General features: G+C 32.5%; 56 protein-coding genes, 3 pseudogenes and 1 other annotated feature (1 of these 60 running past the window's edge). Of the genes and pseudogenes, 45 read left to right on the top strand and 14 right to left on the bottom strand.

Going from position 1 to position 57,671, the window contains the following annotated elements; translation table 11 throughout:
• Window positions 1-3,195, bottom strand: partial view of a S8 family serine peptidase gene (locus tag EP747_RS25065; RefSeq protein WP_165346869.1) — the 5' portion only. 963 nt of this gene lie to the left of the window's left edge; 3,195 of the gene's 4,158 nt are visible here — the first part of the coding sequence; its start codon is at window positions 3,193-3,195; its stop codon lies beyond the left edge, outside the window.
• Between the two features lie 514 nt (window positions 3,196-3,709).
• On the opposite strand from EP747_RS25065, the pseudogene EP747_RS24670 reads away from it, so the two are divergent.
• The 4 genes and pseudogenes from EP747_RS24670 to EP747_RS05500 all read left to right on the top strand — a co-directional run.
• A pseudogene (locus EP747_RS24670) lies at window positions 3,710-4,117 on the top strand (SpoVR family protein); the annotation flags it as partial.
• Window positions 4,118-4,594: 477 nt separating this feature from the next.
• Window positions 4,595-8,764, top strand: coding sequence for a S8 family serine peptidase (locus EP747_RS05510; protein ID WP_129688900.1), 4,170 nt, complete (start codon window positions 4,595-4,597; stop codon window positions 8,762-8,764).
• Between the two features lie 70 nt (window positions 8,765-8,834).
• Window positions 8,835-9,377: a signal peptidase I gene (locus EP747_RS05505; protein ID WP_129688899.1), complete on the top strand. Its 543-nt coding sequence runs from the start codon at window positions 8,835-8,837 to the stop codon at window positions 9,375-9,377.
• Window positions 9,378-9,403: 26 nt separating this feature from the next.
• On the top strand, window positions 9,404-10,009 hold the full coding sequence (locus tag EP747_RS05500) for a TasA family protein (protein WP_129688898.1): 606 nt from the start codon (window positions 9,404-9,406) through the stop codon (window positions 10,007-10,009).
• Window positions 10,010-10,226: 217 nt separating this feature from the next.
• Here EP747_RS05500 and EP747_RS05495 read toward each other — a convergent pair whose 3' ends face one another.
• Complete coding sequence (locus EP747_RS05495; RefSeq protein ID WP_129688897.1) at window positions 10,227-10,808, bottom strand: VanZ family protein; 582 nt, start codon at window positions 10,806-10,808, stop codon at window positions 10,227-10,229.
• A gap of 577 nt (window positions 10,809-11,385) precedes the next feature.
• Between EP747_RS05495 and EP747_RS05490 the strand changes: the two genes are divergently transcribed.
• The 10 genes from EP747_RS05490 (at window position 11,386) to EP747_RS05445 (ending at window position 18,885) form a co-directional block, all read left to right on the top strand.
• Complete coding sequence (locus EP747_RS05490) at window positions 11,386-12,642, top strand: alkaline phosphatase (protein WP_129688896.1); 1,257 nt, start codon at window positions 11,386-11,388, stop codon at window positions 12,640-12,642.
• A gap of 160 nt (window positions 12,643-12,802) precedes the next feature.
• On the top strand, window positions 12,803-13,480 hold the full coding sequence (locus EP747_RS05485; RefSeq protein ID WP_129688895.1) for a DUF975 family protein: 678 nt from the start codon (window positions 12,803-12,805) through the stop codon (window positions 13,478-13,480).
• A 94-nt stretch (window positions 13,481-13,574) separates the two neighbouring features.
• Window positions 13,575-14,066, top strand: a complete 492-nt coding sequence (locus EP747_RS05480; protein ID WP_268895587.1) for a M48 family metalloprotease — start codon at window positions 13,575-13,577, stop codon at window positions 14,064-14,066.
• 267 nt (window positions 14,067-14,333) lie between these two features.
• On the top strand, window positions 14,334-15,053 hold the full coding sequence (locus EP747_RS05475) for a metallophosphoesterase family protein (protein ID WP_129688893.1): 720 nt from the start codon (window positions 14,334-14,336) through the stop codon (window positions 15,051-15,053).
• A 219-nt stretch (window positions 15,054-15,272) separates the two neighbouring features.
• Window positions 15,273-15,800 carry a dihydrofolate reductase family protein gene (locus tag EP747_RS05470; protein ID WP_129688892.1) on the top strand — a complete coding sequence of 176 codons (528 nt, stop codon included), beginning with the start codon at window positions 15,273-15,275 and terminating at the stop codon, window positions 15,798-15,800.
• Window positions 15,801-16,051: 251 nt separating this feature from the next.
• Window positions 16,052-16,738, top strand: a complete 687-nt coding sequence (locus tag EP747_RS05465; protein WP_129688891.1) for a diphthine--ammonia ligase — start codon at window positions 16,052-16,054, stop codon at window positions 16,736-16,738.
• A 108-nt stretch (window positions 16,739-16,846) separates the two neighbouring features.
• Complete coding sequence (locus EP747_RS05460; protein WP_129688890.1) at window positions 16,847-17,065, top strand: hypothetical protein; 219 nt, start codon at window positions 16,847-16,849, stop codon at window positions 17,063-17,065.
• Between the two features lie 301 nt (window positions 17,066-17,366).
• A complete protein-coding gene (locus EP747_RS05455) occupies window positions 17,367-17,642 on the top strand; it encodes a DUF4190 domain-containing protein (RefSeq protein ID WP_235832769.1) in 276 nt (91 codons plus the stop codon).
• Window positions 17,643-17,805: 163 nt separating this feature from the next.
• Window positions 17,806-18,177 (top strand): iron chaperone, encoded by a 372-nt coding sequence (locus EP747_RS05450; RefSeq protein WP_129688889.1) that lies wholly within the window; start codon window positions 17,806-17,808, stop codon window positions 18,175-18,177.
• A 156-nt stretch (window positions 18,178-18,333) separates the two neighbouring features.
• On the top strand, window positions 18,334-18,885 hold the full coding sequence (locus EP747_RS05445; protein WP_129688888.1) for a shikimate kinase: 552 nt from the start codon (window positions 18,334-18,336) through the stop codon (window positions 18,883-18,885).
• Window positions 18,886-18,919: 34 nt separating this feature from the next.
• On the opposite strand, the gene EP747_RS05440 is transcribed toward EP747_RS05445, so the two are convergent.
• Window positions 18,920-19,687 (bottom strand): divergent polysaccharide deacetylase family protein, encoded by a 768-nt coding sequence (locus tag EP747_RS05440; RefSeq protein WP_129688887.1) that lies wholly within the window; start codon window positions 19,685-19,687, stop codon window positions 18,920-18,922.
• Between the two features lie 293 nt (window positions 19,688-19,980).
• Between EP747_RS05440 and EP747_RS05435 the strand changes: the two genes are divergently transcribed.
• The 4 genes from EP747_RS05435 (at window position 19,981) to EP747_RS05420 (ending at window position 21,612) form a co-directional block, all read left to right on the top strand.
• Window positions 19,981-20,160, top strand: coding sequence for a hypothetical protein (locus EP747_RS05435; RefSeq protein ID WP_129688886.1), 180 nt, complete (start codon window positions 19,981-19,983; stop codon window positions 20,158-20,160).
• Window positions 20,161-20,343: 183 nt separating this feature from the next.
• Window positions 20,344-20,628 (top strand): PspC domain-containing protein, encoded by a 285-nt coding sequence (locus EP747_RS05430; RefSeq protein ID WP_129688885.1) that lies wholly within the window; start codon window positions 20,344-20,346, stop codon window positions 20,626-20,628.
• 32 nt (window positions 20,629-20,660) lie between these two features.
• Window positions 20,661-21,179 (top strand): nucleotidyltransferase domain-containing protein, encoded by a 519-nt coding sequence (locus EP747_RS05425; protein ID WP_235832768.1) that lies wholly within the window; start codon window positions 20,661-20,663, stop codon window positions 21,177-21,179.
• 49 nt (window positions 21,180-21,228) lie between these two features.
• Complete coding sequence (locus EP747_RS05420) at window positions 21,229-21,612, top strand: glyoxalase superfamily protein (RefSeq protein WP_129688883.1); 384 nt, start codon at window positions 21,229-21,231, stop codon at window positions 21,610-21,612.
• 116 nt (window positions 21,613-21,728) lie between these two features.
• On the opposite strand, the gene EP747_RS05415 is transcribed toward EP747_RS05420, so the two are convergent.
• Entirely contained in the window at window positions 21,729-22,220 is a 492-nt protein-coding gene (locus EP747_RS05415) for an FUSC family protein (RefSeq protein WP_129688882.1), read from the bottom strand.
• A 286-nt stretch (window positions 22,221-22,506) separates the two neighbouring features.
• Between EP747_RS05415 and EP747_RS24150 the strand changes: the two genes are divergently transcribed.
• Window positions 22,507-22,674, top strand: coding sequence for a hypothetical protein (locus EP747_RS24150; protein ID WP_165346865.1), 168 nt, complete (start codon window positions 22,507-22,509; stop codon window positions 22,672-22,674).
• A 136-nt stretch (window positions 22,675-22,810) separates the two neighbouring features.
• Here EP747_RS24150 and EP747_RS05410 read toward each other — a convergent pair whose 3' ends face one another.
• Complete coding sequence (locus EP747_RS05410; protein WP_129688881.1) at window positions 22,811-23,683, bottom strand: metallophosphoesterase; 873 nt, start codon at window positions 23,681-23,683, stop codon at window positions 22,811-22,813.
• Window positions 23,684-23,856: 173 nt separating this feature from the next.
• Here EP747_RS05410 and EP747_RS05405 point away from each other — a divergent pair, with 173 nt between their 5' ends.
• The 3 genes and pseudogenes from EP747_RS05405 to EP747_RS05395 all read left to right on the top strand — a co-directional run.
• The gene (locus tag EP747_RS05405) at window positions 23,857-24,501 is read left to right on the top strand and encodes a response regulator transcription factor (RefSeq protein WP_129688880.1); all 645 of its coding nucleotides are present in this window, start codon (window positions 23,857-23,859) and stop codon (window positions 24,499-24,501) included.
• Window positions 24,498-25,889 (top strand): sensor histidine kinase, encoded by a 1,392-nt coding sequence (locus EP747_RS05400; RefSeq protein ID WP_129688879.1) that lies wholly within the window; start codon window positions 24,498-24,500, stop codon window positions 25,887-25,889. The genes EP747_RS05405 and EP747_RS05400 overlap by 4 nt, the downstream gene beginning before the upstream one ends.
• A 75-nt stretch (window positions 25,890-25,964) precedes the next feature.
• Window positions 25,965-26,195: pseudogene (locus EP747_RS05395) on the top strand (hypothetical protein); the annotation flags it as partial.
• 131 nt (window positions 26,196-26,326) lie between these two features.
• Here EP747_RS05395 and EP747_RS05390 read toward each other — a convergent pair.
• Window positions 26,327-26,662 carry a L,D-transpeptidase gene (locus EP747_RS05390; RefSeq protein ID WP_129688877.1) on the bottom strand — a complete coding sequence of 112 codons (336 nt, stop codon included), beginning with the start codon at window positions 26,660-26,662 and terminating at the stop codon, window positions 26,327-26,329.
• Window positions 26,663-26,981: 319 nt separating this feature from the next.
• Between EP747_RS05390 and EP747_RS05385 the strand changes: the two genes are divergently transcribed.
• From EP747_RS05385 to EP747_RS05360, 6 genes are all read left to right on the top strand, one after another.
• Complete coding sequence (locus EP747_RS05385) at window positions 26,982-28,115, top strand: Ger(x)C family spore germination C-terminal domain-containing protein (protein ID WP_129688876.1); 1,134 nt, start codon at window positions 26,982-26,984, stop codon at window positions 28,113-28,115.
• 222 nt (window positions 28,116-28,337) lie between these two features.
• Window positions 28,338-28,584 (top strand) — a binding site (T-box leader).
• 291 nt (window positions 28,585-28,875) lie between these two features.
• Window positions 28,876-29,364 carry an MFS transporter gene (locus EP747_RS05380; protein ID WP_328590705.1) on the top strand — a complete coding sequence of 163 codons (489 nt, stop codon included), beginning with the start codon at window positions 28,876-28,878 and terminating at the stop codon, window positions 29,362-29,364.
• Window positions 29,365-29,625: 261 nt separating this feature from the next.
• The gene (locus EP747_RS05375; protein WP_129688874.1) at window positions 29,626-30,066 is read left to right on the top strand and encodes a hypothetical protein; all 441 of its coding nucleotides are present in this window, start codon (window positions 29,626-29,628) and stop codon (window positions 30,064-30,066) included.
• 198 nt (window positions 30,067-30,264) lie between these two features.
• Window positions 30,265-31,368: a GerAB/ArcD/ProY family transporter gene (locus EP747_RS05370; protein WP_129688873.1), complete on the top strand. Its 1,104-nt coding sequence runs from the start codon at window positions 30,265-30,267 to the stop codon at window positions 31,366-31,368.
• 230 nt (window positions 31,369-31,598) lie between these two features.
• Window positions 31,599-32,015, top strand: a complete 417-nt coding sequence (locus tag EP747_RS05365) for a GNAT family N-acetyltransferase (RefSeq protein ID WP_235832766.1) — start codon at window positions 31,599-31,601, stop codon at window positions 32,013-32,015.
• Between the two features lie 390 nt (window positions 32,016-32,405).
• Window positions 32,406-32,846 (top strand): hypothetical protein, encoded by a 441-nt coding sequence (locus tag EP747_RS05360; RefSeq protein ID WP_129688872.1) that lies wholly within the window; start codon window positions 32,406-32,408, stop codon window positions 32,844-32,846.
• Between the two features lie 87 nt (window positions 32,847-32,933).
• Here EP747_RS05360 and EP747_RS05355 read toward each other — a convergent pair whose 3' ends face one another.
• Together EP747_RS05355 and lexA are read right to left on the bottom strand one after the other, a co-directional pair.
• Window positions 32,934-33,560 (bottom strand): GyrI-like domain-containing protein, encoded by a 627-nt coding sequence (locus EP747_RS05355; protein ID WP_129688871.1) that lies wholly within the window; start codon window positions 33,558-33,560, stop codon window positions 32,934-32,936.
• A 105-nt stretch (window positions 33,561-33,665) separates the two neighbouring features.
• A complete protein-coding gene (gene lexA, locus EP747_RS05350) occupies window positions 33,666-34,313 on the bottom strand; it encodes a transcriptional repressor LexA (protein ID WP_129688870.1) in 648 nt (215 codons plus the stop codon).
• Window positions 34,314-34,453: 140 nt separating this feature from the next.
• Here lexA and EP747_RS05345 point away from each other — a divergent pair, with 140 nt between their 5' ends.
• The 9 genes from EP747_RS05345 to EP747_RS05305 all read left to right on the top strand — a co-directional run bounded on the left by EP747_RS05345 (window position 34,454) and on the right by EP747_RS05305 (window position 48,864).
• Entirely contained in the window at window positions 34,454-35,110 is a 657-nt protein-coding gene (locus tag EP747_RS05345) for a YneB family resolvase-like protein (RefSeq protein WP_129688869.1), read from the top strand.
• Window positions 35,111-35,335: 225 nt separating this feature from the next.
• Window positions 35,336-35,575: a DUF896 domain-containing protein gene (locus tag EP747_RS05340; RefSeq protein ID WP_088011517.1), complete on the top strand. Its 240-nt coding sequence runs from the start codon at window positions 35,336-35,338 to the stop codon at window positions 35,573-35,575.
• Window positions 35,576-35,762: 187 nt separating this feature from the next.
• On the top strand, window positions 35,763-37,766 hold the full coding sequence (gene tkt / locus EP747_RS05335) for a transketolase (protein WP_129688868.1): 2,004 nt from the start codon (window positions 35,763-35,765) through the stop codon (window positions 37,764-37,766).
• A 192-nt stretch (window positions 37,767-37,958) separates the two neighbouring features.
• On the top strand, window positions 37,959-38,396 hold the full coding sequence (gene sirA, locus EP747_RS05330; protein ID WP_056476717.1) for a sporulation inhibitor of replication protein SirA: 438 nt from the start codon (window positions 37,959-37,961) through the stop codon (window positions 38,394-38,396).
• Window positions 38,397-38,481: 85 nt separating this feature from the next.
• Window positions 38,482-38,694, top strand: a complete 213-nt coding sequence (locus EP747_RS05325; RefSeq protein WP_056476721.1) for a YneF family protein — start codon at window positions 38,482-38,484, stop codon at window positions 38,692-38,694.
• Window positions 38,695-39,649: 955 nt separating this feature from the next.
• Entirely contained in the window at window positions 39,650-41,941 is a 2,292-nt protein-coding gene (locus tag EP747_RS05320; protein WP_205753805.1) for an FIMAH domain-containing protein, read from the top strand.
• A 790-nt stretch (window positions 41,942-42,731) separates the two neighbouring features.
• Window positions 42,732-44,483: an ABC transporter transmembrane domain-containing protein gene (locus tag EP747_RS05315; RefSeq protein WP_129688867.1), complete on the top strand. Its 1,752-nt coding sequence runs from the start codon at window positions 42,732-42,734 to the stop codon at window positions 44,481-44,483.
• 1 nt (window position 44,484) lies between these two features.
• Window positions 44,485-46,269: an ABC transporter ATP-binding protein gene (locus tag EP747_RS05310; protein ID WP_129688866.1), complete on the top strand. Its 1,785-nt coding sequence runs from the start codon at window positions 44,485-44,487 to the stop codon at window positions 46,267-46,269.
• A gap of 705 nt (window positions 46,270-46,974) precedes the next feature.
• Window positions 46,975-48,864, top strand: coding sequence for a S53 family peptidase (locus tag EP747_RS05305; RefSeq protein ID WP_205753804.1), 1,890 nt, complete (start codon window positions 46,975-46,977; stop codon window positions 48,862-48,864).
• Window positions 48,865-48,964: 100 nt separating this feature from the next.
• Here EP747_RS05305 and EP747_RS05300 read toward each other — a convergent pair whose 3' ends face one another.
• Window positions 48,965-49,270 carry an AzlD domain-containing protein gene (locus tag EP747_RS05300; RefSeq protein ID WP_129688865.1) on the bottom strand — a complete coding sequence of 102 codons (306 nt, stop codon included), beginning with the start codon at window positions 49,268-49,270 and terminating at the stop codon, window positions 48,965-48,967.
• Complete coding sequence (locus tag EP747_RS05295; protein WP_129688864.1) at window positions 49,267-50,007, bottom strand: AzlC family ABC transporter permease; 741 nt, start codon at window positions 50,005-50,007, stop codon at window positions 49,267-49,269. The genes EP747_RS05300 and EP747_RS05295 overlap by 4 nt, the downstream gene beginning before the upstream one ends.
• A gap of 635 nt (window positions 50,008-50,642) precedes the next feature.
• Here EP747_RS05295 and EP747_RS05290 point away from each other — a divergent pair.
• Both EP747_RS05290 and EP747_RS05285 read left to right on the top strand, forming a co-directional pair.
• On the top strand, window positions 50,643-51,350 hold the full coding sequence (locus EP747_RS05290) for a cytochrome c biogenesis CcdA family protein (protein WP_129688863.1): 708 nt from the start codon (window positions 50,643-50,645) through the stop codon (window positions 51,348-51,350).
• A gap of 231 nt (window positions 51,351-51,581) precedes the next feature.
• Window positions 51,582-52,061, top strand: coding sequence for a CcdC family protein (locus EP747_RS05285; protein ID WP_129689103.1), 480 nt, complete (start codon window positions 51,582-51,584; stop codon window positions 52,059-52,061).
• A gap of 28 nt (window positions 52,062-52,089) precedes the next feature.
• Here EP747_RS05285 and EP747_RS05280 read toward each other — a convergent pair whose 3' ends face one another.
• A complete protein-coding gene (locus tag EP747_RS05280) occupies window positions 52,090-52,521 on the bottom strand; it encodes a DUF2621 family protein (protein ID WP_069032356.1) in 432 nt (143 codons plus the stop codon).
• 185 nt (window positions 52,522-52,706) lie between these two features.
• On the opposite strand from EP747_RS05280, the gene EP747_RS05275 reads away from it, so the two are divergent.
• The 4 genes from EP747_RS05275 (at window position 52,707) to EP747_RS05255 (ending at window position 55,099) form a co-directional block, all read left to right on the top strand.
• A complete protein-coding gene (locus EP747_RS05275; protein WP_129688862.1) occupies window positions 52,707-53,177 on the top strand; it encodes a hypothetical protein in 471 nt (156 codons plus the stop codon).
• Between the two features lie 132 nt (window positions 53,178-53,309).
• Entirely contained in the window at window positions 53,310-53,489 is a 180-nt protein-coding gene (locus tag EP747_RS05270) for a hypothetical protein (protein ID WP_129688861.1), read from the top strand.
• Window positions 53,490-53,531: 42 nt separating this feature from the next.
• Window positions 53,532-53,717 (top strand): DUF7716 domain-containing protein, encoded by a 186-nt coding sequence (locus tag EP747_RS05265; protein WP_129688860.1) that lies wholly within the window; start codon window positions 53,532-53,534, stop codon window positions 53,715-53,717.
• A 677-nt stretch (window positions 53,718-54,394) separates the two neighbouring features.
• Complete coding sequence (locus EP747_RS05255; protein WP_129688859.1) at window positions 54,395-55,099, top strand: DsbA family protein; 705 nt, start codon at window positions 54,395-54,397, stop codon at window positions 55,097-55,099.
• A 49-nt stretch (window positions 55,100-55,148) separates the two neighbouring features.
• Here the strand turns inward: EP747_RS05255 and EP747_RS05250 are convergent, their stop codons facing one another.
• The 3 genes from EP747_RS05250 to sspO form a co-directional block, all read right to left on the bottom strand.
• Complete coding sequence (locus EP747_RS05250) at window positions 55,149-55,307, bottom strand: YfhD family protein (protein WP_235832765.1); 159 nt, start codon at window positions 55,305-55,307, stop codon at window positions 55,149-55,151.
• A 34-nt stretch (window positions 55,308-55,341) separates the two neighbouring features.
• Window positions 55,342-55,476 carry a small acid-soluble spore protein P gene (locus tag EP747_RS05245; RefSeq protein ID WP_082459649.1) on the bottom strand — a complete coding sequence of 45 codons (135 nt, stop codon included), beginning with the start codon at window positions 55,474-55,476 and terminating at the stop codon, window positions 55,342-55,344.
• Window positions 55,477-56,144: 668 nt separating this feature from the next.
• Window positions 56,145-56,291: a small acid-soluble spore protein O gene (sspO, locus tag EP747_RS05240; RefSeq protein WP_069032362.1), complete on the bottom strand. Its 147-nt coding sequence runs from the start codon at window positions 56,289-56,291 to the stop codon at window positions 56,145-56,147.
• 439 nt (window positions 56,292-56,730) lie between these two features.
• Here sspO and EP747_RS05235 point away from each other — a divergent pair.
• Both EP747_RS05235 and EP747_RS25315 read left to right on the top strand, forming a co-directional pair.
• Window positions 56,731-57,120 (top strand): annotated as a pseudogene (locus EP747_RS05235) (M15 family metallopeptidase); the annotation flags it as partial.
• Between the two features lie 6 nt (window positions 57,121-57,126).
• Window positions 57,127-57,339 carry a peptidoglycan-binding domain-containing protein gene (locus EP747_RS25315; RefSeq protein WP_419179274.1) on the top strand — a complete coding sequence of 71 codons (213 nt, stop codon included), beginning with the start codon at window positions 57,127-57,129 and terminating at the stop codon, window positions 57,337-57,339.
• The last annotated feature ends 332 nt before the right edge of the window (window positions 57,340-57,671 follow it).

The following is a 57,671-nucleotide window of genomic DNA, read 5'->3' as shown; positions in this document are numbered from 1 at the left end:
TGTTACTTTAACTGTTTCACCATATTTTGCATTACTTTTGTCAGTCGTTAATTTCATATATGGAAGGCCTTTTCTGATCAATGTGTAAGTAAAATCAGGATGATTTTGAACGCCGTTCGTAGCAATATCCTGAGATTGAATAGTCATTGTTGAAAAATCTCTTCCAGCTTGAATCATTCTTGTGTATTCAAAGTTTCCTATACTGTCAACAACTAACGGTACGTTACCAGATGGGTTTGAAGCAGAGGTAACATTTACTTTATTATTAGATTGGTCAATATTTTCGCCGTTTTTATTCCATAGATCAATGGAAGAATCAGTAATATTCCCACTGATTTTTAATCCAGTTTCATCTACTTCATATACTCCACCTGGTACATTTGTTTTTAACGTAGGTAGTGTATTATCAATAATGATTTGCTTGGACTTTTTAAAGACTTTTCCATCTTCATTTGTACCAACGATTTCAATCTCGTATCTTCCTGGTGAAGCAAGTGATTTAGTAATGTGAACTGGCTGGTCAGGATTTCCAGTGAATGGGAAGTAAAGTCCATTAAATCCAGCATCCAAACCAAAAGTCATCCCTTCATTAAAGCCATCATCGAAAGAATCAATAATCCCCAATTCTTGACCAGTATCTGCATTTTTCAATACGATATCAACAGTCTCCATGCGGCTCTTCAGAGAGAAAGCAATTCCGGTTCCTCCATAGATTGCAAAAGGTAAATCTCTTCTTGTATTAAAGGCTTTAGTTGTTAAAAGTACATCTTTTATTCCTTGCTCCATTTTATTTAATCCAAATGGAATTTGATAGACTTCATTACTGTCATCTTTATTTGTAAAATAAATATATCCTTCATATAAACCTAACTCAGCGGTTGTTGGAACATTTAGCTTAGGCATAATTTTTGAAGTGCCATTTACTTTAGCAGTGACTTCAGAAGGCATGTCCAAAGAAATGGCATTCTTTTCTGCATCTTGATCATAACCTGGAATATTATTAAATTTAACTTTAACGTCAAATACTTTGTTTTTATTTGAGTTGTTTGTAATCTCAATTGACTTTTTGTCTTTATAGTCCTTATCTGTTGTTACAACAGCTCCATAGCTTAAGTCACCTGATGTCTCTGGAATCATAACTTTTTGACCATCTTCCATTGTTGCTACTTCGTCATTAACACCAATTTGAATAGAAGTGTGGACTGCTTCATCCGTATCAATTCTTCCTGAGCCCTTTTCGAACACACTATAAGAGCCATTTAATTCATCCGCTGTATTCATTAGAGCTAACTTAACTTGCTGAGGTGTATAGTCAGGATGGGCTTGTAAAATCAAGGCAGCAGAGCCTGCAACATGTGGCGCGGCCATTGAAGTACCGTCAAATCTTGCATATGCATGCTCGTAATCATCCTTATGAGCTGCTCCGTTGTAGTAAGCAGGGATTGAAGAAAATACGGCAACACCTGGTGCAGTGATTTCAGGTTTAATATCATAATATCTTCTTGCAGGGCCTCTCGAACTAAAGTTAGCTAATTTATCACCTTCTGATTCAAATGTTCCAAAATCATTCATAGTGAGGTTAACGGCACCTTTATTTAACATATTGATAAGTTTTGTACCTTGATCATTTGGAATGCTAAAGGTCGGGATAAAATCAAAATTATTTCCAAAATAATATGGAATATAAGTCTCACCTGGAATATTATTGAACATTATGACAGCTTTGGCTCCATTTGCCTTTGCATTTTTAATTTTTACATTTAATGTTAGATCCCCACGTTCCATAAGTACAATCTTATCTTTCACATTTTTACCAGTGAATTCATATGTGTTTCCTTTTCCAACAAAAACGATTGGAAGAGTAGATCCTTTTAACGTATTGATATCAGAATAATCTGTAGCCACCATTCTCATATTATCTAATTTAAGTGTTTCATTTACTGAATTTGCAACTGCGTTATTAGTTTGAATTGTGATTGGAGAGCTGTTCGCACCAACTGTTATACCAAGTGCTGATGAAGCTGGGCTACCAATTGTATATTTTCCACCAGTTCCACCATTACCTGCAGCAAGAACACAAACTGTTCCAGCTAACGTTGCATTATTAATAGCAACTGACATTGGGTCTAGAGGGTTGGTTATACCTGCTCCTAAAGACAAGTTGATAACATCCATTTTATCTTCTACCGCTTTATCGATCCCTGCAATAATGTTACCATCTCCACCAGACCCATACGGTCCAAGAACCTTATAACCATAAAGTTCAACTTGTGGAGCAACACCTGTTATGGCGAAATTTGAATGATTTTTTCCAGTACCTGCGATGATACCCGATACGTGTGTCCCATGAGCTGTGTAATATGGTTCACCCGAAAGCTGATTAAATTCTGGTTGGCCAGATTTCTTCCAATCATCATAGTTTGTCTCCATTGGATCTGAATCGTTGTTTACAAAGTCATATCCACCTTTATAAACATCTTTTAAGTCTGGGTGAGTATAATCGATTCCAGTATCTATGACTCCTACCTTTACACCCTTTCCAGTAATCCCTTCGTTGTGTAGTTTCTCAGCACCGATTTGTTCCATGTTATTTAAATTTATGGAAGAATTGTTTGCTGGTTCTCCGTTTTGTTCTACGAGTGGTTCTACTGAAACTTCTTTATCTTCGTATACCGCTTTTACAGAATCTAAGTTTAATAGTTCTTTTACCTGATTAGCAGGTAGAGTCATTGAAACTCCATTGAAAACATACTTGTATTCTCTTTTAATATCAGCGGAATTATTTAATTTGGAATTACCATTTAGCTGATCCTTAAATTTTTTATGGGATTCATCTACTAGTTTCAGTGATTCATCACGAGTTGTCGTAACTCCATTTGATTGTTTTACCTTGTAATCAATCTCAGAAGGAGCTTGTTTAAATTGAACAATAACATTTAAAAGAGTATCTTCATTTAAATTCACATCTGGTGAAATCATAAGCCCTGTATAGTCTGTCTCTTGCATACTATGAATTCTTTCCCGATCAACATTGGATAAATTTTTTATGTAACTGTCAATATCCTTAATAGTAGTACTGGAATCTGTCACTGCAAAAGATGTCTGTCCGGGTATAAAAAAAGTTGTAAGTATGCTTGTTGATAATGCCCCAGCGGACATGGCTTTCATAATTTTTTTGTTTCTACTCTTCCCCATAAACCTCTCCCTTTTCATACAATATTTGATGATTTATATATTTGTAAAAATGTGCTGTTTTCGTCCGAGTTACGATACTTCACATTTCATACACGGAATGAACTTTGAAAGATGAAGATTACTCTCGTAAGAGTTTCAAAATAATAAACCTTAATATTCTGAATCATCTAACAATTAATATTATATTTAGACATGGTTTTAAAATATATTGGGGGAAATATATTAAAAATTGGTTTGTATTTTCTTAAAATTTCCTACCAAAACACTGAAATTATGTTACATTTTGTAGAAAAAAATGTAAGAAATAAAAATTCCCCCGAATTCACTGTATTTTTTTTGCGGATTATTCGACATTGAATTCGGGGGAATATCAGGTATTAACGAAGGAAAAGAAAATTGAATTTACGTATAAGAAATGAAATTGAGTAAATCGACTTAGTTTTTCTTATTTTAAATGGTGAGTTAAGACTTAAGAATTATTTTTAGACGGCAGAAAGCAGATGTTGAAGAGCGAAGGGGAAGAGAAAAGATGTTTGAAGTACAAGAGTTATAGTCCGGTAGTTCATTTATACGAAACTACTTAACTAAAGAACTAGTCATGCGGGAAGATATGTATTTATTCCAACGATAAAGTAAGGAATATAAAGTCACTGATAAGGCATGAGAAAATGTTAGGGATCAGTTAGTTGTCAGCAGGGTAAATGGGGGATTTCCATACATCGTTTTATAAGAAGGTGACTATTTAAAAAATGATGAGCTTTATTTGAAACATTTCTATGAAAATATGGAACTTGATGTGAAGTGTGTAGAGAAAGTAATGCCTTATATTCATTAGCTGTGGGGTAGAGGAGTTCATTCGGAGACGAATATTGAGAATAAGTCAGTGTTATTTAGTTATGATGGAAATTCTACAAAGCTTTAGGACAAGTGGTGTAGGAAAAACACATCTAGCAACCATAATCGGAATATGAGCGATCAAGAAAAGAACGAGTACATATTTTATCAAGTGTAACGATTTCCAAAAAATCCCCCAAATTCAGTGAAAACATTTTCTAAATTCCACGATAAATTACAACATAATCCCTGTTTCTTCTACCGCATTAGATAAAATACAGCATTAAAATAATGCGTTCTTGTAGAATCTTGTTTAAAAATATAAATAAAAAAGAGATAGAAATTCCCCAATATACAAGAACATTAGTAAAGGACTATAATGTGAACAAATTGATATTTCTGAATATTTGATATTATCAAACTAATAATTTGCACGTAAAATTCCAACTTAGAAAAAGAAATCAGAGGATTTAAATGTGAAATTAAGTAACAAACATGAAACCTTCTCATTATTACAGAAATATCAATTTATACATAGTTAGGAAATAGAGAGGACGTAAAAAGAATGGACAAGAAAAAGAAAATGTTGAAAAAAGCGACAACCTTAGCGCTTGGAGCAGGATTGGTTACAAGCGGACTATCCGCTTTCAATCCATCTTCGCCAACTCCGGTGCATGCTGCAACTAATCCGACAGCGGTGCAGATCTTATCCAAGTTGACGGCAGCACAAAGACAAGCCCTGCAAAAGTTAACCGCTAATGACCAATCCGGTCTGTTTTTAGACCCAAAAGTCAAACTCGGAAGTACAGCAAACGTTTCTGTCATCGTTCAGTTTAAAAATAAGCCGGAAAAGACTGCAGTGCTGGAGGCAGCAGTAAATGGAAGGAATTTGACGAGTACCCAAGCGAAAAGCAAGGCGAATGGTGACCATGAACTATTCAAACAGGATTTAGCAGAGGTATTTAAACAAAAACAGGATGGCACTTTTAAATTGAAGCGTGAATATAAATATGCCTTTAATGGTGTGGCGCTGACCTTACCGGCAAACAAAATTCAGGAAATCATGAAATCAAAAGCCGTTCAAGCGATATACAGCAACAACAAGATCATGGCGGATCCACCTGTAAAAATCAAGGATGCGATGCCATCAAGCGAACCGCAGGGACAAGGAATGGCAGCAGAGAACGCCTACCTTAATATCAACAAACTACATAAAGAAGGCTACACTGGAAAAGGTGTAAAAATAGCGGTCATCGACACAGGCGTAGATTATAACCACCCGGACATCAAAGCGGCGTTTAAAGGTGGATACGATTTCGTGGACAACGATGCCAATCCAATGGAAACCACTTATCAGGATTACCTAAATTATAAAAAAGTGAATCCAACGACGACTCTAAAAGCAAGCGATTACGAAACCGAACATGGCACACACGTTTCCGGAACGATTGTCGGTCAAGGGAAAAACAACAGCCCTTATGCGACAAACGGAATTGCACCGGATGCAAGTCTCTATGTGTACCGCGTGCTAGGTCCTGGTGGAAGTGGCAGTGACGAAAGTGTAATGGCAGGAATCGACAAGGCGGTCGCAGACGGTGTAGACGTCATGAACTTGTCTCTCGGGGCAAACTACAATGACCCGTTTTATCCAACAAGCATCGCAATCAACAACGCAGTCCTAACTGGTGTGACAGCGGTGATTGCAGCAGGAAATTCAGGAGACGGCATGTATACCTTGGGTTCACCAGGAAGTGCGCAACTTGCATTGACCGTTGGGGCAAGCGATGTTCCACAAGTAATCCCGACTATGAAAGGGAACTTGGACAGCGTGAGTTCTTCTATGCGCGGACTAGCAAAAGGGTGGAATGATGATTTCGCAAGTTCCCAAGGAAAAACGCTACCAATCGTAGCGGTTCCAAATTACGGAGCAGTAAATGATTACCTGAACATAAATGTAGCAGGAAAAGTGGCTCTTGTTCAACGCGGAAACAATCAAAGCATTAACGATAAAATCCTTCAGGCGAAACTAAAAGGCGCAGCGGCAATCCTGATTTGGAACAACAACCCGACAGAAGGGTATATGCCATTTTATTTGGGTGAAGGGACCGATTTTATACCAGCGTTTAACTTGACCAACGCAGACGGTCTTGCTTTAAAGGCGAAAATCGCATCTGGTATGACGCAATTCTCGTTTGCGAATTTAAGTTCTTATAAAACATCAGGAGATAACTTAGCGTCGTTCAGCTCCCGTGGTCCATCCCGTACGACATATGACATCAAGCCGGAAGTGACTGCACCAGGCGTAAATGTGCTTTCGACTGTGCCAGGATTTGTACATACACCTGACAACCCGTCCGATTACAGCACCGCATATGAGCGGATGAGCGGAACGAGCATGGCAACGCCGAATGTAACAGGTATTGCAGCGCTTCTATTGCAGGCAAAGCCAAATCTTAATCCAGAAGATATCAAAACGATTTTAATGAATACGGCAGTTCCGTTAAATGGAACATATAGCGTTTTTGAACAAGGAGCAGGGCGCGTTGATCCGTACAAAGCAATCCACTCTACAATGGAATTCCAAGTGAAAGAAACAACGCCGACCTTAACACCAAAAGGAGACCTATCTCAAATCAAGGAAAAGACAGGTGCAATGAACTTCGGAAATCTGTCCTTTTCTGGAAAAGACATTTTAAGTACGCGCAGTTATATCATTCAAAACAACGGAAGCAAAACAAAGACGTTTGACGTCAAAGTTACTTTCCAAAACGGGGTAAGAGGATCGCTCGATGCTAGTAAAAATGGGGTGAAACTAATCGCTCCATCGTCTATTAAAATGAATGCAAACAGCAAGTTTAATGGTAAAGCGAGTCTTTATATTCCGAAAAAAGCTCAAAAAGGGATTTACGAAGGATATATCACGTACACTAACCGCGGCAATAAAACGGAAACGTACCGTGTGCCATTTGCCGTGCATTATGTAGAAGAGGGAATCCAAAGTTACTTTTTTGATTATGATAGCACCACAACGGCACACAATCATCTCAGTACGCTAGTCTTTAACCCAACCGTATATGGCCACTTCACATTAAAGTCGCATATGAGATACCTTTACGAGATCATCACTGACAACGAGGGTAATGAGCTCGGGGTCACCAACTACGGGGACGGAATGGGGATCAATGAAGGCGTCCAGTATAGCACTGGATTTGACGGAACGTATTATCCGTTCACCGGCGATGACGACAACCCGCTCTCAGCCAAGTTTGTCAATGCGAAGGAAGGTCAGTATAAGTTAAAGATGATCGGATTCAATGATGCAGGAAAGGCGTTTGTTTCATCAACGGCTGAAATAAATATCGACAACACGATGCCGGATGCATTCGATGCTCATCTAGAGGGAGAACAGCCAAACAATCCGTTTGTGGAATATGAGCCGGGAACAAAATCGATTCCGTTTACCGCTCTTGTCCATGACAATGGGATTTCAGGTCAAAAGGTCGACCAGTCCAAAAACTATCTTTACTATTTCTATAACAGCTTACAAGGTCCAACCGGAATTTATAACTTAGATTCAAAAGGAAACTATCAAGGCCAAGTCAGTACGGATCCAAATGGAAATTTAGTTGATTTCGAACTGGAGGGAATAGACCATGCGGGCAACACTTTCGGCCGAAAATATAACTTCCTCGTTCCGAACAACTACACCTATGTATATGGGAAGCCGAATGTGCCGATGCGCGGGAGTTATGTCTTCGCCCATAAAGGCGACAGCATCACTTATACGTTAACAGCCAACCATGTAAAGAACTTAAAAACAGCGGCCTATCGCTTTATCTCAAGAAACGTCGACACCGTTGTAACCAATGTGTCCTTGAATCCGGCAGCTGCAGCACTCGGCGCAACGCTCACATACACGAAAACGCCATCATCGACACAGGTAACCAACAATGTCACGGTCAACTTTGACCCGACAAATGGCGTAAATGGTAACATACCGATGGTCGATGTCACGATTCAAATTCCAAATACGCCCGATTATACTGATTCATCGAGCATGACGAACGCGGTATCTTCGACCTTTACTAGTGTGAGCGGGACGGTGACTAGACCATACAGTTGGGTTCCTCCAACTGGGATTCTGCCGAATTTCTCAACCGTCTATGGGATGATCCGCCCGGAAGAGCTCCTGGATGCGAAAGGAAATCTTGTTTCGCGTGACTATACGAAATTTGGTGCGAAAGTATCGGTGGTCGACAGTGAAGGAAACACGTATTCAGGGACCATTAACAACAAGTTCGGTGGGTTTACGATTAACGGACTTCCGGTCACGCGTGACGATTTAACCTTTATCCAAGATTTACCTGGACATTTCACTATGTATAGCACCTTTAATGAATACCGAACGCTAGACGGGGTGGACTATGGGGACTGGAAAACGTTAAGCTACCCTAATGACATCGAGAATGCCACAGCCGGAGATGTCAATAAAGACAACGTCATCGACATTAAGGATGCCCTAGCCATTCAGGCAAGCTTCGGGGCGCATGCAGCTGACGGAAATTACAACCGGGGTGCCGATATCAACTTTGACGGCGTTATTGATGGAAAAGATTTCGCCTATGTCGAAGAGAACTTCGCCCTGCAGAACTCGACCGTGGATAATGCACCAGCGCCAGTAAAGAAAATTAACGGAAAAACACTTGTTGATATTAAGCAAGAATTAGGACTTTAAGAACCATAGGCCGGTGGCGATTTTGATTGGTGCTGCCGGCAGATTATGACTAAAGATAGGTGTTGAAAGCATGAAGAAAGTATGGAAATGGTTCTCCCTCCTCCTAGTCATGATGCTCGTCATCGGATCAGGGACCGTCATTTATTTCTTTGCCAAGTCAAAGGGGAATGTGGAAAAAGTTCCGAGCATTCTCGGTTACAAGCCGTTAATCGTACTGTCTAACAGTATGAAGCCGACCTTCCAAGCAGGCGATCTGGTGTTGATCAAGGTGAATCGGGAACCGAAATTAAACGATGTTGTGACCTATAAAAGAACAGATGGCACATTCATCACACACCGAATTGTGAGAATGACAATGAAGGACGGAAAACCTCTCTTTGTTACCAAGGGTGACGGCAACAATCTAGAAGATGATGGCTACGTGGCTAAGGAACATATTTTGGGGGTAGAAACCTTCTCCATCCCGAATGTTGGATATATTTCCAAGTTTTTCTCCAGCTGGTTTGGTTTTTTCCTTTTGATTGAACTGCCGCTCTTGTTAGTGGTGATACTCGAAATCTTTCAGCGTCTCGGCATTTTTGGGAATCAAAATGAAACGAACGTTCAGCATTAAAAAACTAGAAAGGCAGGAACACCGAAATGAAAATGAGTAAGGTGAAAAAAGCGTTAATCGGAACCGCATTGGCAGGTTCTTTAGTGGTTGGGGCCGGATACGGAACCTATTCATGGTTTACCGCGCAAATGACCGCAAGCGGAATGGTCCAAAACGGAACATTTGAGATAAATAACGGGCAAAGTGAGCAGCAATTGACGTTTTCTCCAGATAAGCTTGCGCCTTCCCAAATAAGCGAAATGTCACCAATCTTGATTAAGAATACAGGCGACTATGATATGTTTATCCGCGGTAAAGTCCATTTTACGATTGACAATGCACCAGCTGGCGTTTCGATTGATAAGCTGTTGAGCAATTATGAAGTACAACCGACGATGCTGTATAACAGCGAGACCATATCGGACATTGACTGGATCGAACTTGACGATCTGCAGACGACGTTAGACAACCTGCTTCCGGGTAAGGGAGAGGATGATTCAGACCGCTTAAAAGCAAACGACAAAATCGAGATCGATTTAAAATTACGTTTAAAAGATAGTGCAGACAACAAACTGCAAGGAGTTGCCTTAAAAGTCAGCTTTAAGGTCCAAGCCAAGCAAACAGATTCAAATGCAAAATTTCCAAAAAAATAATAGTTAAAGCAACATCCCGCAAAATGCTTGGGCGGGATGTTTTTTTTTGTCAAAGGTACGGTTCTTGTGTTGTATATTATATTTGCAAAACAAGAAGAAGGTAATCGCTTGAAGACCAAATGGAAAATACATCTAATGCACTACAAATTAATTTGGACAGGCATTGATCTAGGTTAAACCAGGATAGACTGCTGGCTTTTAATATGGCCTTATAGGACTAGTTCAAACCACCAGATTGTCTGGAGAGTTTTACTTGTTTTATATACCAACACCAGTATACACTCGAAATAATCCAACCTAATAATATACCACTTACGTTTAAGATTACATCGTCAATATCCATAACTTTATTAGGATATCCTGTTACATAATTGATTCCCAGCTGAATTATTTCAATGGATAGAGACAGTAAAAGACCAATTAAAAAAATTTTATGAAACGGCAGATTTTTTCTTTTTAGTACTACATAGAGAACTGGAATTGGAAATAGCAAAAGAATATTTCCTATTATTTGTATCCATAGATCATGGTCAATTGATTTAAGAATTGTGTAAAACGGTGAAAATTGATAATAGAGCCTACTAGTTATTTCAGGATTTTTTTTATAGAAATACGTAATTGGAAAGAAGACAACTTTTACTAAAGATAAGTAGTAAAAAAACCATATTGTAAAATGATAAAATCTTTGCTTTGTAAATGTTTTACTAATCCATTTTATCTGCACAAAATATGGTATTAATACTAACAAAAATACAATAAAAAATTCAATGGGATCTAATGTTATTGAAAAGCCGATCATATTAATATTTCCTGGATATAGATGTTTTTCCTTCCGTTATGATCTGTGTAGTTTTCTTTTTTTAAAAAATACATTGTATCCCCCTTAAATTTAGTAATGGCAAAGTCCTTCAACAATTCCATCGGAGAAAAATAAAAGAAAATTAATATCAAATGTGAACAAATATTGAAAATAGAAATAAAGGTGAAAAGTAGAACTATAGCGAACCATATAAAAACATTGCTACCTGAAAGGCTGGTCTAAAATGCTTAATTTCGTTTTTCCTGGTTTAGTCTTAATTATTTTAGTTGCAGTTTTTGTACTATTTAATAGAATCGTTAAGAAATCTAAAAGATCATAGTTTGATAGCGAAAAAGAATCTACAAATTGATTCTTTTTTTACTTTGCTCTGTTAAATACTATTTATTACAATTCAAATATAAAACAAGGACCAAATTTAAAAGTTGAAAGAGCCACTTTAACAAAAATTACAAATTATTCATACAAATTTATACCATATTTACAGTATCTATACAGTTCCTAAATACTCTTCCTTTATATTGAAAGTAAGAAAATATTCAGGTAGGGAGTGTTATTCATGGGGAACAAGAAAACGATTATCAGTGCTGCTTTAACAATTGCAACTGCAACAACATTTGGATTTAATCATTTCGTAGATGCAAAAGGATCCGATAATAGTCACAAGCAAGGAAAGGCAAAAAATGTGATTGTTTTTGTTGGAGACGGAATGGGGGCTGCACACCGTGAAGCGATCCGACTGGCTACTGTTGGACAAACTGGTAAACTAGCAATGGATGATATGCCATACGCTGGATTGGTACATACTAGCTCAACTACTGCTATAACAGATTCGGCAGCTGCGGCTACTGCTATGGCTTCAGGGGTAAAAACGTATAATGGGGCAATTGGTGTTGATGCAAACAAGAAGTCAGTAAAAACCGTCATGGAAATGGCGAAAGAAGCTGGGAAATCAACTGGTTTAGTCACAACTAGCCAGATTACGGATGCAACTCCAGCAGCATTCGGTGCCCATGTAACTGATCGTTCAAAACAAAGTGACATTGCTAAGCAGTATCTTGAAAACAGCAAAGTCGATGTTCTATTAGGTGGAGGAGAGGACTTTTGGTATCCTGCAGGAAATGCTGGAAGCTACGAAGATCACCCAGCAAAGGACTCTTCTGAACAAAGTAAAGGAACACAAGGAAATCTTGTTGAGGAAGCGAAAAAGCTTGGCTACAATTACGTAACGAATGCAAATGAGCTTCAAAAAGCGAAAAACGGTAAGTTGTTAGGTCTTTTTGCAAATGAAGAAATGTTCGAACAAAGAGAAGAGGGAAAAGGCGATTTATATGATCCAGTAGTTTCTCTTCCTGACATGACAAAAAAAGCGATCGATACGCTATCGGATAATAAAAAAGGTTTCTTCTTGATGGTAGAAGAAGAAGGAACAGACGAAATGTCTCATGAGAATAATGCTGAAAAAATGATCAAGGCTGGTCAAGAACTTGATAAATCAGTATCTGTAGCTAAGGAATATGCAATGAAACATCCTGACACTCTTGTTCTAGTAGTAGCAGACCATGAATGTGGCGGCTTATCAATTGAAGATGTGGACACAAAAGATGAGTCAGGCGATGGAATTTCTAAAGAAGACGGTCCATTTAATGTGGCAAACAGTAGCAATCAATTCATGATTGACTGGACAACAAGTGGTCACGGTGGTGTATCTGTTCCTTTAACAGCAATTGGTGCAGGAGCAGAACGTTTATCAGGAACATATGAAAACACTTATATCTATGAGGCTATTAAACAAGCAATGGGTTTGAAAAAATAAACTAGAATTTAGAAAACATTCCATTTTTACTTATGGAATGTTTTTTTGTGCTAGAAATTGAGTGGATAAATACAATGTAAAAATATTGACATAATCTTAAAAAAGGTATTTGTAGAAAAATGTAGAATTTTATATTTATAATCAGAAAGGAGGCATTTTCATGTACCTAGAAGAAATACGCTCAAAAGCAAGGGATACCTTGAGTGGGAATTGGAAAAAATTTGTTGGATATACGATCTTAGTGCTGCTATTAACTACATTCGTTGAAAATCGACTTTCTACATATTTCCCGAATCCCATTGAAAATGAATTGACGAAATACATATCCTATATAATTAATTGGGATGACTACCTAACGTTTATTTACAGTTTATTTATTACGGCAATTATTACTATTGGGAGTACACGGTTATTTGCCTTTGCGACAAAGGAAGATAAGCAACCTTATTCCTTACAAACAATATTTTATTATTTTACAAACTTGAACTTATATTTAAATGCATTTTTACTAAATTTCTTAACTTTTTTATATTCTACGCTTTGGACATTGCTTTTGATTGTTCCAGGCATTATAAAATCATATTCATATAGAATGGCGCCATACATATTTATTGAAGAACCACATTTGACACCTAATGATGCCATTACAAAGAGTAGAAGAATGATGGATGGATATAAGTGGAAATTGTTTTGTTTGGACATTTCTTTTATTGGTTGGATTATTTTATGTATCTTCACGATTGGGATTGGGTTTTTATGGTTGTTTCCATATATGAATGCAAGTGAGGCACATTTTTATCATGAATTAAAAAATAAAGAACTTGACTCTAATAGTTGAGTATAAGGTTAATAGTTTTACAAATAAGTATTTAGAATATATTTCATCCGTATTTAATTACCGTAGTCGTCGTCCAGTAATACTCTCGATTCCAATGATTTTACCAAATTTACTTATGAAGTATTATCTTAGAATTTTTCACAAATTTAATATGAAAATTTCTAGAGAAATGGAGTACAGAGCGGATTATATAGCATCAAAAATGTGTGGAAATGAAAATTATAAAGAGGCTTTGTCCAAGTTAATAAGTCATGGTCATGTTTTTAATCGATTAATTTATGAACAAATGACTGAGAAAATTGTTCATGGTTTTCAATTTGAAGATTACTTTAGCTATTACCGTGAGCATATTGAAAGTTACAAGAAGCAAATTGAGGAGTCATTAGGTAAAGCTTTAAGTGATAATGAAACAGAATACGCTACACACCCTACATTGAAAAATAGAATAGTAAATTTACCGAATGTAGATACAAATTATGATAACAATGAAAAAGCATTAGAGTTAATAAATTCGTTTGATTATTTAGAAGTAAGTATGACAAAACACTATAATTATTATTTAAATAATAATGCTATTCATTTCTGATGATTCATAGGTTTATATTTAAAAAAATTAATTTTAAAACTCGTAAAAAAATAAAACTAGGAGCTAAAAAATAGCTCCTTTTTTCTTTTATAGTAACATAATAAGGAAGGATAAATATTCTTTTAAATTGAATATTTTAATGGTTAACAAATATGAGAAGTTCCCTTTAACAATTTCAATACAAATAAATGTTTGCTAGTTTATAAGGCATAGTTAGATTGGGTCTTTGATGTAAAATGCAAATGTTTGAGAACAGGAGGAAGCATCATGACAAAAATAGCAATTATTTCGGATATCCACGGAAATAGAACTGCATTAGAAGCAGTTTTAAAAGACATTCGCTCTAGACAAATTGAGAGGGTTTTTTGCTTAGGTGATCTAATTGGTAAGGGGCCTCAAGGCTCAGAGTGTATAGAGCTCGTTCAAAAAAATTGCGAAAAAGTAGTCCGTGGCAATTGGGATGTATTTATTCAGTCACCTGCAGAAAATGATTTTATTCAATGGTTTAGAGACCGATTAACAGAAAAAGACTATCAATTTCTAGCTTCATTACCATTTCATATTGACCTTGAATTAAATGGACAATTAATCAGGTTTTTTCACGCTTCACCAAGGAGTGAGTTTGAGAGGATTTTACCTTTTCATCCAATTGAAAAACGGTTAAGTATGTTTGAAAATAGTGAGATAACAAATTCAAACAAAAATGATAAGACTCCTGATATCATCTTTTATGGAGATATACATACTACCTTTTTGGAAACTTTCAAAAACGGAATTTTATGCAATGTAGGAAGTGTTGGAAATTCCCTTGATTTAACTTCAGCTTCATATGCGATTCTTGATGGTTCATATTCAACTAATTCGATCCAATTTGTAAGGGTAGAATATGATAGAGAAGCTGAACTTATGATTGCCGAAGATTTAAAATTGCCGGATCTAGATAAATATCATGATGAACTAATGTTCGCTAAGTACAGAAATTCATAATGTGAAATTCAAAACAGTGGGAAAACGTACCTTTCCACTGTTTATTTTATTATTTAGCTGTTTTTTTCAAAAATGGTTTTGACAGTCTCAAATATATTAATAGTAGATAAGGATTCCCACTATTTCTAATAGCATATTATTGATACATTCAATTATACTAGATTAATGAATAAGTAATGAGCAAATACGAACTTCAAAACTAAAGATAGGAGATTTAATATGGAAAAACAACGTAAAATTATATTATACATTGGTACTTCTATTGATGGTTATATAGCAAACAATGATAATACGTTAGAATGGCTAGAAACAACAGAAGTAGAAGGAGACTCTGGTTATAATACACTTTTAGAAAGAATTGACACTGTTGTGATGGGAAAAGGAACATATGAAGTCGTTCGCGGATTTGTTATGGAGTATCCTTATAGTTCATATAAAAACTATGTGTTTTCAAAATCCACAACCGGTTCAGATGAATATGCTACTTTTATAAATGAAGATATTAAAACTTTTATACATGATTTAAAACAACAACCTGGTGAAGATATATGGTTAATTGGTGGAGGGAATCTAGCTCGAGAATTTTTTAAAGAAAATTTAATTGATGAATTTCAACTTGCTATTGCTCCAATTGTTTTAGGGAAAGGAATCTCCCTTTACACTGGAGATGATATTACCCAAAAATACACTTTAACGAAAGTAGAAAAATTAGGTCAACTTGCTATGCTTTATTACATAAAGAAATAATCACATAAATATCATATTTCATTGGGTAGATTGTTATTAATTACAAATACAATAAATTCGTTTTTCATCTAAAAGAGAGCTGTGAAAGCAGTTCTTTTTATTTGGTAAATGGTTACAATGAAGTTGCACTTTAGAAATCCATCTTTACATACTTTTGGAGGATTTTATCTTGAATATTAGTAAAAGGTGATTTTTAGTTTGTTTTTATAAACATTGTGAAAAAGTCATAAAAACAAAGGAGAAACATTTAAATGGTAGAAAAGGTAAACTGGAAAAATAATTCGAATGGTCGTAAATTTATAACTTCCTTTAGCGGAGGAAAAGATAGTGTACTAGCTTTATATAAAGCTATGGAATTAGGGGAAGCGGTTGGATTAATCGTTATGCTAGAGGAAGAAGGGAAACGTTCTAGATCCCACGGAATGCCTCCCGAACTAGTACGCGCTCAAGCTGAATCAATCGGATTACCTGTTTATACAGGGGTGGCAAGTTGGCAGGAATATGAAAAAGTATTTACACAGCTATTAGAAAATGCAAAAAATCATGGAGCAGATGTATTAGTAACGGGTGACATAGATATGCCTGCTCAAGATTGTTGGCATGATAAGGTTACAAAAAATGTTGGATTAAAGCTTGGTATGCCTTTATGGGAAATGAATCACCGTGAAGCTGTCGATGAGTTTATTAATAGAGGTTTTCAAACGATTGTTGTAACAGTCAACTTATCGTTAGGAATGAGAGAAGAAGATTTAGGTCGAACATTAACTCATGAATTTGTGAATGAGCTTGAAAATCGAGGTATTGATCCATGCGGAGAAAGTGGTGAGTTCCATACTACCGTGATAGATGGACCGATTTTTAATTATCCGATTTTAGTTAAAAAGTGTGAGATTATTAGGGACGGAGACTATGCTTATTTGCCTTTAGAACTTGCATAATAATAGGAGAATTAGGATGTTATATAAATACTAATTCAATTATGGTGAAAATCAGAAAAGGGAAATTTACATTGATTGGGTAGGAAAAACTAGGGAAGAGGCAATCCTATGAAATTGTTATTATCAATCGTACTAGCAACCATTTTAGGTATTTTTCTTTCGATGATAGGAGAAGTTGGAATAATTATAGGTTTCGGAATTTTAGCTGGTACTTTGTTTAGAGCGTTATATCTTTTAAACGATTTAAGCAAAAGACTTGTACCGAAATCTGATAAGGTAAAAGAAGCTTATGAAAATTATTTAAGAGAAAAAGAAATAAACAATTAAGGATGGAAATTATTTCGATCCTATTTGGTTTTATATACCTTTCATATTAATAGATTAATTTTTATATAGTTTACCAAGAATACATGTCTTAAAAGACAAGGATTAATTAATTTTAGATCCATATATTGATAAGAATTTAAATTTGGAAAAAGATAAAATTCCCCCAAATTACAAAAATAAGTTGTTGGTGTAATATTAAAATAAAAATATAAATAATAGACTGGTAATTGTGCACTATTTTAGAATTAAAATTTTATTATTTATATTAAATCTTATTTTAAAATCATTGGGGGATATTGAATTGGGAACAACAAATAGTAAATCTATTTCTTCATTAACTTTAGGCGTATTATCGATAATCATTCCTTATATTGGGTTCATACTTGGTATAATAGGTCTATTTATTTCTAGAAAAAGTATTGCCGAAATTAATCACTCGAATGAAAAAGGGAAAGGTCTAGCAATTTCAGGAAGGGTTTGCAGTATTGTTGGAATATGCATACAGATAATTTTGATAATAATTTTAGTTTTAGGAATTATTACTTTTTTTTCAATGAGTGATAATATGACTTTTTAATGAGTACATAGTAGAATAAGGGTTTTCGAATGAAAAAATAAGTAGAGAAATAGCTATTAAATGATAAAACTTTGAAGGAATTTTGACTGAATGGATTTAAATGTATATAGTTTAAATAAAAGTTTTACATATCTACATAATTTTTGCTTGAGGAGGAACCGACATGCAAGTTTTTGCAGAATATTTAGCAGGTATTGATCATCCAGACCACCGTGAGCGGACTGCTGAAATTTTGGATTGGATTTCAAATAAATTTCCTAGCCTAGAGCCACAAATTAAGTGGAATACGCCTATGTTTTCCAATCATGGCACATTCATCATTGGCATTTCGACCGCGAAGCAACATATGAGCGTTTCACCCGAAGAAAAAGGTATTGAGCACTTTGCTGATGAAATTGGAAAGGCTGGCTATAGTGCTACAAAAGGTTTGTTTCGTATACCTTGGAAAGTCCCAGTCAATTACGAATTGCTTGAGCAAATGATTGAGTTCAATATTCAAGATAAAGCCGAATATACGACTTTTTGGCGTAAATAATGTAGTTAAATTAAATAGCAGAACGATTAAATAAAAATAGGAGCTGACTAGATCAGCTCCTATTTTTTATTCATAAAGATTTAAATAGTAACAAGGTCATTTTAAGTACTAAATCGAATAATATAGAATCAATGTTTAAGATAGGTGGTGATTTAAGTGAAAAATAAACTACCAAAGAAAATACATATCATTGGTTCAGTTGGAAGTGGTAAGACGACATTAGCAAGACAAATGTCCACAAAGCTAAATATACCGTACTATGAGTTAGATAATGTTGTATGGAAAAGGCAAAAGGGTCATAAAGATATCAGACGTTCTGAACAAGAAAGAGAATGCTATTTAGATACACTCATTTGTTCGGATAAATGGATTATTGAAGGTGTTCATAATGAAGAATGGGTAGTTAATAGTTTTCTAAATGCAGAGTTGACTATTTTTTTAGATACTAGCTATTCTGTTAGAACCTTTCGAATCATTAAAAGGTATTTCTTACAAAAACTTAGATTAGAGAAGTCAAATTATAAACCGACACTTAAAATATTCTTCAAAATGTTTAAATGGAATAAGTATTTTGAAGAAGTGGGTAAACCAAAATTCTTTAAAAAGTTTATAAATTACAATGATAAAATATTGGTCGTCAATAATATTAATGAGGTTGAAGAGTACTTTAACGAACACATATCAAAAAATATAGGAATCGCAAAATAGCGGTTCCTAATTTTTTGTATATCTCAGTCAGTTCTTAATGTAATGGGATTGGTAGGTTTTCTACTAATTCTGATAAAAATACAAATTTAGCTTCTTCTTTTATTTTAGGTATGTATTCCTTTATTACATTTGACGTAATTTCGCCAGGTTCTCCTACATGTCCAATTGCAATCATAGTTGGTTCTACTCTTACTTTTTCTAATAGTAATCGAGTTTGCTTTTCAATATGCTTATAAGTGTATAAATCATCGAAAAATAATTTGTTTTCAATGACCGGCACGCCTATCTCATCTGCAATTTTAGTAACTACGCTCCGATAATTCGTTTTACTGTCGAAAAAAAATAGGCCCCTTTCTTTACAAGCTGTTAAGACAATGCGCATTACTCTCTCATCGGAAGTTGCTTTTGAACCCATATGATTATTTACTCCTATTGCGTATGGGACGTCATCAATAGCGGCTAGGACTCTTCTTCGAATTTCTTCATCACTTAAGTTGGTCTTTATCGCATTTGGTCCTAACCAACTTGCTTTCCCTTTCCTTGGTTCCATTGGTAAATGAACGATTACTTCATAGCCTTTAGAATGAGCAACAGTTGCATCCTTTTTAGTAGAAGGCAAAAAAGGCATGACGGCAACTGTTAGTGGGATCGGCAGTGAAAGCATTTGGTCCGTTCCTTTCATGTTATTACCAAAATCATCAATCACTATAGCAAGCTTATGATTAGGTTCAGCAAATACTGAAGAGCAGGTAGTAGATAGAGCTACTAATATAGAGAAAATTGAAGTAATCCAAAGCTTCATCGGTAAATCTCCTTTTCCATTAATTACTATGCACTACTATTTTCTGTGATTATGAAGAAAATAACCGTAAAAATTGAAAAGAAACTAAAATGTTTAAATAAAAAGTAAATGTGATTTTGTGCTCAATTTAAAAAATAAAAATTCAATTAAAATTAATAGTAGAAAGTAGTACGAGTAGCCTATTGCTGCTCACTTTTTTGTTTTAATTCCAGATTTGCTTTATAAAAAAGGAGCTTTAAATCTGTTGGAGAATGTAATTAAATTAAAGTTTTGTTTTCATCTTAGGAGGTTTTATGAAAGATTTCCATTGCTGCGCAACGTGCCAGCATTTTAAAGCAGAGAAACAAGTAAAAGGTATGAAATATTATTGTAGTAGATTGGGATTTGAAACAATGACGAACTATAAATTTAATTGTTGGAGTCCGAATGAGAATGTGAAGAAGTTGATAAATAAGTGGTACAAGGACCGATAGACTGAGGTTGATAAAGAATTAACTTATTGAAATTTTACGTATATATTTGTTATTTATAAAAGGTTATAACAGATTCAGTAATTCTTTTTTAATAAGTAGAATCTAATTGATGATTATTTGAAAACACATAAAGTAAATGAATAACATGCATAGCAAAAAAGAATTTTAAAAGAGGAAGAAAGAATGAATAGAAATAGGCTATATAAATCAAATACAGATTATGTATTTTTAGGTGTATGTGGAGGGATTGCAGAAGCTCTATTGATTCCATCAATTCTTGTTAGATTGGTATTCGTATTTTTGCCAGTATCTCTTTTAGTCTATCTAGTCTTGGGAGCGCTGATGGGAAATGATGATTTTTATTATGTTGAAGATGTAAGAAAGAAGAGTAGGTATAAAACTGTGTTACTTGCTTTTGTTTTTTCAGTTATCGTAATAGTAATTTTATCAAACTTGGGATTTTTATGAACTAACTTATACAAATTTAAAGGGTGTGGAAATTGGACAATAACAATTTAGTAGAAAAACAGTTAAAGATCCTCAATGAAATAAACACAATTTGTTTAAATTTAAAATTTCATCTCTGGCTACGAGGAGGGTGGGCAATTGATTTTCTGCTTGGAAAAGTTACTCGCGAACACTCAGATATTGATTTAGTCACTTTAATCCAATATCGAGAAGAGTTAGAAAGGGCAATGGTTAATGCTGGATTTAAGAAAATTCCAATTAGTATGCTTCAAACAGATTTCATAAAAGACGAGATAGATGTGAGTTTTGTATTTGTTAGAATTTCAGAAGAAGGTAAAATCATAGCGAATGGTTTTCCAGACTGGGAATGGAGAAATGATGCATTGCCAATTCGAAAATATAATTTAAAAGGTATTTCAATTAATGTCCTAAACCCATATCAGTTACTTGAAGAAAAAATGGTTTATGAAAAAGGTACGGGACGCAAGCTTCGTTCAAAGGACATTGAGAGTATGAAAGTAATTCAAGGAATTATTAATTCAATAAGCTAAATGAACTTGTTAAAAGTTAGTAATTTAAAAAGAAAAGGAGAGAAAAGAAATGAGCACATCGGAAATTTCTATGAAAAGTCCAATACCTATTCTACGTATGTTTGATGAAGTAAAAGCTAAAGAATTTTACATAACATTTTTAGAATTTGAGATTGATTGGGAGCATCGATTTGAAGATGATTTTCCTTTATATATGCAAATATCTTATAGCAATTGTGTAATTCATCTTTCTGAGCACCATGGTGATTGTAGTCCGGGTGCAGCTATTAGAATTGAGGTAGAAAATTTAGAGTTACTGCATTCAAAGCTACTTTCAAAGAAATATAAATATGCTCGCCCTGGCATCGAAGAAACACCTTGGAAAACACGAGAGGTTCGGGTGGGAGATCCATTTGGTAATAGAATTGTCTTTTATGAAAACATGAAAGACTGAAGTTCTATTGTACTGCAACATGGTTGAATAACCTAAAGATTAAAGAGGATTGAATTAGGTAGCATTCTAATTTAATCCTCTTAAAAATTGAAAAAATGAACAAATCAGGTTAGTAACTATTTCAATTCTTTTTTTCTTGATATGAGTGAAGCCCAAACAAATTGTATTAATCCAGCAGTCAAGACACCTACAAGCGTATCCCTCATTCGATCCATCGCATAATCCTTTGATTGGTGTTCAAATGCAAAGACAAATAGAATTGTGAGAGCGACCTGGTGAAGTACTTTTTTGTCTAATTTTAAATATTTAGCAATATATGTACCAATCAGAATCAAAAGTCCTAAGTTCCATCCAGTGACTTTTAAATAACTCGCAATAATTACTGTAATTCCAATTCCAATCATTGTTCCAATTACTCGCTTAATCGATAAACTAATTGTTTTGTCAATTGTTGATTGAACAGTAAGAATAAGAGAAACTGGAGCTAAGTAGGGATGTGATGAACCAAAAAATTTTGAAATTTCCCATGCTAATGCAGAACCAATTGATAATTTCCAAATAAGACTATTAATATTTTCATATGAGTTCAGTGATTTTGTTTCTTCCATAAGCACCTCTTATAGAAATTTCCATTTTTTATAATATCCTCTCAATTTAAATCCATTATGTATAATTTGTTATTAAGAATAAATAAGAAATTGAATACTTATAATAGTGTTTAGCTATTAGACAACTAATAATAGAAATGAGTTAAAACAATGATTACCGTCTTATTTGAATATAAGTTTGAATAGAAGTATTTAGAGGATTTTAAATCAAGATTAAAAAAGTCAGCACATTTAAAATTTCATTCAGAGCCTTCAAATATTGGAATGAATTTTATGCAAAGAGAAGATGAACAATATTATTACATCAATTTATTTATTAAATATAGAAGAATATGAAGAACGAACGAGGTTTGAGAGAAGTCAGGCAGAATGGAATGAAACTTGGTTTAGTAATGACATTACCCACGAACTCTTATCAGTAACAATCTGGAAGGATTTTAGTCCAATGTCCTAACCCCTTCATTGCAAAGTGATTTGAATACATGACGAACACATTGTGAACTTCGTTGAAAAAGTTTGAAACTTTGCTAATTATTGATAAAGAATTACTTATGTGCCCGCAAGGAAGTCTTATTTCCTTGCGGGTTTTATCATTTACTTGTTAAAGTAAAAACTGAAATTTCTGGAACACTAAAAAATCGAAACGGAAGCCTTGTTGTTCCTATCCCCCGATTAACATATAAATTCAATGGTTTTATATGATGATTTATTTTATATAATCCTTCAGTATAAATAGTTGCTAATGGTGGGGTATAAATTGCTTCGTGAAATGGAAGTTTTACTTGTCCACCATGACTATGACCAGAGAGTTGTAAGTCAATCGGATACTCTTTAAGGCGCTCTGCTACATCGGGTTCATGTACTAGTAAGAGATTAAAGGCGTTTTTTTGTATATTCCTAAATGCTTCATCCGGATTTGGTCTCCCTAAAAGATAGTCATCCAAACCAATAATATTTAGTTTACTGTGATCTTTTAAGACGATTTCTTTCTGTTCATTTTCTAAAATTGTAAAACCAGATTTTATGAAAACTGATGATGAGATTTTCTTCCCAGCTCCACCAACGTCATGATTACCGTAAATAGCATATTTACCATATTTTGCTTTTAATTGTTGAAGTACAGCAGGGATTTGATCTAATTTATTGTATAAAGCGCTATTATCAATTAAATCACCAGTAAACACAATTAAATCAGGGTTTTGTTTATTAATTTGATCGACAACATTATTTAATTGCTTTAATGTATAATGAGCACCTAGATGGCTATCACTAAATTGAACAATTTTCATTCCTTCCATCTGCTTTGAAACGGAATTTGATGTTATTGTTATTTGATTTACATCCAACATTTTTGGTTCAATACTTTTTGAATAACTATATAAAATAATAGGAAAAATTAATAATAACAACGTAAAAACTATTAATCTTCTAACGATCTTTCGAAATTTTATGGTATATTTCATGTTTATAACCTGCCTTTTATGAATGAATTGATACAATTATGATTGTAAATAAAATAAATAGAGCACTGACTAAAATTTCAATTATCCTCATGTTTTCACTCCTCGAGAACAGTTTAAGCTCCTTTTGTTACATGAAAGTGACAAAATAACATAATTGAACGGAGGAATTAAAAATCAATATTCTAATCGCTGATGATGAAAAAGATATGCTAAAGATCTTACAGGCATATTTCAAAAAGGAAGGATATAACGTTTTCTTAGCAGAAGACGGAGAACGAGCTATCGAAATCTTTTATAGTCATAAAATTGATTTAGCTATTTTAGATTGGATGATGCCTTATAATAGTGGGATTAATGTGTGTAAAGAAATAAAGAAAAATGGTGAAACAAAAGTATTAATGCTTACAGCTAAAAGTTATGATGAGGACGAATTACAAGCTCTTAAACTAGGAGCTGACGATTATGTACGAAAGCCGTTCCATCCGGGTGTCTTGATTACTAGAGCTAAAAAATTACTAAAAGAGGAGCATCTTATAGTAATTGGTAATATAAAAGTAGATTTTAAAGGTAAAATAGCATTTAGAAACGACGGAAATTTAAATTTAACGAAAAAGGAAATTGATTTATTAAGCTGTTTTGTTCGTAATCGCGGAAACATCTTGTCACGTGAGGATTTGTTAGTTAATGTATGGGGTATTGATTATGATGGAGATGATCGAACAGTGGATACCCATATAAGGAGATTAAGAGAAAAAATAGGAGAAGATCTTATTCAAACACATCGAGGTTTAGGATACAGTCTTATAAAAGAAAAATGAATCGATTAGGAAGAAAAATATCGATAACAATTACAGCATGTATTCTTTTTGTTTTTATTTTCTATCTAATTATCAATTCGTATTTATTACCTAAATATTACTTATTTCAGATGAAAAATAGAGTACATGAACTTTCAACTGCGATAAACAAGATGCCGATGGCGGAGTTTAAACAATCAATTAATCATTTGGAGCAAAAAAATAATATAACAATCGTTTATGAACCAATTCAAACTAATTTAGACCAGTTTAATGGATTATTAAGAGATAATTTATATCAAAAAAGAGTAACATTAAATAAATTTTGGGTTACAGAAGAAACATTAAAACAAGTTAAAAGTGGTAAAAGAATAAGTAAAATATACGATCAAGGTAAGTTGAAATCGAGTTTTTTAGTCGATTTTATTCAAAAGGATAATGTATTTATTGTAGTTGGTGTCTCTATTGTTTATTTAAGTGATGCTGTTCAAATCGTAAATAAGTTTACTATTTATATTATGATTTTCTTGATTTTAATGTTGATTTTAATGGTTTGGATTTGGTCAAAAAAAATAACAGATCCATTAAAAGAGTTAAAAGATATTTCTAAAGAAATCGCTCAATTAGAATTTAAAAAGGCAAAAATTTCAACAAATGATGAAATCGAAGAACTTGCTAAAAGTATTAACGAAATGAGTGACAAATTGAGGATTGCCCATGATGATTTAAATCAACGGAATGCAAATTTAAAAACGTTCATATCAGATATTTCTCATGAACTTAAAACACCACTGGCTTTAATCAAAGCTTATTCGGCAGGCATTAAAGACGGAATAGATGATGGAACCTATGTTGAAACAATCATTAAACAAACAGATCAAATAAACCGTTTAATCGATAAATTATTAGAGTTATCAAGAATTGAACGTGAAATATTACATATTGAACAATTTGACTTAATCAAGCTTTTTGATTCTAGTTTGGAAAACTTTGAAATCGAATTGAATCAAAATAATTTCGTTATAAAAAAAGAATATATTAAAACGAATCAACTAAATATTGAAGTAGATCGTGACCAAATCGAGAAAGTATTTAATAATTTAATTAGTAATGCAATTAAATATACAAAAAATCCGGAAATTAACATTAAGATTTATGAGGAAAATGAGGAAATTGTATTCATCATTAAAAATGAAACAAATCTTAAAAATGCCACCCAAATTAAGCAAATCTGGGAACCTTTTTATGTTATGGAGGAATCCCGAAATAAACATTTAACAGGAACAGGCTTAGGTCTAGCGATTGTAAAATCGATTTTAAATCGTCATCAGTTAAAACATGATGTGAAATTAATAGATGGAAACATTCAATTTTCAATTCATTTTCCAAAACCCAAACCCTTACAGTAGAGTAAGGGTTTTTAACATTCTTCCTAGTTGTAACATTCATGTCACAAAGCAGCATTATGCTTACAACTATGGAGGAATTTAAAAATATGGTCACCATTTCATGAAAAAGCAGTACAAAAAGAAATGACAAATTATAAAATCCTTACAAAAGATCGGACTGTTCAATCTACCGAATTCGGTAAAAATCTCAAAGTTATTGTTAACTTTTCAGATAAAAATTTCAATTACCGAAATGAGACGATTCCAACAAAAACAGCTGTTATTTATGAAGGGAATCAAAAGATTGTATTTAATCCAAACAATTAAAGAATAAGGCAGTTCTCGAGACTGCAGATTTTATAAACCAATCTATTAAACACCTAAAATCTACAAGGTTTACAGTTCTTGTGGTTTTAGGTGTTTTTTTTTAACAAGAATGTTAGAAAATCATCTTTTGTTTATTGATGAATTACGACACCTGTACCAATTGGAACCATTGAAGATAACTCAAGAACATCCTTATTGTACATTCGTATACAACCATGTGAAACAAAGTGACCAATTGTTGCAGGGTTATCAGTTCCGTGAATTCCGTAATGTGGAGCGGATAGTCCCATCCATAGTACCCCAAAAGGTCCACCAGGATTTGGATCTTTATTAATAATTGTATAAGTTCCTGTAGGAGTAGGAGTAAGCATCTTTCCTACACCGATTGGGTAAGTTTTAAGCAGATTGTTGCCGTCGAAAAGTTTCAGCTGGCGGTTTGATGTAGAAATGTAGATCCAATTAGTCATTTTATCAGCTCCAGTTTTTAACTATAGTATGAAGAAACTTTAATAGTTGTTAAATACAAGAGGTTACATAGAATAAGTATGGTTAAATAGTAAGCTCTGATAAAGAATCGTTTTAATTTTGTTGTTCAACTAATGGGCAGTATAGTGGAATTAGAGAAGTGGTAAAAAGCCAGAACATTTTACTATTTCTCTTTTTTTTATGTTTAATCAAATTAATTTTAACGACATCGTCTTAAAATAACTTTTAAAATGAATAGGAAAAAGTTTAAGGGTAAAAATAGGGAAAAATTACCTTTATATATAATGTGGTGAAAAGAAATTGAAAAAAATTAATATTGTTTTATTAATTATATTATTAATTCCACTATTGACTGGGTGTTGGGATCGTTTACCATTAAAAAATCTTAAATTAATGGATGTTGTAGGTTTTGATTTAAATCAAAAGGATGAGATTGATATACATTTAATTGAGACAAAATTAAAAAGTGTAGGGCAAGGTAATGGAGTAAGTAAGTCAGAAGTTACGGTACTTAATGGTCCAAGTTTATTAAAAGCTACCGGAAATGGTAGTTATTCAAATCGTGTTTTTTATGGGCCTAGTATAAGAGTATATCTACTAAGTGAAAATTTCGCTTTAAAGTATCCTATTTCAGAACTGTCTTTTATGTTGAATGCACCCTATGCGTCAATAAACACCCCTGTTATAATATTCGAAGGAAATTTGGCTAAATTTTTTAAAGATGAATCTAATAATGATAATTTTACGAAAGAGTTAAGTGATTATATTTTTACCTCAGAAAAAAGAAGAATAATTCCAAATGTTTCTATAATGAATTTAATATTAGCACAAGGAGATATGTTAGAATATCTTGCAATACCTATCATTAAAAAGTCAGATAACGCTATTGAAATAAGTGGGGCTTTTCTATACAAACAAGGTGTAAACTCCGGAGTTAAACTTTCAAAAGACCAACTCACAATGATGATGTTGTTATTAGGTAAGCGCTTTGTTAGGTTAAATCTTACAGGGGATTTACTCGAAAATAATAAAGAGAAACCATCAGATAATATAGAGAATAAAAGTGAATATGGGTTTTCCGTAAAAGAAATAGATTCAAAATTCATTATTTCGACAGATTCAAAAGGCTTACCTAAAGCAACCATCAAAGTTCGTTTGAAAATCAATGCATATGAAATTGGGAAGTTGAATCAATTCTCAAAGGTTAAAGTTAAGTATATTAATCAGATGGAAAAAGCTCTAAGCAAGCATTTTGAGAGGATGAGTAAATCCACTATTGATTCGATGCAAAAAGCGAATTGCGATGTGATTGGAATTGGAAAAGAAATAAAGGCATATCACCCAAATAAATGGAAGTTATTGAATTGGCGTAAAGATTATCCACAAGTATCTATTCAGCCGAAATACGAAGTACAAATCCTTAATGATAAATAGTAGTAAAGATTTCAGTGGATTTTTCGAAGGACAATGAAAGATTAGTAAGACATAAAGTATCAAGTAAAGTTCTTATACAACTCACAGTGCATTAGTTCAATAATCTTAAATCTGCTTAGGTGCAGCTTTTTTTAAAGAAGTAAATGGCAGTTTAGTTGCATAAGGACTAATAAAAACAGTAGACAAATTAGACAGAAAAGTTTTAATAATAAAAAATAAATGAAAAAAACTTCGAAGAGAAGAGTAAATAGAATTCATTCATTCCAGAGAGCTCCAGTTGCTGAAAAGGAGTATGAATGATTTATTGAAACAAGACTCTGAGTTTCATTTCGGAACCAATGATGGAGATGGTATGACAGGCGCTCCTGTTATAGAGTATGGGTATATTTAAAATGTACTTAATGAGGTTAATGTGATGACATATTAACAAACTGGGGTGGCACCACGATAAAGTAAACTCGTCCCCAAGACTACGGTCTTGGAGGGCGAGTTTTTTATTTGTACAAATTGAAAAATATTTAATTTAGGGGTGTTAAGATGGAAAAAATTAAGCTTCTTATTTCTTGGAAAAATCCTTTGCTATAAATGTAAAAAATGAGAAGATCTCCCTCGAATTAGTTAAGAAGATTTTACTGAGGTTTTAAAATTCAGTCGTAAATCAATCTATGTAATGACTATTTACTTTTTGTTTAAGGGTGTATTAGTTTTAACGGCTGCTGTTGATTCGTTAGAAGCAGTGTTTTCAAAAAGAGTTCTTCATTTGACTAATACAGAATATGGTATTCTTGTAAGTATTGCAGGCGCAGGGATTGGGATTGGTGCAATTATTAATTCAATTTTTGCAAAGAGACTATACCCCTCCTTGCTAATAGGGATTGGATCAACTTTTGTATCAATAGGATATATCGTATATTCATTTTCTAATACTTTTTCGATGGGTGCGTTTGGATTTTTCTTATTATCCTTTGTGTTGTCTTTTGCAAATACAGGCTTTGATACATTTTACCAATCTAACGTAAATGTTAAAATAATGGGAAGAGTCGGAAGTATCTATGGTTTCATTGAGGCAATATTAGTCATAGTTTCAACTATACTAATCGGATTTTCTACTTATTATATATCAGTTAAAATGTCTGTAATTGCTGGTAGTTTTATGATGCTATTTTTAGCACTAATATTAGGTGTATTTATTCTTCGCCCTTCAAAGGAAAGCTATTTCAGCAACATTGGATATAAAGAAAACTTTTAATAATATAATAAAAAATACTTTGTGTTCTTATGCGACTATGGCATGCATTAATTGAATAACAGCATATTAAAAGTCGATTTCCGAATGCGGAAGTCGACTTTTTTGATCCTTTATAACGAATGTAGTCAATTTAGTATTGAACACTGCCTTATTGAATTTACGAGCAGGAGTACAATTACTGTATTCCTAAGCAAAAAGGTATAATCTGTAATCTGAGGAATATATAAAGGTAAACCTAGAAAAGGAGGGATTTTTATTTCGTTGAAGGTAGCAATCCGATACTTCTTATATTCTGTTGGTTTCTTTATTACTATTTTCATTGTCTTACATGTGCAACGATTATTGAAAGAACATACAGCTGAAACTTATAATTTCATCCCATATATAATTTATGCTCCTTTGTTATACATCATTATTGGGATACTACTCGGATTACCAACTTTACTTAAAGAAAACAGTAAAAGTGGTAGATGGACTTTCAAATTAGAAAAAATGGTTTTTGTGGGTGTGCCATCACTATATATTGCATTATATCCATTGATTTATGCCAAAGTACGTATCCTGATGTTACCAAACTATATGAGCACTGTGCTTTTGTCTAGTGAAATATATCTCATTACTGCCCTAATTTTTGGATACATACTCATAACTGGTCTAGAAAAGAAATATAAAGATCAGCCAGATGTTCAAATGAATGTGTAATTAAGTTTATAGAACGAACGTAGTAAGTTAATTAACAAAGATAGGCTACTATGGTAGTCTATTTTTTTATTGTTACTAAATTGCTTCTATGTTAGTTAAAATCAAATGATACATGAATTCATAAATAAGAAATTAAATGGTGAAAATTAGGAAATAGTAAAAAATAGTAAATAGAAGTCATATAAGAAGGAAATAAAAATGAACCGTAAATTAAAAGTAAGTGGTTTTCAATTCTTTAGCATGATTTTTATGTTTATTCTTGGTTCTTCACCACCAATTGAAATATATGGTATAGCTAAGCAAGATTCTTGGATGAGTTTATTAATAGGACTTGCTTTAAGCTGTCTACTATTTTATGTGTATATTATGTTATATTCAATTTTTCCTGATATACCATTTACAAAATATATTCAAAATATTTTAGGTAAGTATATGGGAAAATTAATAGCACTAATTTATATCCTATATTTTATTTATATTGGTGCCCGAGTTTTACGGAATTTTGAAGATTTAATGACGATAACTCTATATAATGCTTCATCGAAAATTTCAATTGGAATACTAATGATGATCTTAATTATGTATGCAACTTATAAAGGATTTGAAACATTCGCACGAGCAAATGAAGTTATTTTTCTATTTATTATGTTCCTTACTTTTCTATTTATTGGATTTGAAATCATTTCTAACTTAATTATTATCAATAATCTAAAACCCGTTTTAGAAAATGGCTGGAAACCAGTTTTAAAAGCGGTTCCAATATTAGTTACAAATCCTTTTGGTGAGATTCTTACATTTACTATGATCTTGCCATATTTAAATAATCAGAAGAAAGCAACAAAGATAGGAATAACCTCACTACTAATTTCAGGACTTGTTATGACTTTATTTTCAATATTAAACACTGCAATATTGGGAGTTTCTGAACTAGAAAGAACTATATTTCCACTCTTAACAGCTGTTGGTTATATTAATATTGCTGATTTTGTTCAAAGGTTAGATACTTTTATTGTGGTGATTATGGTATGCAATTACTTCGTGAAACTTGCTGTCTATTTCTATTGTGCGGTATCTGGAGCAGCAGATTTATTTGGTGTATATAAAAGTGAACAATTAGTCTATCCTATTGCAATTATCATGTTAGTTTGTTCATTATGGTTAGCATCAAGTTATTTTGAACAACATAATGAGTTTATTGAAAAAGTTCCTTATTTATTACACATTCCTCTTCAAATTATTATTCCGATTTATTTATTACTAATTATGTTAATAAAAAGAAAACTAAAAAAAACAGCTATATAAGAAAATCCCTGGATCGTTCATTAGGTACAGGGATTTTCTTCATAAAACTAGTGCAGATGTGCTTATCTCGGTTAATAATGCAACCATCTAATCTATAAATCAATCGTTTATAAAGTGAACCTGTATGATTTAAAGCGCAGGTTTATTAATATTAAACCTAATGCATAAAAGGGTTTGAAAGTATTTTATAGAAAAGTTACCTATAACCAATTAAGAAAAGGAGAACGATAGTGGTAATTAGAAATGCGGATATGAATGATTGTGAATCGATCGTAATTCTGGATTCACAAATTATTGAAAGTCGAATTAGAGAAAATCAAATTAAACTATCAATTGAAGAAAATCGATGTATTGTATGTGAAATGAATAAAAGTATAGTAGGTTTTATGATTTATCATAAATTTTTCTTTGGCCATTTATTTATTGATTTAATAATTGTTTCACCAGAAACGAGGAGGCTTGGTATAGCAAAAAATCTCATGAAATATGTTGAAATTTTTTCAGAAAAGAAATTATTTTCATCTACTAACAAGTCAAATATCCAAATGCAAAAAGTATTTCAATCTCTAGGATATATTGAAAGTGGATTGATTGATCATTTGGATGAAGGAGACCCTGAAATTATTTTTGTTAAATTAATAGATTAAAAGATAATTTCGGTATTTAATTTTTTGAAGAAGAATAAAAATAAATTTATTACCCCATATGTCATTAGCCACTTCCAAATGCCATTCTTCAATACCATAAAATTTAATCTCAACCGTTTCTCAAACTTAGTTCGAAATAATCCGAATTTTTGATAGTAGTTAAATAAAATAGTTTACTTTTTCATAGGATAATTGAAAAAGTGTAATTTTATTAAAAATAATTACGAAAAAGCGTGTAAAAAGTCCTGATGGAATGATCCGTTTGTTACTTTAGGCTAATCTGTATAAAAAAATTTTAAATACATTCTTCCTGTTATTCTATTTTTCAATGCATGATGAATAGTAATAATATATAAATGCTCCAATTATATCATTACAAGGAGTGGAAATATGGATTTTAAAAGGGAATTCATCTTAAAAACAAAAGCAATATATAAAGAAACTGTCACAGAAAATATGGCTTACAGTAAGATGTGTGAAAAATTCGAATCATATTTTGTTGATTTAAAGGAGTCTTTAAAAAAGGAAATCGAAGTTTCGAATGGTGAGTTTGATATTATGATTGATAAAGATAGTGTTATTGAAGTGTTATTAAATCAAAGAGAGTTATTAATTACGATTGATGACTCCGGGGTAGTAGTAAGTATTAAATATTTTGATGAAGTACAAAATGAACAGGTTGAAAATAAGATTGATATAATTGAATATGATGGTGGAGCATATAAGAGTCAAGTATTTCAATCACCTATTACTAGAAATATAATCGATAATTATTTAGCAATTGCGTTTAGAGATGACTTAGAAAAAAATTTTGAAAGTTATAGTGAATAATAAAGTGATAAATTAAAATGTGGTTTGTTATTCGTAATTAGTAGTATGTCTAGAGCTTGGACTAACCAAGCTCTTTTATTTTTTGGTCTAAAGTTCTTCGACTTGAAACCTTAAAACAGTTTTCAATTTTTCGGGTTGAGTTTTTCTTGCATCAGAAATATAGATTTCTTTATGTGTTTTTTGAACTCTTTGTAGATTATTCTCTATGCAGAACTCTTCCATTAATTTAAAAGTTCGTGGCTCGTCATCATAACTTCCGATATGCATGGTTTGAACACATAAACCTTCAGTAATCGATTCGAGTTTTACGTTTGCTAACAATGGATTTTTCTTTTTTTGTTTAAGTTGTTCTAAAGTGATGTAAGCTAAATCTTCTGTAACAAACTCTGGTTGTCTAATCATTAATTTATATAAAAGATGTTCTTTATTTAAATAGTCTAGTTTTCGACCTTCTTCATCTAAATCCCAAACTCCTTCAAGAGGGAAGACTGTGTAATCAAAGTATCCTTCTGGAACAATGCCTTTTTTGGGCAACATTTTAATGGCATATGCTAAAGAGTATAGTGCTTCGACATTTTCTTTAAATAATTCATTATTGGGATTGCCTTTGCCTTCAATCGTTATATATTTAAAGGTTGGTATTTTAATTTTAATAGGTTTATTTTTTGGTAAATAAATTTCCTTTAAACTTTTTCTCCACTCGAATTTACTCACTATAAAAACTCCCTTAATTATAAGTCAGTGTAGTTTATTTTGTATTAACTATGCTTGTTAAAAACAAAAAGCAATCACATAAATATGTCATTGCTCTTTAATAGTTTAATGATATGTACGATAAACTCCTATTACTTTTCCTAAAATAGATACTTGTTTTAATAAAATTGGAAACAGGGCATCATTTTCAGGCTGAAGTCTAAAATGGTCGCTTTCTTTATAAAAGCGCTTAACAGTAGCTTCACTATCTTCAGTCATGGCAACAACAATTTCTCCATTTTCAGCAGTGAATTGTTTTTTAACGATTACAAGATCGCCATTCAAAATACCGGCGTTGATCATACTATCTCCTTCTACTCGTAGCATAAAAACTTGTTCGTTAGATGGTGCGACAGATGTCGGTAAAGGGAAATATTCTTCTACGTTTTCGACTGCAGTAATTGGAATCCCTGCAGTTACTTTACCGATTACGGGAATGTTAATAATATCGTTATAGATTTCACTGTATGATGCTTGTACTTCATTCACAACCGTAGTTGTATCGCCAAGAATCTCGATTGCACGCGGTTTCGTAGGGTCTCTTCGAATATAGCCTTTTTGTTCTAGTCTCTCTAAATGACCATGTACTGTAGAGCTAGAAGCTAAACCAACAGCCTCAGCAATCTCTCGAACTGAAGGTGGATAACCTTTAATTTTTACTTCGTCTTTAATATAAGCTAAAATTTCTGCTTGCCTTTTCGATAGTTTGTTCATTCTAATTTCCCCCTTGCCTATAAAGTAGATAATACGTTCCTCTTTATTTTTTTCATTATATCATGATAGGATATGATATACAAACGTTAGTTCTATTTTTTATTAAAGTAGTTTTCATGTTCGTATGGAGGGAACAGTTAATGAATGCAATAATTTACGCGAGAGTAAGTACAGAAAAGGATTCGCAAGAAACATCATTACATAGACAAATGAGTGAACTAACCGAATTAGGTGAGCGGATGGGAATGTGTATTCTAGAAACAATAGGCGAACAGGCCAGTGGTTATGAAGTAGAAAGAGAAGGGCTATTCCAGCTATTCCAAATTATAAAAGAACATCAAGTCGATGCTTTGTTAATACAAGATGAAACAAGATTAGGAAGAGGTCATGCAAGAATTGCTTTATTACATTTTTTAAAAAGGGAAGGTATAAAATTATTTACATCGTCTCAAAATGGACAATTTCAATTAAGTGAAAGTGATGAAATGGTTTTAGAAATTTTAAGTATTGTAGAGGAATATCAGCGGAAAATTCATAATATGAAAATAAAAAGAGGAATGAAAAAGGCGGTTGAAAACGGGTATAAGCCCCAAAAAAACTTAGAAGGTAGTATAAACGCAGGTGGTAGAGAAAAGTTGGAATTACCGATTTCTGAAATTGTAAGATTACGACAAAACGAGCTAACATTTGAAGAAATTGCAGCTACCTTAAAAGGATTTGGGTATAACGTTTCAAAGGCAACTGTCAATAGAAGGTATAATGAATATATGAAAGAAATCTCCAATATTGAAAGCTAATGCAATTTATTGTAAGATGAGATACATTGAATAGAATATCAGACGCGTACTAACGATCGCTTTCTTCGTTGCATAGCCTGCCTGCGCGGTGCTCGTTACCATCTAAAGTAACTCCGCTGTTCGTCAGACATTCTCGCCAAGAAAGACATACATTTAATCGTCTGATTATCAAAGTGATGGAACTAACAATGAATAGATAAGATTCAAAAAAAGGAGAGGTTACTAATGGTTACTAAAAAAACTTTAGATAGAATAAATGAATTATCAAAAAAATCAAAAGAAGTAGGGTTAAGTCCTGAAGAGAAAATTGAACAAGATCAATTAAGAAAAGAATATTTAGCAGATTTCCGTTCACGTATGATGGATGAATTAACTTCTCTTAAAATTGTTGATGAAAAAGGGAATGATATTACACCTGCAAAATTAAAATATGAAAAAGCAATGCGTAAAAGAAACTTACATTAAAAAAGTTTTGACTATATAAAATTTCATATTTTGTAAATAATAACAAATAAAAGCAGAAGTAAATTCTGCTTTTTTCTATTTCTTGGAAAGAATTTGTTAAAAATGTCAAAACTAAGTGTTAGTTATTGTAATAAATCATGGTAAATTATATGATAATATTTGTGAATAAGCTAAAGGAGCGAAATTTATGTCTAATAATATTGAACAATTAGCAATTAATACGATTCGTACATTATCAATTGATGCAATCGAGAAATCAAATTCTGGTCACCCAGGAATGCCAATGGGTGCTGCACCGATGGCATATGCATTGTTTGCAAAATTTATGAATCATAACCCAAAAAATTCAAAATGGTTTAACAGAGACCGATTTGTATTATCAGCAGGCCATGGTTCAATGTTACTATATAGCATGTTACATTTATCAGGCTACGAAGTTTCGATTGAAGATATTAAAAACTTCCGTCAATGGGGAAGTAACACTCCAGGACATCCTGAATTTGGACATACACACGGAGTTGAAGCTACAACAGGTCCATTAGGACAAGGTATTGCGATGGCTGTTGGGATGGCTTTAGCAGAGCGTCATTTAGCAGGTACATATAATAAAGAAGATTTAAATGTAGTTGACCACTTTACATACTCAATTTGTGGTGATGGAGATTTAATGGAAGGTGTTTCAGCAGAGGCAGCTTCATTAGCTGGACATTTACAATTAGGGCGCTTAGTAGTTCTTTATGATTCAAATGATATTTCACTAGACGGAGAACTAAATCGTTCATTCTCTGAAAGCGTAGAAGACCGCTTTAAAGCTTATGGTTGGCAAGTTATTCGAGTAGAAGATGGTAATAACTTAGATGAAATTACTGCAGCGATCCAAAAAGCTCAAGAAGAATTATCAAAACCAACTTTAATCGAAGTGAAAACAACAATCGGTTACGGTTCTCCGAATAAATCTGGTAAATCTAAATCTCACGGTGAGCCATTAGGAAAAGAAGAAACGATTTTAACGAAACAAGCATATGCATGGGGTTATGAAAATGCATTCCACGTTCCAGAAGAAGTGTATGCACATTTTAATAAAGTAATTGTTGAAGCTGGTGCAAAGAAAGAAGCAGAGTGGCATGCTACATTTGCAAAATACGAAGAAAAATATCCTGAATTAGCAGCTCAATTAAAGAATGCGATTGAAGGTAATATTTCTGTAGATTTAGAAACAGCATTACCTAAATATGAAGTAGGTAAAAAAATTGCGACGCGTTCATCTTCGGGTGAAGCAATCAACGCTATTGCAAACGTATTACCTAGTTTCTTTGGTGGATCTGCTGACTTAGCTGGATCTAATAAAACGTATATGAATGATAAAGGTGACTTTACGAGAGAAAGTTACGATGGACGTAATATTTGGTTCGGTGTTCGTGAATTTGCAATGGGTGCAGCCTTAAATGGTATGGCTCTACATGGTGGAGTGCATGCGTTTGGCGCGACATTCTTTGTTTTCTCTGATTACTTAAAACCAGCAATTCGCTTAGCTGCTTTAATGAATTTACCAGTTACTTATGTATTTACACATGATAGTATCGCAGTTGGTGAAGACGGACCTACTCATGAACCAGTTGAGCAACTAGCAGCATTCAGATCAATGCCTAATCTTAATGTAATTCGTCCAGCAGACGGAAATGAAAGCTCAGCAGCATGGAAAGTGGCAGTAGAAGCTAAAGATGCACCTACAATGTTAGTATTGTCTCGTCAAGATTTACCAACATTAGAGGGGACTACTACTGATATTTATAATAAAGTTTCTAAAGGTGCATACGTTATATCTCCTGCGAAACAAGATAAAATCGATGTCGTATTAATTGCTGCAGGTAGTGAAGTACAATTAGCAGTTGGAGCACAAGAAAAATTAGCGGCAGAAGGAATTTCTGCATCGGTTGTTTCGATGCCTTCAATGGACTTATTTGAAAAACAATCTGATGAATATAAACAATCAGTATTACCAAAAGAAGTTACAAAACGTGTAGCAGTAGAAATGGGTTCTTCATTCGGCTGGCATAAATATGTAGGATTCGATGGAGAAGTAATTTCAATCGATACATTTGGCGCATCTGCTCCAGGTAACTTATTAATGGAGAAATTCGGATTTACTGTTGATCATGTCGTTTCAGCAGCAAAAAAAGTATTACAATAAAAGGTAAAGATGGGAAAAGTAGGGAAAGGATTTTAAATTCTTTTCCTATTTCCTAAATCTTTTTTCAATATAATGCTTTATTAAAGATTTTTCGACAAAACTAGTTGATTTTCACTCCTTAAAAATGACAAATATTTTGAATGGAATTTTATATAATTTTCCTTACAGATAGTTGTTGGGAGTGGACAAGATATGAGGGAATATAAAATTTTTTTAATTCGAGAACCACTGTCTATAGAATTTTATGGGAAAGAGCATAAAATATATCAACTAGTATATGAGTATTATTACTCTTCTATTGAATTAAGGAAAATAATCGAAAAACAATTAGAATATATAACAGAACCAATACCATTATTCGAGCTACATACATTTATTCGCAAATTTGATTCTCAACAAATCTACTTTTATGAGGAAACTGGAGAGTATCTTCTCGAACTTGTTGATGGTGCAAAAGCTCAGCTAAAACTTTATCCTCACGAACTTATTTTATATGCAGAAGGATCATTAGAGGCAGAAACAATATTCTTTGAGCTATTAAGAAAATTTCGTTCAACATTCATTGCAATTGATGTGAAGGATCAGCGATTTGGCTGGCTAAGACCTATTGCCTATCAAAAGTATATTTAAACGATTAAATTGCAGTTTGCTCTTGTATAAACTGGTTAGTTTTAGTAAAATTGTTTCTAGATGATTTTAAGGAGGAAGCAATAAAATGTGGGTATACTTTCTAGTCGGCATCTTAGCATTAATTGCAGGTGTAGCGATTGGATTTTTCATAGCTCGTCAATATACAATGAACTACCTAAAGAAAAATCCACCAATTAATGAACAAATGTTAAAAGTAATGATGGCTCAAATGGGACAAAAACCTTCACAAAAGAAAATTAACCAAATGATGAAGGCTATGAACAACCAAACAAAATAATAAATCCTTTTAAAATATAAGGCTTTATAGCTTGTTTTGAAATAAATATTGAACATATTCTTTCTGGAAACAGTTTTTTAAGTGAATCCTGCATCAAGAATTTGTAATTATTTAAATCATGACTCATTTTACTAATCTGAAACCACTTATTCTGTTGGAATTAACCAACAGGAGAGTGGTTTTTATGTTTTTATAGAAAAATTTTTAAGATTACCAAAAGAGGTTAGTCCTAAAAAAGAGGGGAAATTAAAATTTAAAAACACTGACTTTCGCGAAAAGTTGGTGTTTTTTTATATCTTTTTCTTAACTTTTCATTTAGAAGAATTCAGTTTATCATACAGTTTTTAATGAAACACTCCAATACAGACAGTTTGGTTAAGACATGCGTATTCATAATTTAAGTGTAAATTTCTTAATCATTTTGTACATCGGCAAGTTATTTTAGAACAAATATTTTTATACAGAACATTTCAAATTCCATAAACAATTGACAAATACTTCGGAAAATAATTGTTTAATACGTCGATTTCTAACTATTTAACAAGTTACATGAAGGAGTAAGTCGATAAAAAATTTTATGATAGTTCCAATATTTGTCAAAATACACATTATTAAAAGCTTAGAATTATTAAGAAACTATTAAATACTTTATCGTGCTTCATCATACAAGTGCATCTCGTAAACTTCAATGAAGTCTATTAATTTGTAAATTGTAGGTTTATCAAAAAAGATAGATTTTATGAAGGGGTAAGAAATTTGGCAGGTTGTTTTCCGATTTATGATTATATGTTTAATAGCTTTAAAGGGGGGATACAAGTAGATTCTTAGCTTGATCAGGAGGTGACGATAAAGAGGCGGAAAAAAGAAATGATGACATTACATAATCGACAGGGCAAATTCGAAAACGAAAGCTACATAAATGATTGGTTATTTTACAAGTGAGAGGAGAATCTTTTTGAAGCGTAGATTTAAGATTGCTGTACTATCGACCACATTATTGATTTCGATGTATTCAACAGCTGCATTCGCTGCTGAACCAGGGCTAGATAAAATGCCCGGACCAGTGGATCCCCAGTCATGGGTGAATCCAGAGAATATGACGTGGAATGATTATAAACCAGTCCCGGGTATTAACTGGAGTACCGATAAGAGTATACAACCAGAAACAAACCTTAAAGGGGCATTGATTTTGGTCGACTTTCCAGGTCAGGATTTTATTTTGACCTTACCTAAAGGTAAAGATCTCATCGGTAATCCACAAGTCGACGCTGTTCCCCGAGAAAAGCTTGGGGAGTTTTGGACGAATTACTTGAATGTTCCGAGTGAGTTAAATCATTATCAGACAATCGATGGCTTTTGGAAAGAGAACTCATATGGAAAATGGGGCGTAACCCTTGATTCTTACGGTCCCTACCGCTTGGATAAATACGAATTTCAGTATGGGCTTGACAGTTTTAATTCTGGTTTTCTGCCGAGTAATTATAAAACCGGAAACCTCTTCCAGGATGGTATAAATGCGGCAACAGCCGATATAATCGCATCTGGAAAAAATTATGACTTTGCGTTTATCGTGCATGCTGGCTATGATGAATCAACAGTATGGCAAGAACTGGGAGAAATGAAGTTTATGAATCAGAACGCGGTGCCTTCTGAATTTGGTCCACCGAATTTACCTGGATTTGAGAACATGCCAACCTGGGCAAAAACTCGTTATGTACCATGGACTTCTTGGTTTGCAGCTAAATCTATTTGGTCTGCTGCATCGAGTGCAACATTAAACGGTAAATCGATTCGTGTTTCTATTCAAGGAGAAAGTGATGGCATGTCAACATTTGCCCACGAATTTGGTCATCTTAAAGGGCTAGGCGATAACTATAATAATGCTGCTTTAGATCCTCGAACCTATTCGGGTTATTGGGAAACGATGAGTCGTGGGTCATTTAATGGTCCAGGTGGAACGCATACCCGCTGGATGATTCCAGCTACCCTTGGTTCTTCCTTGCCGGCACCACATACGCTTCGAAATAAGATGAAACAGGGATTTCTATCCAATGATGAAGTCTTGAAGCTCAACCGTGATGAATTAAAAGAGTCTGGACCGGTGTTTGCGGATATTATCGCGCGCGAAGTACCAATTGGCAGTAAATTCGACCGAACAGGACTCCATGGTATCAATATCAGTATGAACGATTTAACACCAAGCAATTACTTAAGCGGTGACTGGCGTAATGATATGGTAGGGAACGTAAACAACGCTAAGTACAATAACTACACCATTGAAGTGGTAGACCGGGTAGGTGCGGATTCCTTTGCAGCTGATTCAGGTGTATTGATTTCCAAAACGAAAAATGCGGAGACTGCTCCGTTCATTTGGCCAGTTGATTCACATCCTGAAGATATCGCAGTGAAGGACTTTACAAAGCCTGACGGTACAACAGTTTCAGTTACAAAAGGTGATCCAAGACAAACCCTGGATTCTTTATTCCATGCAGGGAATGGGGCTAGTTTGGTTAGTGGGAAATTCGATGGTTCTATTAGCCAAGACGATGTTGTCAGTGAGTACATCGATCCTTACAATCATCTTCAATTCTACATTTTAGGAAAATACAAAGGTAATGACGGTGTACTTCATTATCAAGTTGCAGTTCGTAATACGGAAGGCTCAGGTACCTATAAACGCGGCGTAAACGTAAGTGCTGGCACGATACAACCGGCAGTTGCGGGCAAAGTGGCAGTTTACCATTTTAATGTTACAAATACCGGCGATGCAAAGGATCTTATTCGAGTTAACGCTTCTGCAGGTGATGATTGGACAGTTCAACTTGATAACAATATTGTTGCAGTTGAACCGGGTAAAACTGTTGATGTACCGGTGTATGTGAAAATTCCGAAGGGTATGACAGGTCCGGCCAATATTAACTTTACCGCAACTTCAGAAACAGACTCAAATCAAAGTGCTACCGACAGCAATCTTTTGCTGAGCAATCTTAACGCAGCTGGAGTAAGTTCTATAATCGACAGCTTCGACAAAGCAGGAGCTTTCAAAGCAGGTTCAGCCGAAGCCTTGAAGGCACATTTGAGATCTGTAGACCAATTTGAAAAGAAAGATTCTGCGGATAAAGTTGTCAAACATCTTAATGATTTTAAAGGATTTCTAGATAATGAATATGCTTCGAAAAAGATCTCCGCAAAAGCGTATAATAATTTAAAAGCGTACGCTGATGCAATGATTGAGGTCTGGAAATAGGGTAGATTCACTGTTCAGGATAGATTGCGTGTACCGGGGATAAGGGCGATTTTGATGTTTTAGAAATGGAAGAACATTAAAGTGTCAATTCTTCATAAAAAATGTGAAATCAATTAGTTCATACAATAATAAGCAAAAATAGAACCACTTTCTATTGGATAATGAAACAATGGAAAGTGGTTTTTTGTGATAAATTAACTTATTAAAAGGCTCCGATTAATTATCGGGGCCTTTACTAAATCGAACTATATTAATGTTTTATAATTGGATCCTTAGAGAGAACAACTATTAATTGTTTTTTTAAATTTGTCAATTTCATCCTTTATTTTTCTATTCAAGTTTAGTAATAAACTATTTTCTTTAGAACGTTTTGGTAAAGATCTGTGGGCTTGTTCCTTAAAAAGGGGCTTTTCTGTTTTTTAGTGCCACTTATTTTCTTAATGGTAGGTTTAAGAAATATAGAGAAATCTACAAAGATGAACATTCTGTTAATAAGTGAAATGTTGCCACTCATTTACATTTAGATTTATCTCGAGTATCTTCCATAATCCACTTCTTAAATAAATTTTACCATAGGGTGGTATGATTATTATGTCAACTTATTTCTATTTTTTGTCATTCCAGTTAATCTTTATAGAGACACAAGTCATTGGCTTTACCGAAAATTAACAACCACTTTAAATGAGCAGATTATTAAAAATTATTTAATTTTTATGTTATAATGAACACTATGTTTTGAGTTTTCTAAATATTATAAAATTAAGTTTGATAGCATTGCGGGGGTGAAGGAATGTCAGTTTTTAAAGATTTGTTTTGGTTTTTTAAACAAGAAAAAAGAAGCTATGTTTGGGGAATATCTCTTTTAGTAATCGTTGCAATTTTAGAGCTACTACCTCCGAAGGTTATTGGTTATGTAATTGATGAAATGGTAAAAAACTCACTTAGTAGTAAAAACTTACTTTTTTGGGTAGGTTTAATTTTTATTAATGGGTTACTTCTTTATGCATTTCGATATTGGTGGAGGAGATTAATATTTGGCTCTTCTTTAAAGTTAGCCAGACAGCTTAGAGATGATTTATATAATCATTTTTCAAAAATGTCTCCATCGTTTTATCAAAAAAATAGAATAGGAGATTTAATGGCACACGCAACAAACGATGTTCAAGCAGTACGTGAAACAGCTGGGGCTGGAATCTTAACTTTTGTTGATTCTATTATTTTAGGTGGATCGGTACTAATTATGATGGCAGTTTCAATAAGTTGGAAGTTAACGCTTATTAGTCTATTGCCATTACCAGTAATGGCCATTTTGACTCAATATTATGGTAAATTATTACATCAACGTTTTCATTTAGCGCAAGAATCATTTTCAGAATTAAATAATAAAGTTCAAGAAAGTATGAGTGGTTTAAAGGTTATCAGAAGTTTAGGGCAAACAAAAGAAGATGTAACTGCTTTTAAAAATCAAGCAGATTTAGTAGTAAAATACAATATGAGAGTTGCTAGAATTGATGCTCTTTTTGATCCAACAATTATGTTAGTCGTTTCGATTTGCTATATTATTGCGGTTGTTTATGGATCTAGATTAGTTATTGCAGATGATATTACAGTTGGGCAATTAATTACATTTGTTACTTATTTAGGAATATTAATATGGCCAATGCTTGCAATTGGATGGTTATTCAATATTGTCGAAAGAGGCCGTGCTTCTTATGATCGAATACGTTCTTTATTGAGTGTTGAACCTGAAATTAAAAATAAAAACAATGCATTAGAAAAACTTCCGATGGGTGAAATTACTTATTCAATTGATTCATTTAAGTTTAATGAAGAATCAAATTTTGAATTAAAGGATATTTATTTTAATGTTCAAGAAGGTCAAACAATTGGAATAGTTGGGAAAACAGGTCAAGGAAAAACAACTTTTTTAAAACTTTTATTGAGAGAATATGAAGTAGTTAATGGGAGTATTTCAGTTGGCGATTTAGATATTAAAGATACAACTTTATTATCTCTTAGATCACATATTGGTTATGTACCGCAAGAACATTTCTTATTTTCATCATCGGTTAAGGAAAATATTGCATTTAGCCAAATTGATTCTTCAATCGAAACAGTACATAAAGCTGCCGAGATTGCTAATATTCATGCAGATATTTTAGAATTCCCGTTAGGCTACGACACGATTGTAGGAGAAAGAGGAGTATCATTATCTGGTGGCCAGAAACAAAGAATTTCAATCGCTAGATCTTTAATTAAAAATCCTAATATTTTAATATTAGACGACTGTTTATCCGCGGTGGATGCAAAAACAGAGGAAAAAATATTACACTCTTTAAAGGATGAAAGAAGTGGGAAAACAACATTTATTACTTCTCATCGTATGAGTGCAGTCATGCATAGTGATTTAATCATCGTTTTAGATGAAGGAAGAATTATTCAACGAGGTAAACATGACGATTTAGTTCAAATTGATGGTTGGTACAAAGAAATGTTTGAAAGACAACAACTAGAAGAACTAGTAGAGCAAGGAGGGAGATAAAATGAATCAGGAGATTGAAATCGATGCTACAAGGCAGAAAAAAGATTTAATACGTCTTCTTTCATTTCTAAAAAAATATAAAGTTTTACTGACTTTTGCATTTATTTTCTTATTCCTTGCAACAGCATGTGAAATGTATGGTCCCATTTTAGTTAAAAGATTTTTAGATGATCATTTAATGAAAAGGTATTTTCCAAAAGATACAATCGTAATGTTATTTTCTATATATGTTGCAATAACAATCGGAAAAATCGTTTTATCATATTTACAGCTTTTAATGTTTCAACAAATTGCTTTTAAAGTTGTTCAAGATATAAGAATGAAAGTTTATGAGCATGTACATTCATTAGCTTTTTCTTTTTTTGATAAAACCCCGATTGGAAGTATTGTATCTAGAATTACTAATGATACAGAAGCTATAAAAGATTTTTACGTTAGTGTACTGGCAACGTTTATTCAGCAAATTGTCTTTTTAGTGGGAATCATTATTGCGATGTACTCATTAGACGCTAAATTAGCAACGATTTGTGTAGGGTTAGTTGTAATTGTTTATTTTATTATACTAACCTATCGTAAAAAGAGTTTTCCATTTTTTATGGAAACTAGAGGGCAGTTAAGTAATTTAAATGCTAAATTAAATGAACACTTACAAGGTATGTCAATTATACAAGCATTTAACCAACAAAAAAGATTACAAAATGAATTTGAGGGTGTTAATAAGTCTCACTATAATGCAGGTGTAAAAACAATACGATTAGATTCTCTGTTTTTAAGACCAGCAACAGATTTAATTTATACAATTGGAATAATGTTTGTTCTTAGCTTCTTTGGAATTACTTCTTTTAGTAATCCAGTTGAAATTGGTACAGTCTATGCATTTGTAAGTTATTTAGAAAGATTTTTTGAACCAATCACGCAAATGATGATGAAATTATCTTTATTACAGCAAGCTGTCGTATCATCATCCAGAGTATTTGACTTAATGGATGAAGAACAAAAAGCTCCTACTAAAGTTGGAACTGACTTACCAAAAGTAAAAGAAGGAAGTATTGATTTTAAAAATGTTTCATTCGCATATGATGGAGTGCACAATGTAATTCATGATATTTCATTCTCAGTTAAACCTGGTCAATCAGTTGCATTTGTTGGTCATACAGGAAGTGGTAAGTCAACAATCATGAATTTATTATTACGTTTTTACGATGTGAAAGACGGGGAAATTCAGATTGATGATCAAAAACTATCAACATTTGAAGAAAGTGAAATACGTTCTAATATCGGATTAGTTTTACAAGATCCATACTTATTTGTCGGAGATATAAAAGGGAATATCTCAATGTATAATAACAAAATAACAGAGAGAGAAATTAAAGAAGCATCTGAATTAGTTAGAGCGAATGAATTTATTGAAAAATTACCAAATGGTTATGATGAGGCAGTTGTTGAAAGAGGTTCAACTTTATCAAGTGGACAGCGCCAATTAATCACGTTTGCAAGAACAATCGCAGCTAAACCTACTATTCTTATTTTAGATGAAGCAACTGCAAATATTGATAGTGAAACAGAAGAAGCAATTCAAGAAGCTTTAACAGAGATGAGAAAAGGTAGAACTACAGTTATCATCGCTCATCGTTTATCAACAATTCAAGATGTTGACTGCATATATGTATTGCACAAAGGTAAAATCGTAGAAGAAGGTAACCACCAACAGCTTCTTGCAAAACAAGGATTGTACTATAATATGTACCTATTACAAAATAAAGGGTCTTTATTATTGGCTGAGTAATGAAAAAGTAGCTAGATTTTCTAGCTACTTTTTTTATTTAGAACTATATTCAAGAGAATATTAGTAAAAATTAACCCATCATTAATAAAACCATAAAGTACTGATTAATAGATCCAATCCGATTGTCATTAGTTTGAAGTGTAAAATTATTCTAGTAAGCACTAATTAACATATGTTTTTTTAGTATGCACTTGAATAATTAAATTGAAATAATAGAAAAAATGTAAAAACTATTAGGAAAGATATTTAGAATTCATACTATTAGTTCAATTATGTAAAGTGTCGTAGGTAGGCTGGAAATTAATTTCTTAATTGTTTAAGCGGAAAAATTTACTGAAATGTACTAAATATATTTAAAATTAACTATTTTATAATAATTAAAATTTGATTAGATTACATAATTAATGTTAAAAACTTAATAAATATTTTCTAATTTGTTGCGTTTATAGTAAATTCAAAAAAGGAAAATATTACTAAATATTTTACGAAATTTGTAGTAATTGTTCGGAAATTGGTGGATTTTAGCTTTTTGTATCGAATAATATTTCTTTTTTAAGACTATTTCGAGAATTATAATCGATATCAGAGAATAAATTTAATATTTTTGAATTTAAATATGAAAATGAAAGCGTATTAAATTTATTATTCTACTATATTAGTCTTTTAATTTAGGAATTTTACGTACTCAACAAGGAGGAATATGCTTTGAAAAACTGGAAAAAACCAATAATGACTGTAGCAGCGGCGAGTTCTTTACTATTTGTTAACGCACCAACCTCTAAAGTAGCAGCAGAGGTGAATAAGGAAGTAGCTCAAGGTACAGGGGCTGCTGTTCTAGATGGAACAAATTATTTTGGAGATATGGATCCTAACACTACTTTATCCATCGATTTTGTTTTGAAGCTTCAAAACAAAGATGATTTAGAAAAATATATAAAGGAAACAGTTACACCATACTCTCCTCATTATCGAAAATATTTAAGTGTTGATGAATTCAAAGCTAAATATGCACCAAATCCAGCTTATATCCATTCCGTTACTTCTTACCTACAAGCATATGGTATTAAAACTGATGTTCATGCAAATAATTTAACGGTTACAGCAACAGGAACGGTTGCTCAATTAAATAAAGCCTTAAATGTAGATTTAAAATATGCTAGTTATAAAGGTAAAAGTATTCATGCTACTAAAAAGAATCCAACTTTACCAAAAGTAATTTCAGATAATATTTTATGTATATTAGGTTTAAATAATTATTCGAATTTAGAATCGAGAGCTGTTAAACAACCAGCAATAATTGATAAGAAGGATGTACCAACTGGTCCACTTAGTTTAACACCGCAAGATTTACAAAGTCATTACAATGTTAATCCACTTTATAAAAAGGGAGCGACTGGTGCTGGCCAAACAATCGGTATTGTTACATTAGCAGAATTTAATACAGACGATGCTTATAAATTCTGGGACAATGTAGGAATTAAAACAAAGCCTAATCGCATTAAAGTAAATGAGGTAGATGGCGGTTCTGGATGGGATGGCTATGAAGAAACTACTTTAGATGTACAGCAAGCGGGTGCAATTGCTCCTGATGCAAATATTAATGTGTATGTAGGTCCTAACTCGGATACTGGATTTGTAGATGCATTTTCAAATGCAATTAATGAGAATGTAGCTAAACAAATTTCAGTAAGTTGGGGATCAAGTGAATTGAGTATTGATTCATACGTACAGCAGCAAATGGAAGCACCAGAATATGAAGATACATTTAATCAATTATTCATGCAGGCAGCAGCACAAGGAATATCGATGTTTGCTGCGGCTGGTGATGCAGGTGCTTATGATGAAACTAGAGGTGCAGATAAAGTATTTAAACTCACAGCAGATTTTCCAGCAGCAAGTCCGTACATTACTGTAGCGGGTGGAACGACATTACCTTTCCAATTCCACTCTAATTCAACAGGCGTCGATGTCAAAGTAGGTGAAGAACGTGCTTGGGGATGGGATTATCTAAATGAATATTACAAAGCTAGAAAACTACCAGATACTAACTTAATTAATGGTGGTGGTGGAGGTTTCAGTACTCATTTTGATACTCCAGATTATCAAAAAGGAGTTAGTGGTGTTAACCAGTTTTCTGCAGTAGATGAGTTTACTATTTCACCTGATTTATCAAGTGTCACATATAAACAACCTACAGTTATTTCAGGAAAAGGTACAGGCCGTAATCTACCTGATTTATCGATGGCTGCAGACCCATACACTGGTTATTATGTGTATTTAAGTGATCCAGGAAAACCAGGTACAAATTCAGGATATGCTGTATTTGGAGGAACAAGTTTCGTATCACCACAACTGAATGGTTTATCAGCACTAATTAATAGTGCAGATCACACACAAGTTGGATTCTGGAATCCGCAAATTTATCGTTTTGCACAACAAAGTTCTTCACCTTTCACGCCATTAAATAAAGCTGGTAATGAAAACGATAATCTATTCTATTCTGGTACACCAGGTACGCTTTATAACCAAGCTACAGGACTTGGAATACCTGATGTAGCAAAATTAGCTGATAAATTCAGTACTTCAGAAAAATAAATTTCAAAAAGAAAAAGTCGCATCTATTTGCGACTTTTTTGTTGAACTTAAATTATTAAACAATTGATCGTTGAAAATAAATAAGGGATATAGAAAATAACTAAATAAAATAAAGCTTCATCACTAAAACCGTTCCAATTGCTCCAAAAACAACGAAAATGATATGTAATCTAAGTAATGATAAGATAATTGCAACTAATCCACCAATGAGTCCGACACTGATATTTCCCTTTTGAACACTTAATATTCCTGGGAAAATTAATGCACCCAATGCAGCATATGGAACTCCTTTTAACCAGGAGGATACCCAGTTTGGAAATTGAATTCGATCAACGATAAATACTGGAATAATTCGAGGAATCATTGTCACTAAACACATTCCTAAAACTAGTAAAAAGACAATCATTTTTTGTGATCTCCTTTCATTAATACAATTGCAAGTAAACTAGCAAGAATGGAAGACAAAATTAATGACCAGCCTTGACTTAAAAAAGATGAAAGGATGAAATTTAATAGCATACTCACTAATACGATTAAACATGCTCTCCAATTAGTACGAATGGCTGGGGTTAATAACCCGATAAACATAGCGTATAAAGATATTCCCATGCTTTCACTAATAATCTTTGGAATTAATTTAGAAAAAACTACACCTAAAATAGTACCGCTTATCCAAGTACAATAAGCAATTGTATGTAATGTAATAAGATAAATGGACGAATAACTTGCTGAACTGCTTTTTTTACCTAAAGTTGTAACAGCAAAATTTTCATCTGTTAGTGTGATAGATAAGTAGACTCTATGCCAAAATGGTAAGGTTTTAAATTGATGATTAAATGATAGACTCATAACAAAGTTTCTAAAATTTAATATAAATGTAGCAATATAAATTTGGAAAAAACTCACTCCTGCCAAATACATTGATAAACCCATAAACTGACTAGCTCCAGCATAAACTAGCGCGCTAAATGAAAGAGTATTTAGCACATCAATGTCAGCTTGCTTTGCAATTAATCCGAATGTAAAAGCAACAGGCAAATAGCCAATAATTAAAGGAACAGACGCTAAAAATCCTTCCTTCATTTCTTTACTACGATTTGCTTTTGTGTGTGTAGTTTTTGATTGCTGCAAAACAGTAGACATATTAAGTTATAAACTCCCTTCAATTAAAGTATCCTTTAGTAAGGTTAGAACAATAAAGTGTTCAATAGTTGAGATGGCAGCTATTTAAAATCTTTTCCTACACTTTATATTTCTGTATTCATGCTTGTTCAGTGTTTGAAAATGATTGGCCACCAAAGATTGTCATATGATTATACTATAAAATTAAGAAAACTTTTATAATACTAAAAATATAATTTATTATAAATTTGGGATGATCTTTTATGAATTTTTGAATTAAAGTACATTTGAAGTTAAAAAGAGGAATTTTTAGAAATGCCATAAAAATTTTTTGACTTATTCATGAAATTTATAAATTATAGGTAATATTTTCCAGTAGTACATGATAAGGATTAATAATAATAAAATACTTGGCCATATTTTTTTAAACATTTTTCCACCTTAATAATAAATTAGTTTATTAAGAAGTGTGCCGAAATTTTAGTGAAAATATTCCATTTCAATCACTATTTTACAATTTTTTGGTAATGAATGAATTATTAGAGGTTCTTAAAATATGTGTACGATGCGGTCTATTAACTACTTTTAATACTAAATAAAAAGTAATTCTGTTATAATGTTATCTAGAATGTAAAGATGAGAAGGGATGTAAGTTAATGGGGGATTTAAATATTGGTATTGCATTTGGAGCGGGATTTCTCTCCTTTATTTCTCCATGTTGTCTACCGATTTATCCAGCGTTTTTATCGTATATTACAGGGGTATCTTTAAGTGATTTACAAAATGAAAAAAGAATACATAAAAGTAAAACTTTATTACATACTTTGTTCTTTTTACTAGGTTTTACAATTATTTTTATTGTTTTAGGTTTTAGCACTTCCATAATTGGTTCTTTTTTTATGCGTTATCAAGATTTTATTCGTCAAGTTGGTGCGATTTTAATTGTATTTTTAGGATTAGTCGTAACGGGTATTTTTCAACCGAAGTTTCTAATGAATGATCGAAGGTTTCAATTTTCAAAACGTCCTTCAGGATTTCTAGGTTCTACTCTAATTGGATTAGCATTTGCGGCAGGTTGGACACCTTGTACTGGACCAATCTTAACTTCAGTATTTGCACTTGCTGTAAGTAATCCAGGTTCAAGTTTATTTTATATGTTAGCATATACACTGGGATTTTCTATTCCATTCTTTGTTTTGTCGTTTTATTTAGGATCGCTAGGTTGGATTAAAAAGTATTCACATAAAATCGTCGTTTTTGGTGGATATATCATGATCATAATGGGAGTCATGTTATATTTTGATTGGTTAACTAAAATAACAATTTATTTTACTAGATTTTTTGGTGGATTTACTGGATTTTAAACTTTATTTTTCCAATGTAAAAAAATGCAGGATTTGAAGTTATTGGATTTGCATCGATGTGGTAGAAGCAGTATTATATAATCAGTTTATATGATTAAAAGATCATGGAGCCAAGATTGAGAGCTTTGTATTCACAAAAACTGTATTAATCAGTTTCGATAATAGTCAATTCATATAAGTATTGTTATTCTTTAAGATTGAGAAAAAGGTAGTGAAAAAATGAGTAAAGATATGAGTATTATATTTAGCACAGTAGTAGCAACTTGTATGGCTTTAGGTGTAATTGTCGTTAGACTAAAAGCTGCTAAAAAGCCTACAAACCTTAAAAAAATAATTTTACCTCCATTTTTTATGAGTAGTGGAGCTTTAATGTACTTAGTACCAGAGTTTAGATTAACAGGTTCTGAAGTATTAGAAGCTGTTTGTATGGGCGTATTTTTTTCGTTATTTTTGATTAAAACATCTAAATTTGAAATTGTAGATAATGAAATTTATTTAAAAAGATCAAAAGCTTTTGTCTTTATCTTACTTGGTTTATTAGTCGTTCGAATCGTGATGAAGTTATATTTAAGTTCATCAATCGATGTAGGCCAATTGAGTGGTATGTTCTTCTTATTAGCATTTTCAATGATTGTTCCTTGGCGCTTAGCAATGTACAAATCATATCAAAAAATGAGAAGACAGCTTCCTTCAAATACAATTATCACATGAAAAAACGTGTACCTTTTCGGTACACGTTTTATTTTGCAAGTAAATGCTTAAAATCAGCAAAATCGATTTCTTTTTTCTTTAGTGTTTTAACTAAAAATGCATGATCTCGCTTAGGAGTTGCTTTAATATATCCTTCAATAATTAAGCCTTGTGTAATTTGCGAAGCGTTATTTAGTAATGCCAATTCACCAATTTTTCCCGCTATTTTATCTCGAGCTATATCTCTAAATAAAGATGGAACAGGTTTTACTAATTCTTCAAGTAATTCTTTCTGTTCAGTTGACCACAAATGTCTTGTTTTTTGTAAATATTCTTCCTGCCAATCTAAAATTGATTTCCCATCCTCTTTAGGTAATCTTTTCAAAAACTTTCTGAACATAAAGTATCCGCCGATTGACATCATTCCTAACAAGAAAATTGTCCATAAGACAATCATAATTTGAGAAAAGAACGAAAACATATGTATCCTCCTTGTATTAGGTAAACATACCACTATTATAGTAAGAAAATATGACAAGTATCAAGCAAGTACATATGTTTTTTGTCAAAAAATGACCATTTATTTTTAAGTACTAGTTTCATTTTAAGTATTTGAATCATATAGTAGAAAAAATAAAGAAAAAAGTCGTAGAGGAGGCGAGTATTGTGAAACAAACTAAATTCTCTTCTCACTTTACTTTTCTAAGTGTTTTATTTTATATGGCCGCAAGTTCAATATTCCTGGTCATCCTGTACAAGTTAATATCAATGCTTGTAGGAAATGGAAATGATTATAAGTCCTATTTGCAAATCGCTGTAGTTGTATTTGTTTTAAGTATTACAGCTTTCCGCCTAATAAGAAGTGATATTGTATTAATCCAAGATGAAATTATTATTCATAAAGGCATTTTAACAGTTAAACTTAAGGTCAATGATATAACAGAAATAAAGCAATTAGTCGAAGTTTATGGAAAAAATAAGGAAATAATAACTTTATTAATTCATATTAACGAGTCAGTACAACCAATTATTTTAACCCTCGAAAATCCAAAAGCTTTTATAAGAGAACTTTTAAATTTAAATTCTGACATTATATTTGATGAAGAATTGATTATTTTAGTAAATAAAAATAACTAATAAATGAAAGCCAAGTTTATTTAAATGTAGACTTGGCTTTTTGCTTTTAAAAAAACTCTTTTAAAGTTGATTGTTGATTTTCTTATGCAATTATATGGCAGTTTAGTTGCATAAGAAAAGGGGAGTTTTATAGTGCTAAGTAATAAAATAAATCAGAGTGAGATTAGAAAGAAAACATTTTTACTAAAAAGGAGTAAGCACTATTTATTTATTTTAACTGGTGGATTTAAAGGGATGTTATTAGCCATAATTGATGAGCGAAATGGCACGTTGGTTAATAAGAAATGTTATAATTTTTATATAAATAAGTGAAACAAACAAGGTTTTGAAGGCTCAAGGACGAGGTAATAAAACATGAAAAATTTAGTGGTATTAAGAGATTTATTAATTAATGCAAGTGACTTCCAATGGAACGAGTCTCTGTTTTTACAAAATGGAGAGAAATGGGATTTGAATTCTTCTTGTTATTTATTTGTAAAAATTAAAAGACTGAGTGTTGAATATATTGTAGTCAAAATTGAAAATACAAACATTAAATGATTTTCTATGAAAAAAGAATCTATTTCTTTTTGTTTTATCTGCCATCTTATTGATAAACTAATGATTTTGGTTGATATATAAATGTTTAGACTAACTTTCAAAAATTAAATTTCTTTTTGACAATCAATATTTGTAAAGATTTGTAAGTACTCATCATAAGTTACAATTTGTTTAAAAAAGGATACTTCATTCGTTCAATTGACTTTTTTATTGTTTTTAAGATTATTATTTTTTATAAAGAACTTGATTGGAACGAAAGGGTGCTCGACTCCTATGGGAGAAGCGGGAAGGCTGAGACCCCACAGGCGGAGCCGAGGAGGCTCAGGTCTCGCCCCATGGAAAGCGAGCACCCTGTAGTGGAAATCAAAATGACACAACTTACTTATCAATGATCAATACAACAATTTAAGTGACAAATTCTTTTTTCAACAGCATGTCTTTTAATTGAAAATTAAAAGATGTTAATTTGTAATGAAGTGTTTTTATTTAGACAGCCTCTTTTTTTCTTCAAAAAGTAATATTTTACTTACTAATGAACTTGAATAAGAACTTTATGATTTGTAGGTTAATCTTTAAAAAAGAATAATATTCTATCACAAGGGTTATGAATAGTTAGGTTACTTTAGTTTATGTTACAATAATGTACAGTACATAATTGTAGGGGGAATATAGCACTAATGAGTAAAAAGAAAAAATCTAATAGTAACCAAACGTTTGCTATTTCTGTATTTGTTGGAATAGTTGTTTTAGTTGGAGCATTATTTTTAGTTTCTAAATTGCAAGATAAAAAGACTGAAGAAGTTTATCCAGCAATTGCTGGAGTAAATGAAGTAAAAGTTGATGGATTTGACACAAAGGATCAACCAACATTTAGCAATAAAGATGCAAAAGTTGAAGTAGTTGAATTTGGTGATTATAAATGTCCAATTTGTGCTCAATGGAATAAAGTAGTTTTCCCACAACTTAAAGCCGATTATATAGATAATGGTTTAATCAATTTTTCATTTATTAACTATCCGTTTATTTCGAAAGATTCAAATTTAGCTGCACTAGCGTCAGAAGTAGTTTATAAAACTCATAAAGATTCATTTTGGAAGTTTCAAGAGCAAATCTATTTAAAACAAGAAGATGAAACAACTACTTGGGCTACACCTGATAAACTAGCAAGCATTGCGAAATCTGTTATTCCGAATTTAGATGAAAAACAATTTAAAAAAGATTTATACAAAAAAGATGCAATGAAACAAGTTGCTAACGATGTTGCAATTGCTAACCATTATGGTGTTAACGGAACACCTACAATATTTGTAAATGGTAAAGCAGTGGACAATCCTAGCTTAGAATCAATTAAAGCAGCTATCGACGCTGAAATAAACAAATAATTAAAAAAAGGTATGCGGAAAAATCGCATACCTTTTTTTGTATAGCAAATTACAATTTTTTCTTTACACGTGCATCTGCTTGAGCTGAACGTTCTTGTGCCTCTATATCATCATGATCTGCTAATTCAGCTGAATACTCGACATCAAGGCCATCAGGCTTTACATTCTTATTAAAATTAGAATTGAAAGTACTTTTCTGCTTCTTCAAATTAAAACCCTCCATTATTACTAACTAATTTAAATTACATATCGTGGCTACTATGTTTTTTCTGTCTTGTATGATTTTGGTTCTTCACTTTATGAGAGCCGCTTAATGGTTTTGGTTGTCCACTTTCATGGTCAATTGGGCTATTTCTTTTTGACGATTTGTTTGTCATTCTTGTCACCTTCCTTTATGAATAGCATTAGTTGTAAGCGAAAAAATATGCCAAAATGAAATATTTACTAATTTACAAATGAAAGCGTTTTAATCATTTTTTTCTAATAATTTTCGATAACCATTTTCCATATATATAAATAAATTAATGAAAGGGAGGTATTTCTTATGATCTAATTCATCTAATATTGATTGTAAAAATTTGAATGTTGAGAAAATTATTTTTCATAATAAAAACGACAAACAACAATTAAATCTAAGAAATTAATAGAGTAAAAGTTAATTTTTTTAGTTTGTCTGACTCTTTTGATGTATGAAACAAGTAATTTGACCAATACTAGTAATATTCAAAATGAAAGAGGAGACTGATACTGATTATGCAAGTACTAACAGTTTGTCTTATATATTCGGGTGTGATCGTACTCTATCTCTTGTTCAAGAAAGTTCAATATAATAAGAGACAAAAAAATGTAATTAATTTTTTCCTATACTATAATCGAAGAAAAAGTAATGTTAATAGAGATACGAAAAGAACAGGAGATATTATTTATTTAATGCCTCAATCGCCGTTGAACAAAGGTATTAAGAAAACGAAAAGATGATTTTGAGTAATGATCAAAAAATATTAAAGAATAGCAAGCAATTCTTACAAATTGCTTGCTATTTTTTTTATTGTCTTTTTTTCGTCTTTTTGTTGTTTAACTTATAATCAGCTGAAAGTGGCTCTTGTGCAGTTTCTTCATTAAAACCAGCCGCTTTCCCTTGCTCGATTGAGGCTGACATTCCGCTACCAGAATTATTTTTACGTCTAGACATGATTATTCCTCCTTATATAAGGCCATTTTCTTAAACACTTCTTTGTTGAATGAGTCTGAAAACTGCCTTTTATAATCGATATTCTTTCCTATATTTTTTTAAGTACACTAAAAATTCAATTGGTAAATAATGTGTGAAAGCAATTCTAAGGCTTTTTCAATGACAGCACCTTACAATAGGTGTTTTTTTGTGTAATGTTGCTGGAATTGAGCTTTAACTGGAAATAAAAAAACAACGGGATTAAAGACTTGTCCGGGAGAAAAAAACGATATCTTTTGGACTATTTATTCAAACCATATTTCAATTTTATGAATATATTGGCTTATGTGTACGGTTTGATTATTCATTTAGAAGTAATCAAGCAAGCGAAGTTATTTAACGGGATAAGTCTTCCTAAGTAGGTTGGCTTTTTAAATTTATTTAAAAGGGGAAATCATAAATGACAAATCCAACTTATCACGAAAGAAATTTATCAAATATAAATAAGTTAGCACCTAACACAAAGCAAGCAGCTTTAAAATGGTACAATTATTGTATTAAAAACAATATCAATGTTTTAATTTACGAAACGACCCGAACAAAAGAACGTCAAGAAGAACTAGTTGATAATGGCAAGTCACAAACTAGGAAATCATATCATCTTGTAGGTCAAGCATTAGATTTTGTTCCAATAATAAATGGTAAAGAAGGGTGGAATTCATACGATTCTGAACCATTTAAATCGGCAATTAAATATGCTAAATCCATTGGCTTCACATGGGGTGGGGACTGGAGTGGATTTGTAGATCAGCCACATTTACAATTTGAATACAAAGGATATGGTACTGATAAAGTATTGGAATCTAAACCACTTGCATATCCAGGAACGCTTTTAAAATCAGGTTCAAAAGGAAATAGTGTTAAATTAGTTCAAAAAGAATTAGGAGTTACCGCAGACGGTATTTTCGGTCCCATTACAGATCGGGCAGTAAGAAATTTTCAAAAGAAACATGGCCTGTCTATAGATGGAAAAGTAGGTCCAAAAACTTGGGCAAAATTATTTGACTAAGAAAAAGTAAAATCGTAATACAGAATTTAGTTTAGTTTAAAATGAAAATGCCATTCAAAATTTCAAAGTGTAAAAATAAAACTTAGTTCAAACCCTGTATTAGTATTGATACAGGGTTTGTTTTACTTAAAATGTTTTCATCTTTATAATAATCTTAAAAATTGATCCACACGTTTTACAGTCTCACACCTTCAAAAATCACAACACGTTCACAAATATTTAAAAACTTAATTTAATTATATTGATATAAACTTTGATATAATTGGGTAAAAGATAATTATAGTAACTTTGAATTAAAAGGTCATAAGGAATACTTATGATATAAGTTGGGG

It is taken from the genome of Gottfriedia acidiceleris, assembly GCF_004138285.1.
Taxonomy (GTDB): domain Bacteria; phylum Bacillota; class Bacilli; order Bacillales; family Bacillaceae_G; genus Gottfriedia; species Gottfriedia acidiceleris_A.
The sequence above is the reverse complement of the archived record's forward strand: the minus strand, read 5'-3'. Positions and strand labels throughout refer to the sequence as shown.

Bases quoted from the DNA above. Each gene is read 5' to 3' on its own strand.
- EP747_RS05510 (WP_129688900.1), top strand. From the start codon at position 4,595: ATGGACAAGAAAAAGAAAATGTTGAAAAAAGCGACAACCTTAGCGCTT.
- EP747_RS05505 (WP_129688899.1), top strand. From the start codon at position 8,835: ATGAAGAAAGTATGGAAATGGTTCTCCCTCCTCCTAGTCATGATGCTC.
- EP747_RS05500 (WP_129688898.1), top strand. From the start codon at position 9,404: ATGAAAATGAGTAAGGTGAAAAAAGCGTTAATCGGAACCGCATTGGCA.
- EP747_RS05495 (WP_129688897.1), bottom strand. From the start codon at position 10,808: ATGATCGGCTTTTCAATAACATTAGATCCCATTGAATTTTTTATTGTA.
- EP747_RS05490 (WP_129688896.1), top strand. From the start codon at position 11,386: ATGGGGAACAAGAAAACGATTATCAGTGCTGCTTTAACAATTGCAACT.
- EP747_RS05485 (WP_129688895.1), top strand. From the start codon at position 12,803: ATGTACCTAGAAGAAATACGCTCAAAAGCAAGGGATACCTTGAGTGGG.
- EP747_RS05480 (WP_268895587.1), top strand. From the start codon at position 13,575: ATGATTTTACCAAATTTACTTATGAAGTATTATCTTAGAATTTTTCAC.
- EP747_RS05475 (WP_129688893.1), top strand. From the start codon at position 14,334: ATGACAAAAATAGCAATTATTTCGGATATCCACGGAAATAGAACTGCA.
- EP747_RS05470 (WP_129688892.1), top strand. From the start codon at position 15,273: ATGGAAAAACAACGTAAAATTATATTATACATTGGTACTTCTATTGAT.
- EP747_RS05465 (WP_129688891.1), top strand. From the start codon at position 16,052: ATGGTAGAAAAGGTAAACTGGAAAAATAATTCGAATGGTCGTAAATTT.
- EP747_RS05460 (WP_129688890.1), top strand. From the start codon at position 16,847: ATGAAATTGTTATTATCAATCGTACTAGCAACCATTTTAGGTATTTTT.
- EP747_RS05450 (WP_129688889.1), top strand. From the start codon at position 17,806: ATGCAAGTTTTTGCAGAATATTTAGCAGGTATTGATCATCCAGACCAC.
- EP747_RS05440 (WP_129688887.1), bottom strand. From the start codon at position 19,687: ATGAAGCTTTGGATTACTTCAATTTTCTCTATATTAGTAGCTCTATCT.
- EP747_RS05435 (WP_129688886.1), top strand. From the start codon at position 19,981: ATGAAAGATTTCCATTGCTGCGCAACGTGCCAGCATTTTAAAGCAGAG.
- EP747_RS05430 (WP_129688885.1), top strand. From the start codon at position 20,344: ATGAATAGAAATAGGCTATATAAATCAAATACAGATTATGTATTTTTA.
- EP747_RS05420 (WP_129688883.1), top strand. From the start codon at position 21,229: ATGAGCACATCGGAAATTTCTATGAAAAGTCCAATACCTATTCTACGT.
- EP747_RS05415 (WP_129688882.1), bottom strand. From the start codon at position 22,220: ATGGAAGAAACAAAATCACTGAACTCATATGAAAATATTAATAGTCTT.
- EP747_RS24150 (WP_165346865.1), top strand. From the start codon at position 22,507: ATGAACAATATTATTACATCAATTTATTTATTAAATATAGAAGAATAT.
- EP747_RS05410 (WP_129688881.1), bottom strand. From the start codon at position 23,683: ATGAAATATACCATAAAATTTCGAAAGATCGTTAGAAGATTAATAGTT.
- EP747_RS05400 (WP_129688879.1), top strand. From the start codon at position 24,498: ATGAATCGATTAGGAAGAAAAATATCGATAACAATTACAGCATGTATT.
- EP747_RS05390 (WP_129688877.1), bottom strand. From the start codon at position 26,662: ATGACTAATTGGATCTACATTTCTACATCAAACCGCCAGCTGAAACTT.
- EP747_RS05370 (WP_129688873.1), top strand. From the start codon at position 30,265: ATGAACCGTAAATTAAAAGTAAGTGGTTTTCAATTCTTTAGCATGATT.
- EP747_RS05360 (WP_129688872.1), top strand. From the start codon at position 32,406: ATGGATTTTAAAAGGGAATTCATCTTAAAAACAAAAGCAATATATAAA.
- lexA (WP_129688870.1), bottom strand. From the start codon at position 34,313: ATGAACAAACTATCGAAAAGGCAAGCAGAAATTTTAGCTTATATTAAA.
- EP747_RS05345 (WP_129688869.1), top strand. From the start codon at position 34,454: ATGAATGCAATAATTTACGCGAGAGTAAGTACAGAAAAGGATTCGCAA.
- EP747_RS05340 (WP_088011517.1), top strand. From the start codon at position 35,336: ATGGTTACTAAAAAAACTTTAGATAGAATAAATGAATTATCAAAAAAA.
- tkt (WP_129688868.1), top strand. From the start codon at position 35,763: ATGTCTAATAATATTGAACAATTAGCAATTAATACGATTCGTACATTA.
- sirA (WP_056476717.1), top strand. From the start codon at position 37,959: ATGAGGGAATATAAAATTTTTTTAATTCGAGAACCACTGTCTATAGAA.
- EP747_RS05325 (WP_056476721.1), top strand. From the start codon at position 38,482: ATGTGGGTATACTTTCTAGTCGGCATCTTAGCATTAATTGCAGGTGTA.
- EP747_RS05315 (WP_129688867.1), top strand. From the start codon at position 42,732: ATGTCAGTTTTTAAAGATTTGTTTTGGTTTTTTAAACAAGAAAAAAGA.
- EP747_RS05310 (WP_129688866.1), top strand. From the start codon at position 44,485: ATGAATCAGGAGATTGAAATCGATGCTACAAGGCAGAAAAAAGATTTA.
- EP747_RS05300 (WP_129688865.1), bottom strand. From the start codon at position 49,270: ATGATTGTCTTTTTACTAGTTTTAGGAATGTGTTTAGTGACAATGATT.
- EP747_RS05295 (WP_129688864.1), bottom strand. From the start codon at position 50,007: ATGTCTACTGTTTTGCAGCAATCAAAAACTACACACACAAAAGCAAAT.
- EP747_RS05290 (WP_129688863.1), top strand. From the start codon at position 50,643: ATGGGGGATTTAAATATTGGTATTGCATTTGGAGCGGGATTTCTCTCC.
- EP747_RS05285 (WP_129689103.1), top strand. From the start codon at position 51,582: ATGAGTATTATATTTAGCACAGTAGTAGCAACTTGTATGGCTTTAGGT.
- EP747_RS05280 (WP_069032356.1), bottom strand. From the start codon at position 52,521: ATGTTTTCGTTCTTTTCTCAAATTATGATTGTCTTATGGACAATTTTC.
- EP747_RS05265 (WP_129688860.1), top strand. From the start codon at position 53,532: ATGAAAAATTTAGTGGTATTAAGAGATTTATTAATTAATGCAAGTGAC.
- EP747_RS05255 (WP_129688859.1), top strand. From the start codon at position 54,395: ATGAGTAAAAAGAAAAAATCTAATAGTAACCAAACGTTTGCTATTTCT.
- EP747_RS05245 (WP_082459649.1), bottom strand. From the start codon at position 55,476: ATGACAAACAAATCGTCAAAAAGAAATAGCCCAATTGACCATGAAAGT.
- sspO (WP_069032362.1), bottom strand. From the start codon at position 56,291: ATGTCTAGACGTAAAAATAATTCTGGTAGCGGAATGTCAGCCTCAATC.